Here is a 56043-nt window from a genome sequence, read left to right on the forward strand (position 1 = left end):
AATGCCGACGCGGCCCGTGATCGGCGAGACGACATCCGTATAGCCGAGGTTGATCTGCGCGGTGTCGACCGCTGCCTTGCCGGCCGCGACGTCCGCCGCCGCCTGGCCTTGCGTGGCCACTGCGTTGTCGTAGTCCTGCTTGCTGACCGCGTTCGCGGCGACCAGCACCTTGTAGCGCGCGACCAGCGCGTTCTGCGTGACGAGGTTCGCCTGCGCCTTCGCGAGCGTCGCCTTCGCGCTGTTCAGCGCGGCGACGTACGGTGCCGGGTCGATCTTGTACAGACGCTGGCCGGCCTTGACGTCGGTGCCTTCGGTGAATTCACGGCGCAGCACGATGCCGTCGACCCGTGCGCGCACCTGCGCGACGAGGAATGCACTGGTGCGGCCCGGCAGGTCGGTGAAGACCGGTACGGCTTGCGGCTGGACGGTGACGACGCCGACTTCCGGCGTTTGCGGCGGCGGTGCCGATTCTTTTTTCCCGCACGCGGCCAGGAAAACGGCGGCCGTCGCGACAGTGATTAAGCGGTATGGAACCCGTTCGACGCGCATGGAGCGACCTCTGTGTATAACCAATGGAATAAGTGCCGCACCCGACCGGAGCGCAACACGGATGCGCCTCGCGGCGCAGATCGAACACCTGAATTACTGGACTGCCAGATACAGCACGTCGGCACGAGACCTCCATGCCGACGGGGATGCCGCGAACTGCGGACAGGTACTAGGGCGGGAATCAGCAGAGTGGGATATTAACTGATTGCCACTTGGGTCATTCGATCGTAGGGTGGTATTGTATATACATTCACGAATGTATGTAAAAAGCCCGGTTGTGCTCCGCCGACTGTCCAGTCTTACGAATTGTTACCAGTGGCAAGCATAGCCCGTCCGTACGACGGCTGCGAGGGTTGCAGACCCTATATTCACCTACGACCGATCCATTCAGGCCTGCACATGGTCAGACGTACCAAGGAGGAGGCGCTCGAGACGCGCAACAGCATTCTCGACGCCGCCGAGCACGTGTTCTTCGAGAAGGGCGTGTCGCACACGTCGCTCGCGGACATCGCGCAGCACGCCGGCGTGACGCGCGGCGCGATCTACTGGCACTTCGCGAACAAGAGCGAACTGTTCGACGCGATGTTCGACCGCGTGTTTCTACCGATCGACGAACTGAAGCGGATGCCGCTCGACGCACCGGGCGGCAATCCGCTCGAGAAGATCCGTCAGATCCTGATCTGGTGCCTGCTCGGCGTGCAGCGCGACTCGCAGCTGCGGCGCGTGTTCAGCATCCTGTTCATGAAGTGCGAGTACGTCGCGGACATGGAGCCGCTGCTGCAACGCAACCGCGCGGGGATGAGCGAGGCGCTGCACATGATTGACGCCGATCTCGCGGTGGCCGTGGGACTCAAGCTGCTGCCCGAGCGGCTCGATACGTGGCGCGCGACGCTGATGCTGCACACGCTCGTCAGCGGCTTCGTGCGCGACATGCTGATGCTGCCCGACGAGATCGACGCCGAGCAGCATGCGGAAAAGCTCGTCGACGGCTGCTTCGACATGCTGCGTTACAGCCCGGCGATGCTGAAGGACAGCGACTGACGGCGCGGCGGGGTATGCCCCCCCGCCCCCGGCTGCCGCGTCAGGCCGCCTTCGCGCGTTGCGCACGGGCCCGCCGGCTCGACGCGGCCACCGAATCGCGCGCCGGCATCGGTGCGCCGGCCAGGCCCGCGATCCACGCGTCCGTCGACATCACGGCCGCGAAATTCGACTGGAACACCACCGTGTACGCGCGGTGAATCTCCTCGGCGCTCGCCGCGCCCGCTTCGTTCTCGTAAGGCAGCGCGCCCGTCGCATCGGCCAGGTATTCGACCTTCAGCCCCGCATGCGCCGCGTGATAGACCGTCGCCGCATTGCAGTTGTGCGTCATGTAGCCGGCCACCGCGAGCGTGTCGATCCCGTGCGCATCGAGCCACGCGGCGAGATCGGTCCCGGCGAACGAACTCGCCAGCGTCTTCTCGATCAGGTGCGCATACGGCCGGCTCGCGACCACCGCGTGCAGCGCGACGCCGTCGGAGCCCGGCGCGAAGATCGGCGCACCGGCCGGCGCGACGTGCTGCACGACGATCACCGGCACGCCGGCCGCGTGCGCGGCGTCGATCGCGCGGCCGATGTTCGCGAGCGACACGTCGAGCGGCGGATACTCGATCGGCAGGTTGCCCGTCACGTATTCGTTCTGGACGTCGATCACGATCAGCGCACGGCGGGCGGCAGGATGGGAAACGGAAGACGGGACGGCGTTCGAATTCGACATGGCGGGCTCCTGGCTGAGGGCGCCGCCCCGCCCCGGAACGGGACGGCCAGCGGCGCGATGCGATGCATTGTCGGGCCGCATCGTTCACGCGGACAGTGGCCCGATAGCCATTCTTCGATAAAATCGGGCCATCGCCATCCCGGAGCCCGTCATGGCCGCTGCCGCGCTGCCTACCCCGCCCGTTCCGACCGTCGTCGCCGTGATCGCGTACGACGGCATCAGCCCGTTCCACCTGTCGGTGCCGTCCGTCGTGTTCGGCAAGGAACGCGACGCGGCCGCGTCGCCCGTGTTCGAGTTTCGCGTCTGCTCGGCCGAACGCGGCCCGCTGTCCACGACGGGCGGCTTCACGATCACCGCGCCGTACGGGCTCGACGCGCTCGACGATGCGGACATCGTGATCGTGCCGGCGTGGCGCGACCCCGACGAAGCGCCGCCCGACGCACTGCTCGACGCGGTCCGCGCGGTCGCCGCGCGCGGCGCACAGCTCGTCGGGCTGTGCCTCGGCGCGTACGTGCTCGCCGCGGCCGGCCTGCTCGACGGCCGTCCGGCCACCACGCACTGGGCGTGGGCCGACGATTTCGCCCAACGCTTTCCGCGTGTGAAGCTCGATCCCGACGTGCTGTATGTCGACGACGGCAACCTGATGACGTCGGCCGGCACGGCAGCAGGCCTCGACTGCTGCCTGCACGTCGTGCGGCGGCGCTTCGGCTCGGACGCCGCGAACCAGATCGCGCGCCGCCTCGTGATCCCGCCGCACCGCCAGGGCGGCCAGGCCCAGTACGTGCCGCAGCCGGTCGCCGCGCACCCGCGCGATGCGCGGCTCGCGGGCCTGCTCGACTGGGTGCGCGCGCACCTCGACGCCGCGTACAGCGTCGATTCGCTCGCCGAACGCGTGCTGATGAGCCGGCGCACGTTCACGCGCCACTTCCGCCAGGCGACTGGCACGACCGTCACCGCATGGCTGCAGGCCGAGCGGCTCGCACGCGCGCAGCACCTGCTGGAAACCACCGGACAATCGATCGACGCGATCGCACAGGCGGCCGGCTACGGGTCGAGCGTGTCGCTGCGCCAGCATTTCGCGGGCGCGCTCGGCACGTCGCCGTCTGCGTATCGAAGGGAATTTCGCGGCGCCGGAGCCGGCGCCGGCCCGGTGTAACGCCGGCCGCTCAGCCGCCGTTGATCCAGCGCGCGGCGTAAAGCAGCAGCGCGACGATCACGATCATCGCCGCCCAGGCCCAGACCGGCACCGTGCCGGAGCCGCGGTGCGGGAGCGCGCTGGCCGCGCGCCCCGTCAGCGCGCCGCCCAGGTGCGGCGGCAGCGCACGCTTCGTCGCGGCCATCAGCGACGCGGGCCGCAGGAACACATGCTGGCGGCGCTGCGCGGCCGAGCGCGCACGATTCGGCGCGAGACCGTGCTTCGCCTGCACGACCGCGCAGAACTCGCGGAAGAAATCGTCGGTCCATTCGCGCAGCGCGTTGTCGATCTGCCGCCCCGGCAACTCGGCGAGCGGCCCGCTCGCCGTCGCCCAGACCACGTACTCGATGCGCGTGGCGTTCGCGTCGTCATCCGGCATCAGCACGAGCTCGACCTGGCCGCGCAACGCGCCGAGGCCGTCGGCGCGCGCCTTGAAGTTGAGCACGCGGCGCGGCCGCCCTTGCGCGTCGCCCTGCTCGGCGGCAACGTGAACGCGCACGTCGTAGCGCGCGCGCAGCGGGCCGAGCGGTACCGTGATCGTCAGCGCGAACTCGCCGCGCGCAAGCTTCACGAACGATTCGCAATGGTCGAAGCTGGCCCGCAGCAGCGCCAGATCCTCGAACGCCTCCCGCACGACAGGCGGCGCAAGCGCGACGCGTAACGTGTCGTTCAATTCCATGACGCCTCCCCGATGAACGCGCGCCGCATCAGGACGTCTCGACGAGACTGTCGATCCGTGCGACATCGAAAGCGACGTAGTGCGCAAGCACGGCCGCCGCCTCCCGCGGTTCCTCGTAACTCCATGCGGCGTTCTCGATCACGCCGTCTTCCGTCTGCAGGTCGAAATGCACGGCCTGCCCCCTGAACGGGCACGTGCTCGTGAAACCCGACTTCACGAGCCGGCGCATGTTGACGTCGCCGCGCGGCAAGTAATGGATGTCCGGCAGTCCCGTTTCGCGCACGGTCAACGCGCCGTGCGAATCCGCGTAGGTGATGCCGCGATGGATCACGCGAACGCGATGGCGGTTCGGCACGATTTCGAGTCGAGGGTCGGCTGCATCGGACATCGTTTCTCCTTCGGGCGGCCCGGCAGGCAAACCGGGCGCAGGAAACGAAAAAGCCACGGCATGGGTGCCGTGGCGTTCATTATGGGCGAAACTTCGTCCGATTGCGCGACCGGAGGCCCGGGCCGCGCGCGGCGGCTACTGCGCGCTCCACTGGAACGCGGCTTTCGCGCCGCCCTTCGCGCCGACCGTGACGGTGCGCGACTCATCGCTGCCCTGGTACGTCGCATGCACCGTATAGCGACCCGGCGGCACCTGCACGAGCATGTACGGCCCGCGCGCATCGGTCTTCAGCACTTCGGCGCCCTTGCCGTCGACGATCCGCACCTGGACGTCGGCCAGGAACTCGCCGCCCTTGCCGGTGAAGCGCAGCGCCAGCGGCCACTTCGCCTCGTTGCGCTGGAACGCCGTCGATTCGTCCTGCCCGACGCCGCCGGACACGAAGGTGACGTCGCCCTGCTGGCGCGCGGCGGGCAAGCCGTCCGACTGCGCGTACGCGCCGGTCGCACCGGCTGCGAGGCCCGCGACCAGCGCCGCGGCGACGGCAAATCGGGACACGTTGCGTAGATATTGCATGGCTCTCTCCTTGGGGTCGGAACACATACGCGGCGCTGCGTCACGCGGTCGAGCGGCGGCGGCGCCCGCCGCGGCCGGCCGGGCCGGCCGTCGGCCGTACCGGTCAGCTCAGGTCGACCGGCACGAAGATCTGCGCATTATCGCGCTGGATCAGAAGAGCAAGACTGTTGCCCGCGCCCTTGACCGCGTCGCGCAACTGCTCGGGGCTCGTGACCGGGCGGCCGTTGACCGCGAGGATCACGTCGCCGGGCTGGATGCCCGCATTGGCGGCCGGGCCGCCGGCCTGCTGCACGATCAGCCCGTGCGACAGGTTGGCGGCACTGCGCTCCTGCGGCGACAGCGGACGCACCGCGACACCCAGGCGGCCTTGCTCGACCGGCCCGCCGTCGTTCGACGCGAGCTTCGCATCGGCCATCGCGCCGAGCGTCACGCTGAGCGACTTCTTCGACTTGTCGCGCCAGATCTGCAGGTCGGCCTTCGAGCCGGGCTTCAGGTTCGCGATCTGCGCGGGCAGCGACGTCGAATCGGAGACCGGCGAACCGTTGACCGACAGGATCACGTCGCCCGGCTGCAGGCCGGCCTTCGCGGCCGGACCGTTCGGATCGACCGAGCTGACGAGCGCACCGTCCGGCTTCTGCAGCCCGAACGAACTCGCGAGCGTCTGGTTCAGCCCCTGCACGGCGACGCCGAGGCGGCCGCGGCTCACGTGGCCCGTCTTCACGAGCTCGTCCTTGACCTTGATCGCCTCGTTGATCGGGATCGCGAACGACAGGCCCTGGAAGCCGCCCGTCTGCGAGTAGATCATCGAGTTGATGCCGATCACCTCGCCCTGCAGGTTGAACAGCGGGCCGCCCGAGTTGCCGGGGTTCACCGGCACGTCGGTCTGGATGAACGGCGTGTAGTTCTCGTCCGGCAGCGCACGCGACTTCGCGCTGATGATGCCCGACGTGACCGTGTTGTCGAAGCCGTACGGCGAGCCGATCGCGACGACCCACTGGCCGACCTTGCTCTGCGCCGGATCGCCGATCTTCACGGTCGGCAGGCCGCTCGCGTCGATCTTCAGCACCGCGACGTCGGACTGCTTGTCCGCGCCGACGACCTTCGCCTTGTATTCGCGCTTGTCGGTCAGCTTGACCGTGACGACGTTTGCGCCGTCGATCACGTGCGCGTTGGTGAGGATGTACCCGTCGGAGCTGATGACGAACCCGGAACCGAGGCTTGCGCTCGGCTGGTCGTCGGGCTGCGCGTCGCCGCCCATGCCCGGCACCTGGCCGTAGAAGTGCTTGAAGAACTGGTAGAACGGGTCGCTCGGGTCGATCGGCAACTGCGGCTGCTGGACGCGCCGCGACACCTGCTTCACCACGTGCTTCGCGCTGATGTTCACGACGGCCGGGCCGTAAGTCTCGACGAGCCCGGAGAAATCGGGGATGCCGGTCTTCGCGGCGGCTTCGGCCGGCATCATTGCGGCCTGCGCGGGCGTGATGATCTGCGGATCGGCGCGGCGGGTGCCGGCGAAATAACCGGCTGACAGGGCGGCCGCCACGGCGACCGCGACGGTGCCGCGCGCAAGGAATCGGGTGTTCATCGTAGGACCTCCTCTTTGTTAGGACGCAGCGTAACGACCCTGACTTAAAGGAGGCTTAATCAGCCTTAAGCGGGGCTTAAGCGGCTGCCGGCGCGCTTCTCACGCGGATTCGGAGGGCTGCGGCGCCTCGGCCGGCATCTCGGCGTCGCGGAACACGACGCTGACGAGCAGGCCGCCCGCAGCCGCGTCGCCGAGCGACACCGTCGCGCCCTGCTGGGCCGCGACACGCTTGACGATCGCGAGCCCGAGCCCGCTGCCCGCGACGTCGGTGCGCGCCCGCGCGGAGCTGTCGCGGTAGAAGCGGTCGAACACGCGGTCGCGCTCGTCGGCCGGGATGCCGGGCCCGCTGTCGCCGATCTGGACGCAGGCGCGGCCGGCCGCGTCGCGGGTCAGCGACACGTCGATGCGCCCGCCGTCCGGCGTGTACTTCACCGCGTTGTCGAGCAGGTTGCCGAACATCACGCGCAGCGCGCCGACGTCCGCGACGACGCTCGCCGCACGCGTCTCCTCGAAGCCGAGATCGATGTCGCGCCGCTGCGCGAGCGGCGCATGCGCGGCCACGCATTCGGCGAGCAGCGCCTGCAGGTCGACCGGTTCGCGCATCGTCGCGCCGTCCGGTTCGGCGCGCGCGAGCGCGAGCAGCTGCTCGGTGAGGCGCGTCGCGCGCGACACGCCGGCCTGGAGATCCGCGACCGCCTCGCGGCGCGACGCGTCGTCCTTCGCGCGGGCGACGAGCTGCGCCTGGATCTGCACGGCCGCGAGCGGCGTGCGCAGCTCGTGCGCGGCGTCGGCGACGAAGGCCTTCTGCGTATCGAGCGCGGCCGACAGCCGCGCGAGCAGCCCGTTCAACGCGCGTACGAGCGGCTGCACCTCGAGCGGCAGGCGCGCGTCGGGCAGCGCATCGAGCGCCTCCGGCCGGCGCGCCTCGACCGCGCGCGTCACGCGGCCGAGCGGCGCGAGCCCGCGCCCGACGATCACCCAGACAGCCGCGCCGAGAAACGGCAGCAGCACGATCAACGGCCACAGCGTGCGCAGCGCGACGTTCGCCGCGAGCCGGTTGCGCACCGACAGCGGCTGCGCGAGCTGCACGACGTTGTCGCCGACGATCGCGCCGTACACGCGCCATTCGCCGCGATCGGTGCGTTCGGTCGAGAAGCCGAGTTCCGCGCGCGGCGCGATCGGCGCACGCGGATGCGAGAAGTACATCAGCACGCCGTTGCGGTTCCAGATCTGGATCACGATGCCTTCGTCGCCGTTGGTGCGCGAGCCGAACACCTGCGAGAACGGCTCCGACGGCAGCGCCGCGGCGATTTCCTGCAGCTGGTAGTCGAACAGTTCGTTCGCTTCCGCGAGCGCCTGCCGGTAGATGAGCCAGCCCGCGATGCCCACGCCCGCGACGACGATCGCGAGCAGCCAGATCAGCAATTGATGACGAATCGACCTCACGCGTCAGCTTTCCTTGACGACCATGTAGCCGAGCCCGCGCACGTTGCGGATCAGGTCCGAGCCGAGCTTCTTGCGCAGCGCGTGGATGTAGACCTCGACCGTGTTGCTGCCGATCTCCTCGCCCCAGCCGTACATCTTCTCCTCGAGCTGGCTCTTCGACAGCACCGCGCCCGGCCGCGCGAGCAGCGCCTCGAGCAGCGCGAACTCGCGCGCGGACAGCGCGACGGGCACGCCGTCGAGCGTCACCTGGTGTGAAGCGGGGTCGAGCGTCAGCGCACCGTGGCGGATCAGCGACTCGCTGCGCCCGGCCTGGCGGCGGATCAGCGCGCGCATCCGCGCGCCGAGTTCATCGAGGTCGAACGGCTTGACGAGGTAGTCGTCGGCGCCCGCGTCGAGCCCCTTCACGCGGTCGGCAATGGCGTCGCGCGCGGTGACGATCAGCACGGGCAGCGACAGCCCGCGCGCGCGCAGCGTGCGCAGCACGTCGACGCCGTCGCGCTTCGGCAGGCCGAGATCGAGCAGCAGCAGGTCGTACGTCTCGCCGCCGAGCGCCGTGAGCGCCGCGTCGCCGTCCTGCACCCAGTCGACCGCAAAGCCGTCCGAGCGCAGCGCCTTGCGCACGCCTTCGGCAATCATTCGATCATCTTCGACAAGCAGTATCCGCATCGGGACTGGCATCCATGGGGCGAGTCAAACACGCCGACCATTGTAGCGCCGCGAATCGCGTGCGCGGCACCCTGCAATGCAACAGTAAGGCGGGTTGCAAGGGGCCTGCGCGGACTTGTCTCTACAATGTGCGCTTCGGCGCCGCCGCGCGCCCTGCCCGAGCCCCTGCTTCTCCCGTATTCGCCCATGCCGATTTCCGATCTTTCCGTCCGGTTCGCCCCCCGCGCCCGCCTGTGCCTGCGCGCAGCCGCCGTCGTCGCCACCTGCACGGCCCTCGCGTTCGCACCGTCCGCGCAGGCCCGCAAGCATTCCGCCAAGGGAGCGCGCAAGACCGCCGTCGTATCGCCCGCCGCGCGTGCGGCCGGCCTGCCGGCGTCCGTGCTCGTCGCGCTGCAGCGCGCGAAGGTGCCGGCCTCGGCGATGAGCGTCGTCGTCGAGCGCGTCGGCGATCCCGAACCGCTGATCGCGTGGAATGCGAGCCGGCCGATGCTGCCGGCCTCGACGATGAAGCTCGTGACGACCTTCTCGGGCCTGTCGATCCTCGGCCCCGACTACCGCTGGCGCACGACCGCGTACACGGACGGCACCATTGACCCCGACGGCACGCTGCAGGGCAACCTGTACATCAAGGGCACCGGCGATCCGAAGCTCGTGCCCGAAGAACTGATCGACCTCGTCGACAAGCTCCGCAAGGCCGGCGTCAAGCGCGTGGCCGGCGGCCTCGTGCTCGACAAGACCTATTTCGCAACGTCGACCCGCGACCTGCCGTCGTTCGACGACGACGCCAGCGCGCCGTACAACGTCGGCCCCGATCCGCTGCTGTATGCGTTCAAGGCCGTGTCGTTCACGGTCACGCCGGGCGACGACGGCAAGGTGGCCGTCGACGTGCTGCCGCCGCTCGCGAACCTGTCGATCGACAACCAGCTCGTCGAAGGCTCGGGCTCGTGCAGCGCGGCCGCCGCGGCCGCGCGCCCGACGCTGTCGGCCGGCGGCGGGATCATGACGGCCTCGTTCGCCGGCGACTATCCGCTGCGCTGCGGCGCGCACACGACCAACCTCGCGATCCTCGATCACACGACGTTCTTCGCGCGCGGCTTCCTCGCGCTGTGGCAGCAGGACGGCGGCACGATCGCGGGGCCCGTGAGCGAAGGCAAGGTGCCGACCACCGCACGGCCCCTCGCCGTGCATCACAGCCCGGTGCTCGGCAGCATCGTCTACGACATCAACAAGTTCAGCAACAACGTGATGGCGCGCAACCTGTTCCTGACGATCGGCGCGGTGAGCGGCAAGCCGCCCGCGACGCCCGAACAGTCGAGTCGCGTGATCCAGGCGTTCCTGCAGAAGAACGGCATCGCGATGCCCGACCTCGTGCTCGAGAACGGCTCGGGCCTGTCGCGCGAAGAACATGTGAGCGCGCTGTCGCTCGCCGCGCTGCTGCAGGCCGCGAACGCAAGCCCCGTCGCGCAGACCTTCGTCGATTCGCTGCCGATCGCCGGCATCGACGGCACGATGAAGAACCGCCTCACCAACGCCGGCGTGCTCGGCAACGCGCACATCAAGACCGGCACGCTGCGCGACGTGCGCGCGATCGCGGGCTATGTCGGCGGCGCCGACGGCCAGAGCTACATCGTCGTCAGCTTCATCAACAACGATCACGCGGAAGGCGCGCGCGCCGCGCACGACACGCTGCTCGAGTGGATCTACGCGGGCGCGCACTGACGCGCCGCACCCCGCGCATCGGGCCGCCCTCACGGGCGGCCCGAGCCGTTTTCCGCCGCCCCGAACACGGAATTTCGCCCTCCCCGGTTTGAAACACCCCCGCCGCCGGCGCGCGCCGCGCCGTGCGCCAACCGCGCCCGTAAAACAGGGCCGCACCGCCGGGCCCCGCGCCGCGCGGCTTCCGTAGAAACCCTGTCCTCAGAGGGAACCCTCTACGCTGCCCCCTCGCCTAGCGCGTGGCGATTGCGTAGGCTGTTGGCCTGACCGATATCTACAACGGGCCATACGCCCGGCCTCATGGCTTGCAGGGGAAAGAAGGAGACACGCCCATGCGATTCGACGTCGAATTGCTTCTGCTCGCGCTGGCGCCCGTCTTCCTGCTCTGCATCGCGTGGGAGGCCTGGCACCTCGCCCGCACCCGTGCGCAGGACCATCTCTATGCGTGGCGCGACACGCTGTGCAACGCGGCGCTCGCGCTGATGCACCAGGGCGCCGACAAGATCGCATGGCTGTTCGTGATCCCCGTCTACGCGTACTGCTACCAGCACTATCGCCTGTTCACGTGGCACGACAGCTGGCTGTCGTTCGCAGTGCTGTTCGTCGCACAGGACTTCCTCTACTACGTATTCCATCGCGCGAGCCATCGCGTGCGTTGGCTGTGGGCCGCGCACGTCGTGCACCACTCGTCCGAGCGGATGAATTTCTCGACCGCGTTCCGCCAGAGCCTGATGTACCCCGTCGCGGGCATGTGGGTGTTCTGGCTGCCGCTCGCGTTCGCCGGCTTTCCGCCGCAACAGGTCGTCGGCATCGTGCTGATCAACCTCGCGTTCCAGTTCTTCGTGCACACGCAGGCGATCGGCAAGCTCGGCTGGCTCGAATACGTGCTGAACACGCCGTCGATCCACCGCGCGCACCATGCACGCAACGCGCGCTACATCGACCGCAATTACGCAGGCGTCCTGGTGATCTGGGACCGCCTGTTCGGCAGCTACGTCGACGAAACGCCCGACGACCCGCCGCAGTACGGGATCGTCGAGCGACTCGGCTCGAACAACCCGCTCGTCGCGACGTTCCACGAGTGGGTGTCGATGGCGTCCGACGCGTTGCGCGTCGACGGATGGCGCAACAAGCTGCGCGCGATTTTCGGCCCGCCCGAATGGGCGAGCGCTTATCATGCGCAGATTGCCGAGGCCGCGAACCAGGATCCGCGCACCGTGCCGCTGGCGGCTGCGCGTAACCAATAAACCGTTTCAGCCAACGGCCGCCGCGCAGCCCGGAACCGAGCAGGCACGCGGCAGATGAGAAACACATCAGGCCATATCTACGAGGAGATCGAACGATGCAGACACAACAACACGCACCTTCCCGCACCCGTCAGCGCATGCTGCGCACCGCGCAGGCCGCGATCGCCGGCGCCGCGCTCGCGCTGCTCGCCGCGTGCGGCGGCGGTGACGACAACAACAGCAGCAGCAGCGCATCGAACACGCCGCCGTCGGGCGTGAAGATGCAGATCGTGTCGTTCGGCGACAGCCTGTCGGACGCGGGCACCTACTCGCAGATCAAGCTCGGCTTCGGCGGCGGCCGCTTCACGACGAACCCGGGCCAGGTGTGGACGCAGAACGTCGCGCAGTACTACGGCGACACGCTGCAGCCCGCGAACCAGGGCGGCTTCGGCATCCCGCTGCAGGCCACCGGCGGCCTCGGCTACGCACAAGGCGGCTCGCGCGTGACGCTGCAGCCGGGCATCGGCCACGCGGACGCCAGCGTGCCGAACGCCGACTACGCGCAGGCCACGACGACGCCGATCGCCGACCAGGTCAAGCAGTACATATCGCAGCACGGCAGCTTCAACGCCGGCCAGATCGTGCTGGTCAACGGCGGCGCGAACGACATCTTCTACCAGGCGCAGGTCGCGCAGGCACAAGGCAACACGCCGGCCGCGCAGCTCGCGGCCGCACAGGCGATCGGCCTGGCCGCACAGCAGCTCGGCGGCATCGTCCAGCAGATCGTCGCGGCCGGCGCGACGCACGTGTTCGTCGCGAACGTGCCGGACATCGGCGGCACGCCGCTCGCGCTGCAGGGCGGCACGCAGGCTGCGTTCACGCAACTGTCGGGCCTGTTCAACAAGACGCTCGTCGGCACGCTCGCCGCGCTGAAGGTCGACCCGACGAAGTATGCGGTGGTCGATGTGTTTACGTGGCAGGACGGCATCGCGGCCAACTACCAGGCGAACGGTTTCAGCGTGTCGAACACCGACACCGCCTGCAACCTGAAGGCAATGGTCCAGGCCGCCACGCAGTACGGCGTCGCGAACGCGACCGCATTCGGCTCGTCGCTGTTCTGCTCGCCGCAGACCTACACGGTCGCGAACGCGGACCAGACCTACATGTTCGCCGACACGGTCCACCCGACGACGCACCTGCACGCGCTGTTCGCCCAGTTCGTCGAACAGCAGATCGCGAAGTCCGGCGTCGGCAAGTAAGCGGCCGGCCACGCGCCCAAACGAAAACGCCCGACCGGTTCGCCGGTCGGGCGTTTTTTCATGCGTGAAGCGAAACGAGCGTCAGTCGCGCGCTTCGAACGCGGCCGCCGCGCGGCCGAGGCGATCGTTGACCGCGATCCATTCGACGGTCTCGGGCAGTTTCTCGACGAGGATACGCGCGACTTGCGCACGATCGAGCGCGCGCAGCATCCCGTACAGGTCGCGTGCATAGGCTTGCGGATCTTCCGGCGCCGCGACGAAATGCACGCCGTCGGCCTGCGCCCAGCGTCCCGCGCGCGATGCACGGGCGACGAGCGCAACGCGTTCGCCATCGGTTTGCGCAGCCGCGAGCAGCGGTTCGAGCGCATCGAACGGCAGCAACGCGAGCGGCGTGCGCGGCGCGTAATGCGCTTTCAGCGTGCCCGATGCGCGCGGTGCCGTTGCATCGCTGCCGTCCGGCAGCTGCGGCGCGCGGCCGAGCACGTCGGCGATCTGTTGCGGCGTCACGTGGCCCGGGCGCAGCAGCGCCGGGAAGCCGCGCGACAGGTCGAGAATCGTCGATTCGATGCCGACTTCCGATGCACCGCCGTCGAGCACGTGCACGGTGTCGCCGAATTCGTCGCGCACGTGCTGCGCGGTCGTCGGGCTCACGTGGCCGAACCGGTTCGCGGACGGCGCCGCCACCCCGCCGTGGCCGCCGCGCCGCGCGCTGAATGCGGCCAGCAGCGCCTGCGCGACCGGATGCGACGGGCAGCGCAGCCCGACCGAATCCTGCCCGCCGCTCACGGCGTCCGGAATGCGCGCATGGCGCTTCAGGATCAGCGTCAGCGGGCCCGGCCAGAATGCGTCGATCAACGCGTGCGCGTCGGGCGGCAGGTCGTCGGCCCAGTAGCCGGGATCGCCGCCCGGCGGCAGATGCACGATCACCGGATGGTTCGCGGGCCGCCCTTTCGCCGCGTAGATGCGCGCGACGGCTTCGGGGTTCGCCGCGTCGCCGCCGAGCCCGTAGACGGTCTCGGTCGGGAACGCGACGAGCTGCCCCGCGTCGAGCAGCGCGGCGGCCGCGTCGATCTGGGCAAGCGTCACGGACTTCGGGAGATCGATGGGCATCGGCCGGCGCCTCAGTCGAGCGGCACGCGCAGCAGCTGCGCGCATGCGGTGGCGGCAGCAACGGCTTCGTCGCGCGTCTCGGCCGTGAAGTTCACGTGGCCCATCTTGCGGCCGGCCCGTGCGTCTTCCTTGCCGTACAGGTGCAGGTGCGCAGCCGGCATCGCAGCGACCGTGTCCCACGGCGGCGTGACGGCATCGGCCGCTGCCCCGTCGGGGAACCACACGTCGCCGAGGATGTTCAGCATCGCGGCCGGCGAATGCTGGCGCGGGTTGCCGAGCGGCATGCGCGTCATCGCGCGCACCTGCTGCTCGAACTGGCTCGTTGCGCACGCATCGACCGTGTAGTGGCCGGAGTTGTGCGGGCGCGGCGCCATTTCGTTCGCGACGAACGAGCCGTCTTCCAGCACGAAGAATTCGACGCACAGCACGCCGACGTAGCCGAGCGTATCGGCGATCCGCACGGCAGCCTGCTGCGCCTCTGCGACGCGCGCGGCATCGGCGGCCGGCGCCGGCACGACCGTCAGCGCGAGGATGCCGTTGTGGTGCACGTTCTGCGCGAGCGGGAAGGCGGCCGAGCGGCCGTCCGCGCCGCGCGCGATCAGTGCCGACACTTCGTATTTCAGCGGCAGGCGCTTCTCGAGCACGCACGGCACGCCGCCGAGCGCCGCATGGGCGTCGCGCGCTTCCTGCGCGGTGCTCACCCGCACCTGGCCCTTGCCGTCGTAGCCGAGGCGCGCCGTCTTCAGGATGCCCGGCAGCACCGCGCCTAGCGCGGCATCGTCGAGCGCGGCGAGCGCCGCCGACGATTCGATCACGACGTGCGGCGCGACGGGCACGCCCGACGCCTCGATGAAGCGCTTCTCCGCGATCCGGTCCTGCGCGACCGCGACGCAGCGGCCGGCAGGCGCGACGAACGTCGTGCGCGCGAGGAAATCGAGGCTCGCGGCCGGCACGTTCTCGAACTCCGTCGACACTGCGTCGCACAGATCGGCCAGTTCGGCGAGCGCGGCTTCGTCGTCGTACGCCGCGCGCAGATGGCGGTCGGCGACCGCGCCGGCGGGGCTCGTCGGATCGGGGTCGAGCACGGCGACGCGATAACCCATCGACTGGGCGGCAAAGCAGAACATGCGGCCGAGCTGGCCACCGCCGACCATGCCCAGCCACGCGCCGGGCAGGATCGGGGAAACGGAATCAGGAGTTGCGGTCATGTCAGTGGTCGGTCGCGGCGGAACGCGGAAATGCCCGCCGCAGTGGGAAAATCCGGCGCCGGCCGCGTCGCGCGGCCGCGCGCCATGCCGTCATTCCAGCGGCGGCAGCACCATCGCGTGCGCAGCTTCGTTCTGCCGCACGCGGAACGCGGCGAGCCGGTTCGCATAGTCGACCGAATGGCCGGACAGGATCGACACGGCGAACAGCGCGGCATTCGCGGCGCCGGCCTCGCCGATCGCGAACGTCGCGACGGGCACGCCCTTCGGCATCTGCACGATCGAATGGAGCGAATCGACGCCCTTCAGGTACTTGCTCGCGACCGGCACGCCGAGCACGGGCACCGTGGTCTTCGCGGCCAGCATGCCGGGCAGGTGCGCGGCGCCGCCGGCGCCCGCGATGATCGCCCGCAGCCCGCGCTCGCGCGCCTTCTCCGCATAGTCGAACATCTCGTCGGGCATCCGGTGCGCGGACACGACCTTCGCTTCGTACGGTACGCCGAATTCCTGCAGGATCGCGACCGCGTGCTTCATCACGTCCCAGTCGGAACTCGAACCCATCAGCACGCCGACGAGCGGCGCACTGTGCGTGTGGGCAGTCTGGACTTCGCTCATTGTTCCTTTCCTCGATCAGGCAAGCGACTGGCCGGTGATGCGCTCGAGCGCTTCCTGGTACTTCGCGGCCGTCTTCTCGACGACGTCGGCCGGCAGCGCCGGCGCCGGCGCCGTCTTGCCCCACGGCTGCGCCTCGAGCCAGTCGCGCACGAACTGCTTGTCGAACGACGGCGGGTTCGTGCCGACTTCGTACTGGTCGGCCGGCCAGAAGCGCGACGAATCGGCCGTCAGCACTTCGTCCATCAGGTACAGCTTGCCGTGGTTGTCGAGGCCGAATTCGAACTTCGTGTCGGCGATGATGATGCCGCGCGTCGCCGCGTAGTCGGCCGCTTCCTTGTACAGCTTGATCGAGATGTCGCGGATCGTCGCGGCCAGCTCGGTGCCGATGCGGCGCTCGGTTTCCTCGAACGTGATGTTCTCGTCGTGCTCGCCCATCTCGGCCTTCGCGGCCGGCGTGAAGATCGGCTCGGGCAGCTTCTGCGCGTTCTGCAGGCCTTCCGGCAGTTGCACGCCGCACACGGCGCCCGACGCCTGGTATTCCTTCCAGCCGCTGCCGGCCAGGTAGCCGCGCACGACCGCTTCGATCATGATCGGCTCGAGGCGCTTGACGACCACGCCGCGGCCCTTCACCTGCTCGACCTCGTCGGCCGCGACGACCGCTTCCGGCGCATCGCCCGTCAGGTGGTTCGGCACGATGTGCGCGAGCTTGTCGAACCAGAAGTTCGCCATCTGGTTCAGCACGCGGCCCTTGTTCGGAATCGGCTCGCCCATCACCACGTCGAATGCCGACAGACGGTCGGTCGTGACGATCAGGAGCTTGTCGTTGCCGACCGCGTAGTTATCGCGGACCTTGCCGCGACCGAGGAGCGGCAGCGAGCGGAGCGTGGATTCGTAAAGGGTAGACATCGTCTTTTCGCAGATAAGGAGCCAAACAAAAAGGGAAACGCCGTTCCCCGCGGCAGGCGGGAACGGCGGTCTTGCAATACGTCGGCGAACCGGCGGGCGACAACGCCCGGCGGTTGCCGGCCGGCCCTCGTTCGGCCGGACGAAACGGCTGCCGGGGCCGGATCAGATCCGGCAACCGGGCGGCCAGCCCCGGCCTTGCGGCGGGGGCAATCGTACTACAGTCTCAGCGCACGACCTGCGCGAGCGCGCCGGACTTGTACTGCTCGGCGATCTTGTCGAGCGACACCGGCTTGATCTTGCCGGCCTGGCCTTCGCAGCCGAACGCGAGGTAACGGTCGACGCAAACCTGTTTCGCCGCTTCGCGCGCGGGCTTCAGGTAGTCGCGCGGATCGAACTTGCCCGGGTTCTCGAACAGGTAGCGGCGGATCGCGCCGGTGATCGCGAGACGCAGGTCGGTGTCGATGTTGATCTTGCGCACGCCGTGCTTGATGCCTTCCTGGATTTCCTCGACCGGCACGCCGTAGGTTTCCTTCATGTCGCCGCCGAATTCGCGGATCTCGGCCAGCAGCTCCTGCGGCACCGACGACGAACCGTGCATCACGAGGTGCGTGTTCGGGATGCGCGCGTGGATTTCCTTGATGCGCTGGATCGACAGGATGTCGCCCGTCGGCTTCTTCGAGAACTTGTACGCACCGTGCGACGTGCCGATCGCGATCGCGAGCGCGTCGCACTGCGTGAGCTTCACGAAGTCGGCGGCCTGCTCCGGATCGGTCAGCAGCTGCTCGCGGGTCATCGTGCCTTCCGCGCCGTGGCCGTCTTCCTTGTCGCCCTTCATCGTCTCGAGCGAGCCGAGCACGCCGAGTTCGGCTTCGACCGTCACGCCGATCGAGTGCGCCATCTCGACGACCTTGCGCGACACGTCGACGTTGTACTCGTACGACGCGACCGTCTTGCCGTCGGCTTCGAGCGAACCGTCCATCATCACGCTCGTGAAGCCGCTGCGGATCGCGGCCGTACAGACTGCCGGCGACTGGCCGTGATCCTGGTGCATCACGACCGGGATGTGCGGGTACGACTCGACGGCTGCTTCGATCAGGTGGCGCAGGAACGGCTCGCCCGCATACTTACGCGCGCCGGCCGATGCCTGCATGATCACGGGCGCGCCGACCTGGTCCGCCGCCGCCATGATCGCCTGGACTTGCTCCAGATTGTTCACGTTGAAGGCCGGCAGGCCGTAACCGTGCTCTGCCGCGTGGTCCAGCAATTGACGCATTGATACGAGAGGCATTGTGGAACTCCTTGGAATGAAAACCGGTGCGCCCTGACGCCGGCGCGGCAGCCGGCCCCGATTGGACCGGGGCGGCGCGGCGCGGCTGAGCGTCGAATAGCCGCATTTTATCGCGAAGCGCCTCCGATTCCGACCGCCCCGTGGCGCCCGCTCGCAATTTGTTACGTTCGCACGGCACAATGCGGGCAAAAAAGAGAAAAAAAGCCGCGCGGGGCTTCGGACCCCACGCGGCTTTCGGGTAAAAAAACGGTGCCAGATCGATTTTCAGCCGATCCGGACGGACGGCCACGAGGCCGGCCCGATGCCCGGCCGGCGCTCGACTCAGTAGTGCTCGCCCACCCGCACGATCTTCAGCGTGTTGGTGCCGCCCGCCTGCCCCATCGGCTCGCCGACCGTCAGCACGACCATGTCGCCGTGCTGCACGTAGCCTTGCTTGACGACGATCTCGAGCGCTGCCTGCAGCGCCGAATCGCGGTCGCTATTGAAGTCGACGTGCAGCGGCGTCACGTTGCGGTACAGCGCCATCGTGCGTTCGCTGCCGACGCGCGGCGTCAGCGCGAAGATCGGCACGTGCGTGTAGTGACGCGACATCCACAGCGCGGTCGCGCCCGATTCGGTCAGCGCGATGATGGCCTTCGCGCCGAGGTGGTACGCGGTGAACAGCGCGCCCATCGCGATCGACTGGTCGATTCGCGTGAACGTGCGGTCGAGGAAATCCTTGTCGAGTTCGACCTCTTCGGACTTTTCCGCTTCGACGCAGACGGCCGCCATCGACTCGATCGTGACGACCGGGTACTTGCCGGCGGCCGTCTCGGCCGACAGCATCACAGCGTCGGTGCCGTCGAGCACCGCGTTGGCGACGTCCGACACTTCCGCGCGGGTCGGCACGGGGGCGTGGATCATCGATTCCATCATCTGCGTCGCGGTGATCACGAGCTTGTTCGACTCGCGCGCCATCCGGATCATCCGCTTCTGCAGCGCCGGCACGGCCGCGTTGCCCACTTCCACCGCGAGGTCGCCGCGCGCGACCATGATGCCGTCGGATGCGTCGAGGATGCTCTGCAGCGCCGGGATCGCTTCCGCGCGCTCGATCTTCGCGATCATCTTCGGCTTGATGCCGTACGGCGCGCCCGCGATGTTCGCGAGCTGGCGCGCCATTTCCATGTCGGTCGCGTTCTTCGGGAACGACACCGCCACCAGGTCCGCGCCGAGCGACATCGCGGTGCGGATGTCTTCCATGTCCTTCGCGGTCAGAGCCGGCGCCGACAGGCCGCCGCCCTGGCGGTTGATCCCCTTGTTGTTCGACAGCTCGCCGCCCACCTTGACGATCGTGTGGATCTCGTCGCCGAGCACGCGCTCGACGGTCAGCACGATCAGGCCGTCGTTCAGCAGCAGCAGGTCGCCCGGCCGCAGGTCGCGCGGCAGTTCCTTGTAGTCGAGGCCGACGCGCTCGTCGTTGCCGAGTTCGCAGGCGGCGTCGAGGATGAACGGCTGCCCCGGCACGAGCGTGGTCTTGCCGTTCTCGAACTTGCCGACGCGGATCTTCGGGCCCTGGAGGTCGGCCATGATCGCGATCTCGCGGCCAACCTTGCGGGCGGCCTCGCGCACCATCTCGGCGCGCTGGCGGTGATCGTCGGCCGTACCGTGCGAAAAATTGAGCCGCACGACGTCGAGGCCCGCCTGCATCATCTGCAGCAGAATCTCCGGCGAACTGGAAGCCGGGCCGATCGTGGCGACTATCTTGGTGGCGCGCTGCATGAAACTCCTCATCTGGATCAAGGTGGATGCGCTGGGTGAAACGCTGCGAGAGCCGGAAGCGGCGGGCCCAGCGGCGGCCGTTCCGGGGGGCGTGCCGGTGCTTGCGCCCGGCATCGCTTTGTTCTGAATCTCGTGGTGCAGTGCGGCCGCGTCGCCGGCAGCCGCCGGTGCGCGCGGGGCGGTGTTCGCCCGCGCGGGCGCGCGTTTGCGCTTGCCCGCGCCGGCCGGCTGCTCCGCTTTCGCGGAGCGCGCGGCCTTCGTCACCCCTGCGCGCGCCGCCACGCTCAGGCCGCCCGCGTTTCGAGCACTTCCACCGCCGGCAGCTTCTTCCCTTCGAGGAACTCGAGGAAGGCGCCGCCGCCCGTCGAGATGTAGCTGACCTGGTCGTGGATGCCGTACTTCGCGATGGCCGCGAGCGTGTCGCCGCCGCCCGCGATCGAGAACGCGGACGATTTGGCGATCGCGTCGGCGAGCGTCCTGGTGCCGTTGCCGAACTGGTCGAACTCGAACACGCCGACCGGGCCGTTCCACACGATCGTGCCGGCCTTCTCGAGCTGGCTCGCGAGCGCCTTGGCGGTATCCGGGCCGATGTCGAGGATCATGTCGTCCGCTTCGATGTCGGCGACCTGCTTCACCGTGGCCACGGCCGTCGGCGAGAATTCCTTCGCGGTGACGACGTCGGTCGGGATCGGCACCGACGCGCCGCGCTCGCGCGCTTCGTCGATGATCGCCTTCGCCTCGTTGACGAGGTCGGCTTCCGCGAGCGACTTGCCGATCGACAGGCCGGCCGCGAGCATGAACGTGTTGGCGATGCCGCCGCCGACGATCAGCTGGTCGACCTTGCCGGCCAGCGACTTCAGGATGGTCAGCTTGGTCGACACCTTCGAGCCCGCGACGATCGCCACCAGCGGGCGCGCCGGGTTGCCGAGCGCCTTGCCGAGCGCGTCGAGTTCGGCGGCCAGCAGCGGGCCCGCGCATGCGACCGGCGCGTACTTCGCGATCCCGTGGGTGGTCGCTTCCGCGCGGTGCGCGGTGCCGAACGCGTCGTTCACGTACACGTCGCAGAGCTTCGCCATCTTCTGGGCGAGCTCGTCCGAATTCTTCTTCTCGCCCTTGTTGACGCGGCAGTTCTCGAGCAGCACGACCTGGCCCGGCGCGACGTTCACGCCGTTCTCGACCCAGTTCGACACCAGCGGCACGTCACGGCCGAGCAATTCGGCGAGGCGTTTCGCGACCGGTGCGAGCGAGTCTTCCGGCTTGAATTCGCCTTCGGTCGGACGGCCGAGGTGCGACGTGACCATCACGGCCGCGCCGGCGTCGAGCGCGGCCTGGATGGCCGGCACGGACGCACGCACGCGCGTGTCTTCGGTGATGTTGCCCTGGTCGTCCTGCGGGACGTTCAGGTCGGCGCGGATGAACACCCGCTTGCCGGCGAGCTGGCCGGCGGCGATCAGGTCGGTAAGACGCTTGACTTGGCTCATGTTGGACAAATTGAAGTAGTGGATGGGGAAAGGGGGTTCACGCTGGACGTGCGCGGGCTGCCGCGAAAGGGCGCCGGATGCGGCCGTGGCTGGCGGTTCGCATGACGCGCACGGGTAAAAAATCTCGAACGGGCATTCTAGCCGATCCACCCGGCAGACTGACCCGCGGGCGGCGAATTCCGCCTATTTGGGATCGCACGCGGCAGCGGACACGTTGCCGCAGCGCAGCAATGCATGGGCGCGGGCGGCAGGCCGGAGCGGCGGCTCATCAGAAGACCAGGCGCAGGGCGGTGAACACGAGCATCCCGACGACGATCGTGCCGAGCATGCTGCGCCGCCACAAGAACCAGCCGAGGCCGGCGAGCGCCGCGTAGAACGGATGGTTGGACAACGCGAACGACAGCCCGGCCGGCGTTTCGAGCACGTCGGGCAGCACGACGGCGACCAGCGCGGCCGCCGGCGCGTAGCGCAGCGCGCGCTGCGCGCGTTCGGGCAGCACGGTGCGCTCGCCGCCGATCAGGAACAGCGCGCGCGTGACGGCCGTGACGACCGTCATCCCGATGATGACGATCCAGATCTCCGTCGCGCTCATTCAATTTCCTTTTCGTGCACGGTTTCGGTACGGATGCGCCGCCAGTCGGCCCGTTCGACGAAGAAGTCGGCCGTGCAGCCGGCCGCGAGCGCGGCGAGCACCGCGAGCGGCAGCGCAAGCCGGTACGGCAGGTCGAACGCGATCAGCGACACGATGCCCGCGACGGCAACGGCCGCGAGCGTCGAGCGGTTCGCGACCGCCGACACCATGATCGGGATCAGCGCGAGCGTGCCGGCCAGTTCCAGCCCCCAGCTCGCGGGGAAGAAGCTCGCGAGCAGGATGCCGGCGAGCGACGACACCTGCCACGATGCCCAGCTCGCGAGCGCCATCCCCCAGAAATACGCTTCCTTGCCCGGCACGTGGCCGTAGGCAAAGCCCTGTTTCTGGAACAGCAGGTAGATCACGTCGCCGTTGAAATAGCCGATCGCGAGGCGCCGCCACAGCGGCAGGTAGGAAAAATGGGGCGCCAGCCCGGCGCTGAAGATCACGAAGCGCATGTTGACCATCGCGGCCGTAAGCAGCACGGTCCAGATCGGCAGCTTCGCCGCGAGGAGCGGCAGCACCGCGAGCTGCGACGAGCCCGCGTAGACGAAGATCGACATCGCGCTCGCCTGCCCGAGCGTCATGACCGACTTGCTCATCGCGATGCCGGTGACGAGGCCCCAGGACAGGATCGCCATCAATGTCGGGGAATAGTCGCGCGCGCCCTGGATCAGCGCGAAGCGGTCGGTGGCGGACAATCGAGCGAGCATGGGAAAGCGGGCCGCAGCGGGCGGTTCGTCGGGGCGCCGGCGCCTCCTGCCGGTACGTCCCGTCGTTATTGGAATCGGTACCGGGCGATTATAGCGCCGCCCCTGTGCCGACCGACCGGATCGCCGCCAAATGACGCTAAAATAAGCGTCTTTCCGGCTCAACGCTGCATACAACCGCATCCCAGGAGAAATCTATGTCAATGGCCGACCGCGACGGCAAGATCTGGATGGACGGCAAGCTGATCGACTGGCGCGACGCCAAGATCCACGTCCTGACCCACACGCTGCACTACGGCATGGGCGTCTTCGAGGGCGTGCGCGCGTACAAGTCGGCCGACGGCAGCACCGCGATCTTCCGCCTGCGCGAGCACACCAAACGTCTGCTGAATTCGGCGAAGATCTTCCAGATGGACGTGCCGTTCGACCGCGAGACGCTCGAAGCCGCGCAGCTCGCGGTCGTGCGCGAGAACAAGCTCGACTCGGGCTACCTGCGCCCGATCATCTGGGTCGGCTCGGAAAAGCTCGGCGTGGCCGCGAAAGGCAACACGATCCACGTCGCGATCGCCGCGTGGCCGTGGGGTGCATACCTCGGCGAAGACGGCCTCGCGAAGGGCATCCGCGTGAAGACGTCGTCGTTCACGCGCCACCACGTGAACGTGTCGATGGTGCGCGCGAAGGCATCGGGCTGGTACGTGAACTCGATCCTGGCGAACCAGGAAGCGACCGCCGACGGCTACGACGAAGCGCTGCTGCTCGACGTCGACGGCTACGTGTCGGAAGGCTCGGGCGAGAACTTCTTCCTCGTGAACAACGGCAAGCTGTACACGCCCGACCTGTCGTCGTGCCTCGACGGCATCACGCGCGATACGGTCATCACGATCGCGAAGGATGCCGGCATCGAGGTCATCGAGAAGCGCATCACGCGCGACGAGGTCTACACGGCCGACGAGGCGTTCTTCACCGGCACGGCCGCTGAAGTCACGCCGATCCGCGAGCTCGACAACCGCACGATCGGCAGCGGCGCGCGCGGCCCCGTCACGGAAAAGCTCCAGTCGGCGTTTTTCGATATCGTGTCGGGCAAGAACGCGAAGTACGCGCACTGGCTGACGAAGGTCTGAGCGCGCCGCGCCACCGACCGCCCCACAAAAGAGTGATAAGAGAAAGTCTCATGAGTGAAATCAAGGAAATGCCGCTGGTCGAGCTGACGGCCAAGGATCTTCCCGCCTACTGCCCGAACCCGGCCATGGCGCGCTGGAGTGCCCATCCGCGCGTCTTCATCGACGTGTCGCACGGCGAAGCGCGCTGCCCGTACTGCGGCACGCGCTACAAGCTGCGCGACGGCGAGGTCGTCAAGGGCCACTGAGCCCGGGCGGCCGGGCCCGCGGGCCCGCCGACTCGCAAGGCGGCGCAGCCGGACCTCCGGCGCGCCGCCCTTCTCCATTCTGGCAACCCGAACGCGGCGCCCGTGCGCCGTGATTCATTACGACATCGGAAGTCGACCTGATGCGTCGAGCGCTGGTTATCGCACCGAACTGGATCGGTGACGCATTGATGGCGCAGCCGCTTTTTGCGCTGCTGAAAAAACTCCATCCCCGCATCGCGATCGATGCCGTCGCACCCTCTTGGGTGGCGCCGGTGCTCGAGCGGATGCCCGAGATCCACGATGTCTACGCGACCGATCTCGCGCACGGCAAGCTGCAGCTGCTGCGCCGCTGGCAGCTCGCGAGCGACCTGCGCGACGTCGGCTACGACGCGGCGTACGTGCTGCCGAACTCGCTGAAGTCCGCCGTGATCCCGTGGCTCGCGAACATCCCGCTGCGGATCGGCTATACCGGCGAGCACCGCTACGGGCTGCTGAACGTGCGGCACGCGAACCCCGACAAGTCGGGCGAGCGGCCGCCGATGACGACCCACTACGCGGCGCTCGCGTACGCGCCGGGCGCGAAGCTGCCCGAGTCGATGAAGGCGCTGCCCGCGCCGCGCCTCGACGCGGACCTGAACGAGACGGCGCGCGTGTCCGCGCGTTTCAATCTCGATACCAGGAAGCCGCTCGTCGTGTTCTGCCCGGGCGCCGAATACGGCCCGGCCAAGCGCTGGCCGCCCGAGCACTTCGCGACGCTCGCGACGATCGTCCACCAGTCGTTCCCGTACACGCAGATCGTCGCGCTCGGCTCGCAGAAGGATGCGGCGGCCGCGCAGGCGATCGCCGACCACGCGCCGAACGTGCGCAACCTGTGCGGGCAGACGTCGCTGTCGGAGGCGTGCGCGCTGATCGCGCGCGCGAACGCGGTCGTCACCAACGATTCGGGGCTGATGCACGTCGCGGCCGCGCTGCGCCGGCCGCTCGTCGCGCTGTACGGATCGACCGATCCGCGCCACACCCCTCCGCTGTCGGACCTGGCGAAGGTACAATGGCTGCATCTCGAATGCAGTCCCTGCTTCGAACGCGAGTGCCCGCTCGGCCACCTGAAGTGCCTGCGCGAACTCGGTCCCGAGCAGGTATTCGGCGATTTGCGCGGCATGCTCGTCGGGCAGCGCTGACCCTGGCCGGCAGCGTCGCACGGCGCGCCGGGCAATCCGATTCACCGGTGTACGGCGGCTCCATGAGGGCCGCCGTGCTGAATACGGCGCGCGACGCGCGCGAGAGATAACCCCGATGCCACGTTTTGCCCGCCTTTTCGAAGCCGCTGCCGATACGCTGAACGCCTACTACCAGGCCGTCGCCGATGCCAATCTCGACGCGCTGCTGGCGTTGTGGATCGACGAGGATTTCGCCAGCTGCGTATGGGCGGACGGCGAGCATCTGCACGGCCTCGACCAGATCCGCAGCGGGCTCGCGAACCGGCTCGCCACGCGCCCCGTGACGATCGAGCCGCTCGACATCCGCGTGTACGACAGCCTCGGCACGGTCGTGTATACGATCGCCGAAGCGCATCAGCAGGCCGACCTGACGGCCGAACCCGACATGGTTTTCGCGACGTACGTGATGATTCACGAACGCGGCGAATGGCGCATCGCGCACATCCACGCGAGCCCGATTCCCGAACAGGCGGCCGGGCAGTTCGCCGCCAAAATCCGTCACGGTCAGGGCCCGCTGCACTGACGAAGAGACGAAGCAACGCATACGCGGGGCGATCATGAGTACGGCTTCTCCGCCCACCTCGCCGCTGACCGGGGCCCCGGCCCCAGACGACGACACACTGCGCTATCGCGCACCGCGCTGGCTACCGAACAGTCACGCGCAAACCATCGTGCCCGCGCTGTTCGTGCGGCGTCCGGTTGTCGCTTACCGGCGAGAGCGATGGGAAACCCCCGACCACGACTTCATCGATCTCGACTGGGTCGCCCATCTCGACAGTGCGGCGCCGGCGCCCGACGCGCCGCTGTTCGTGCTGTTCCACGGCCTCGAAGGCAGCTCCGGCTCGCACTACGCGCTCCAGATGATGGCTGCCGCGCGCACAAAGGGCTGGCACGCCGTCGTCCCGCACTTTCGCAGCTGCAGCGGCGAGATCAACCGCCAGCCGCGCTTCTATCACCTCGCCGACAGCGCCGAAGTCGACTGGATCCTGCGCCGGCTCGCCGCGCAGCATCGCGGGCCGCTCGTCGCGGCCGGCGTGTCGCTTGGCGGCAACGTGCTGCTGCGCTGGCTCGGCGAGCATCGCAGCGACACGTCGATCGTGCGCGCCGCCGCCGCGATCTCGACACCGATCGACGTCCATGCGGGTGGCCGCGCGCTGTCGCAGGGGTTCGCGATGGTCTATACGCGCAGCTTCCTGAAGACGCTCAAGCGCAAGGCGCTCGCGAAGCTCGACCAGTACCCGGGGCTGTTCGACCGCGAAGCGATGCTGCAGGCGGTGACGATGCGCGACTTCGACGAAGTCGTGACCGCGCCGCTGCACGGCTTCGCGGACGCCGACGACTACTGGACGAAGGCGACGACACGGCCGTTGCTGCCCGCGATCGACGTGCCGACGCTGATCCTCAACGCCCGCAACGATCCGTTCCTGCCCGAATCGGCGCTGCCTGGCCCGGCCGACGTGTCGCCGGCCGTCGAGCTCGACCAGCCCGCGACCGGCGGGCATGCGGGATTCATGACCGGGCCGTTCCCCGGCCGCCTCGACTGGCTGTCGGCGCGGGTGTTCGGCTATTGCTCGAAATTCGTCGACCATGGATGACATCGTCAGGCAAGCACTCGCCAAATGGCCCGACGTGCCGCACTGCACCGGCTGGCTGCTGCTCGACCGGCGCGGCGAATGGCGGCTGCGCGACGATGCCGCGCAGGCGGCCGGCGAGCTCGGCTCGCCGATCCGGCATGCGGCGCTGAACGCGTTCATCGGCCGCAACTACGAATGCGATGCGCAGGGCCAGTGGTTCTTCCAGAACGGGCCGCAGCGCGTGTACGTCGAGCTCGCCTATACGCCGTGGGTCGTCCGGCTCGCCGAGCGCGACGGGCAACTCGTGCTCACCGACCAGACGGGCGCACCGTTCGAACCCGACGAAGCCTGGCTCGACGATGGAGGCGGCGTGCTGTTTCGCGATGGCGGTACGCAGCGCATCGCGGCGCTGCACGATCACGACCTCGGGCTGTTCGCCGATCACGCGGATTTCGATGCCGAGCCGCCCGTGCTGCGCTGGCGCGCCGGCCGTACGCTGCCGCTCGGCAGCATCGTCTGCGCGGACGTGCCCGCCCGGTTCGGCTATGTCGCGAGCCCGGCACGCCACGCCGGCCACGCGGCCGGCAGCGGCAACTGACGCGCAGCCGCGCGACCGCCGCTATCCGCGGCCGTTCTTCTCGTCCTCGCGCTCTTCCTTGTAGCGCGCCTCGAATTCCAGCAGCCGCGCGCCGATGATCGACTGTTCGTAGAACGACACGTCCTTCGCATCGCGCGCTTCCTTCAACTGCCGGATCGCCGACGGCCACGCACCGTCGATCGCGAGTTTCTCCGCGAGCGCGCGGCGCCGCGCGAGCACGTCGCCCTTTCCGTCGCTCGCCTTCGCGAGATAGTCCCACCAGTCCGGCTGCTCGGGATCGGCCGTCGCCTGCGCACGCGCGAGCGTCTGCGCTTCGGCAAAACGGCGTGCGGCAATCAGCGCCTGCAGATGCGCGACGATCGCCGCGTGCGACGCCGCCCAGCGCCGCTGCGCGAGCGCCGCGAGCCGCACCGCGTCGTCGGTCCGGCCCGCGCGGCGCGCGATCTCGGCGGCCAGCACGTCGAGGCTCGGCGAACTCGTGTCCGGATCGCTCTCGCGCCGCTCGCGCGCATCGAACCCCGCGCGCGCCGACGCGAGCGCCTTGCCGGCCGCGTCGCAATCGCCGAGCAACAGGTTCGCGAGCGCGATGCCGTACCAGTTTGCCGCGACGTTCGGCGCCGTGCGATCGTCGATCTCGAGCTGCATCCGGCGCGCTTCGGCCGCGATGTCGGTCGGCGCGCGGTTCTGCAGGATGCGCAGCCGCGCACGCACGAACCCGTATTCGGCCGACTGGCGCGGTTGCCGGTACGGTGCACGGCGCGCGCGATCCTCCATGTCGGCGATCCGCTCGCCGGTCAGCGGGTGCGTGCGCGCATACGCCGGCACGCCCGCGTCGCCCATCGACGCACGGTCGAGCCGTTCGAAGAAGCCCGGCATCCCGTACGGGTCATAGCCCGCGCCCGCAAGCAGCTGGAAGCCGACGCGATCGGCCTCGCGCTCGGCCGAACGCGAGAAGCGCAGCTGGTTGTCGACCGCGTACGCCTGCCCGCCCATCGCGATCGCGCTGCCGAGATCGCCGCTGCGCGCCAGCACGCCGGCCAGCACGCCGAGCAGCATCGTCGCGAGCGCCGTGTAGCCGGTCTTCTTGCTCGCGCCGATCATCCGCGCGATGTGCCGCTGCAGCACGTGGCCCATCTCGTGGCCCACCACCGACGCGAGCTCCGACTCCGTCTGCGTCGTGACGACCAGCCCGCTGTTGATCCCGATGAAGCCGCCCGGCATCGAGAACGCGTTGATCTGCGGATCGCGCACCGGAAACAGGTCGAAATCCGGCGTGTAGCCGCCGATGAAACGCGCGGCGGCCGCGGCCGCGAGCCGCGCCGCCATCGCGTTCAGGTAGTCGCGCACGAGCCAGTCGTCGAGATAGTCGGGATCGCGCCGCACTTCGCGCATCACGCGCTCGCCGAGCCGGCGCTCGGCCTGCGGCGTCAGCGAACCGCCGGAACCGTCGCCGAGATCGGGCAACTCGAGCGCGCGAAGCGGCGCGCGCAGGCTCGCGACCGGCGCCGACGCGCTGCCGGCGTCCGAGAACCGGCTCTCCGCGCCGCCGTACGTGCCGAACACGCCGGTCGCGATGCCCGACGGCATGGTGGAAATCGCCGGCGAGCCGCCGGTCGCCGGCTCGAGCGGTGGCGCGGATGCGCTCTGCGCATGGCCGCCCGGCGGCAGCGCGAGCGCCGCCGACAGCAACACGGCAAGCAACTGTTTGACACGCATGGCAGGATGAAAGCGACGCCGACCCGCGCGAGCGGCGCGCATCGCGGCGTTTGGTCTGAATATTCGGGCCATTGTACCGGCGCCGCGGCGACTGTCCCGTGCCGCGCGTGCGTCATCTGCGCTCCCGGCGACGCAGACGCCGCTGCTATGATAGGCGCCCGTTGAGCGGTTGGATCGGGCCGTTGCGCCGGTATCGGATGCGGTGCCCGGCCGATCGAGACGCAGGATCGAGGGACGTGCGGGCGCACTCCGTTCCACTAGAGGAAGACATGTCAGGACTCACCCATTTCGATGCCGCCGGCCATGCGCACATGGTCGACGTCGGCGGCAAGCAGGAAACGCAACGCATCGCGATCGCGCGCGGCACGATCCGGATGCTGCCGGCCACGTTCGCGCTGATCCGCGACGGCAAGGCCAAGAAAGGCGACGTGCTCGGCGTCGCGCGCATCGCGGCGATCCAGGGCGCCAAGCGCACGGCCGACCTCATCCCGCTGTGCCACCCGCTCGCGCTGACGCGCGTCGCCGTCGACTTCGAACTCGACGACGTGCTGCCGGGCGTCCACTGCGTCGCGCAGGTCGAGACGTTCGGCCGGACCGGCGTCGAGATGGAAGCGCTGACGGCCGTGCAGGTCGGGCTGCTGACCGTCTACGACATGTGCAAGGCCGTCGATCGCGGGATGGTGATCACCGACGTGAGCGTGCGCGAGAAGCGCGGCGGGAAGTCGGGGGACTGGAAGGCGGGAGATACGGCGGAGTGAACGCCCGGGCGCCGCCGGCCCGTTATTTCGAGATAAAACCGTTTATCTCATACAATTACCGGATTCCGCACGAGAGAGCGTGCGAACCAGCACAACAAAAGCGAGCACTGGTGATGAATTCGCAAGCGTTAAGAAGCGCCTTGCTGGCCGGACCGGTCCAGCACGAGCGCCTGGTCAAACTGGATACCCCGCTCGGCCCCGACGTCCTGCTGCCGCATCGCGTCACGGGGCGATCGCGGCTCGGACGCCATTTCGAGTTCACCGTCGATACCGTGTCGGTATCCGACAACCTCGAACTCAAGAAACTGATCGCGCAGCCGGTGACGCTGTGGATCCAGCAGACCGACCAGTCGTACGCGCCCCACCACGGCTACGTGCATGCGGCCCGCCGGCTCGGCTCGGACAGCGGCGTCACGCACTATCAGATCGCCTTTGCGTCGTTCCTGCACTTCCTGAAGTTCCGCCGCGATCAGCGCATCTGGCAGGACCGTTCGGCGGACGACATCATCGCCGACGTGCTGAACCAGCATCCGCAGGCCAAGGGCCGCTTCACGTTCAAGCTCTACCAGCCGCTGCCGTCGCGCTCGTTCTGCATGCAATACGAGGACGACTGGAATTTCGTGCATCGCCTGATGGAATCGGAAGGCCTGTACGGTTTCTGGGAACAGGACAAGGACGGCAAGTCGCACCGGCTCGTCATCGTCGATCGCATCGACGCGTTGCCCGCGCTGTCGCCGCGAACCGTTCGCTTTCATCACGCGGGCACGGGCGACGAAGCCGACACGCTCGTCCAGTTCACCGGTACGCGCACGCTGCGAAGCGTCGCGCGCACCACGCGCACGTTCGACTACAAGCAGCCGCCCACCGCGTCGAATCCGAAAGCCACCCATACGCCGACGATCGCCAACCAGGGTGATCTGCCGCCGCAGCTCGAAATCTACGAATACACGGGTGCCTACACGTATCCCGAGCAGTCGCGCGGCGACCATCTGTCGAAGATCTGGATGGAAGAGCAGGAATCGCACGCCAAGCGCTTCCACGGTGTCGGCGGTGTGCGGCGCATGGACGCGGGACGTACGTTCGAGTTCACCGAACACCCCGAACACGACAAGGACGACGCCGGCCAGCGCGAATTCGCCGTGATCGAGACGGCGTGGGTCATCGTCAACAACCTGCCTGTCGCGGACGGAGACGCCCATGCCGCGTTCCCGCACAGCTTGCGGGCCGAAGTCGACGACATCGTGCAGGCACGCGGCGGCGATGCATCGCGCGTTCCCCACGCCGACGGCAGCGAGGGCTTTTTCCAGGTCAGCGTCGAAGTACAGCGCACGACCGTCCCGTTCCGCAGCCCACTCGAGCATGCGAAACCGCCGATGCACCTGCAATCGGCGATCGTCGTCGCGCCGCAAGGCGAGGAAGTCCACACCGACGAGCTCAACCGGGTCAAGGTCCGCTTCCACTGGGACCGCCTCAACGACGGCGACGAGCGAGCATCGTGCTGGCTGCGCGCCGCGACGTCGGACTCGGGCAGCGGTTATGGCGCCGTCCACCCGCACCGCGCCGGCGAGGAGGTGCTGGTCGATTTCCTCGGCGGCGACTGCGATCGCCCGATCGTCGTCGGCAAGCTGTACAACGGCGCGACGAGCCCGCAGTGGCACAGCAACGGCATCCTGTCCGGATACCGGTCGAAGGAATACGCGGGTGCCGGCTACAACCAGCTGGTGCTCGACGACGCGACCTCGCAGAACCGCGTGCACCTGTACAGCAGCCAGACCAACGCGCATCTGCATCTCGGCTACCTGATCGACCACACGGGCAACAACCGCGGCAGTTATCTCGGCAGCGGCTTCGACCTGCGCTCGGACGCATTTGGCGCGGTTCGCGCGAACCGCGGCCTGTACGTCACGACGTATCCAAAACCGCCGGCGAGCCAGCCGCTCGACGTCCAGGAGACGCAGCAGCAGCTCGTTAGGGCGGAAGGCCTGATGGAGGCCATGTCGGAGGTCAGCGCGCAGCATCAGGGCGAGTCGCTCGACCCCGGCCACTCGGCGCTCAAGCAGTTCACCGATGCGACGCAGGACAGCGTGAGCGGCGCCGCGTCGGGCGGCCGGACCGCCGGCGGCGGGACCGGCAGCGCCAATGCGTTCAAGGAGCCCGTGATGCTGTTCGGCAGCCCGGCCGGCATCGGGATGTCCACGCAGCAGTCCGCGCAACTTGCCGCGGACCAGCACATCAACCTCGTCAGCGGGCAAAGCACGCACGTCGCCGCCGGGAAATCGCTGATCGCGAGTGTCCTCGACCGGATCAGCCTGTTCGCGCAGAACGCGGGGATCAAGCTATTCGCCGGCAAGGGCAAGGTCGAAGTGCAGGCGCAGGCGGACAACATCGAGCTGACCGCGCAGAAGGCGCTGAAGCTGATCGCCGTCACGCAATCGATCGAAGGCGCCGCGGCAAAGGAGATCCTGCTGACGTCCGGCGGCGCCTACATCCGCATCGCGGACGGCAACATCGAGGTGCACGCGCCCGGCAAGATCGACATCAAGGGCGCGCAGCATGCGTTCAGCGGCCCCACGCACCTGTCGCAAACGATGCCAACGCTGCCGAACTCGTCCGGCAACTACGACCAGGCGTTCATCGCGCACTGGGCCGGCACCGACATTCCGGTCGCGAACACGCGGTACCAGATGTTCTCGAATGGCAAGCTGCTCTCGGAAGGCGTCACCAACGCGGCAGGCGAAACCGGGCTCACGCAGAGCCACGTGCCGCATGACGTCGTCGTCAAGTTTCTAGGGAAATCGAATGGCTGACGGACAACAGGACAAGGTGCTCGGCACCGGCGCGGGGATGCTGACCCCGACGGGATACCAGGATCGGCCGAAGGTGCAGATCAACATCTGCGACAAGCACGTGACGCCGGCGGCCGATTCCATTATCGGAACCTGTCCGTACTACTACCGGCCGCTGCATGGCGAGTACTGGGAAACGGTCGAAAAAGTCAGCAAGTCGAGTATCTGGGCGACCGTCAAGAAATTCGCCACGTCATGGGATCCGTGGAAAGACACGAAAGTTGCCCGTGAGTTGCTGCATCGGCGGGAGAAGCTGATAGAAGTCGCAAGCACCGATTCCGACTGGTCACGCCACGGCAATTTCATGATGCGTCATATCGGGTGCGGACATAAGCCGCCGGGCTACTACGTCAGCTACGGTTACTACTACTGCTCGAATTACGGTAAATACCTGCTTCCGGAGTTGAGCGACAAAGGCAAGGCATGGCTGGCCAGCGCACGCTGGTTCCTGCAGCACTATCTGGAACAGGGTTTGCAGCAGAACATGCGCGGCGACACCATTTCCATCAGGGGCAAGAAGCCGAACAGCGGCGCCTGCGTGATGAACGTGCCGCAGTACACGCTCGAACTGGACGACGAAACGTTCAAGACATACGCGTTCAAGACCCATCCTCTCGCCTATCTCGACGGTGGTCTGGCCGGGCTCGGGCCTATCGACATGACGAATATCCTGATGCAACCCAACACTCAGGAATGGGGCGATGGTAGAACGTACCTCCAGGCATACGACAGCGCCAAAGGTGTCAGCAAGCAATATTTCGACAATACCGTGGAATTCGCAAAAGACGCAGGTGACGCTGTCAACAAAAATGTCGTCGATCCTGTTGCACGGGCACTCGACAAACTGATGTCGAAATGAAATGACGAGAAAATTCCTGAAGCTGTCGCTCGGTGCGGCAGTCGTGCTCATTGTCTTGATTGTCGGGTACTCATATATGTCGAATGACTGGCAGGTCGTTTCCAACAATTTCATGAAGAACAGCACGCCGTACGGCGGAGGCGACTTCGTGATATCTGGAAACGAAGCGATCACGCTGAAGATCAGCGATCCGGAGATTACCTTCAAGCCGTACGCGGAATGGAAGGACAAGGAAAAGGCGGAACCGGCCGAAGCCTGGATGAACGACAGCCGCGAAACGCTGAATCGGACGTCGGTCGAATTCTGGCGCGGCCCGGTGAACAGCGACATGACGCGCCATTTCAAGCAGGTCGGCCAGAACGCCGCCTGGTGGCACGCGAAGGATTGGACGGTCGAATTCATCAGCACCGGCTGGATGGACTACAAGTCGCCTCAGCCTGCCGACGGCCTGACGCCGCAAGTGACCAAGCTCTGGAAGTCATCCAATGGCGGACGCGACTGGGTGCAGCTCGCGTGGCCAGAAGACCGGAACATCGGTCGCCTGCTGTTTCTCGATCCGCAGCGCGGCTATGCGATCGGCTGGGGCCCGCATGTGTGGCGCACGTCCGACGGCGGGCAATCGTGGCGGGAAATCGAATTGCCGCCGGGCGCCGCGCAGGCAAGCAAACCTCGCCGCACATTTGACGGCATCGACCTCAGCCCGGACGGCACCTTGCGCGTGGCGTACCACGTCGAGAAATCCGAGCAAGCTGCCGCCGGAAGCGTCGTCTATCGGCTCGGCTGGGAGCAATCCGCGTTCGCGCTGGATGCCGTTTTGCCTGAACAGGTGATCGTCAACCTGTCCTCGTCACCGACCGCGTCGAATCACTATGCGCTTTACGCGCTGTCGCGCCTCGGTGAACCGCGCAATTCCGGCAATCCCGCCGACAAAGGGCAACGCGTCGGTGCCATTTCCACCTGGACGAACAGTGCACCCGAGCAGGTTCAGCAGTTGCATACGTTTGACGACAAGCTGACGCTCGATAGCCTGAGCGTCGGCCGGGACGGATTGCTGCTCGTCTACGCAACCGACTCCAGCCGCAACGGCACACCGCTCGATCTCACGTTCGTCAGCAGCGACGCGGGAAAGACCTGGAGCTCGAGCACGGAGAAACCGACTCAGGGCGGATATTTCAATGCCCAAACGAACACGCTGTATTCGCTGGTCGCCTATACGCTCAAGAAGCGGCAGTTCTGACCGTTCCGATGCGATTACCGCGGGGCCCCCGTCGCGATTCGGGCGTCACAACCGGTGCAGCCGCCGACGCACGACGCGCACTGCCCGCGCCTCACTGGCCGCGTGACGGCTCGAACACGAACGGTTGGGTCAGCAGGAACGGATTCGCGGTCGCGCCCGTCTGCACGCAGCTTGCGTGCGTCATCGCGTCGACGGCCGCGCGATCGGCCGCCGCGTTGCGGCTGCTCGTCGTCACGGTCACGTTCTGCGCTTCGCCGGACGTCGTCATCATCGCGCGCACGAGCACGGTCGCCTGGCGCGTGAGCGGCTTCGCGGTATCCGGATATACGGCGCGCGGAATGTGACAGGTCAGCTTGCTTTCCTGCGACGACGACAGCATCGCGCAGCCGGAAAACAGCATCGCGACGGCGGGAAGGATCAGGTAGGTCGAGCGAATAGCCATGGTCGAATATCGTTCTTGGTACTGTTCCGGACGAACGCGTCGCGCCCAGGAAAAGTGCCCAGGGCCACGTCACGTGCGTCACACTGCGCCGCGGCCATCGGACCGGCGCCCCGTTACGGCCGCACGGCCGATGATGCTCGGCCGCGATCCTGCCTGGCAGACTACCCGGATGGCCGGGACGCTGCCTGTATTCATGCCGGCCGGCCCCCGCGCCGGCGGGCACGCGAGCGCTTTCGCGCATTGTGCACGCGGCGCCTCGTCAGCGGCGGCGATTTGACAATGGTTGACGCGAATCGCCGTTCATTCGACTGGAATCCACGCGATCCGCGATGTAATCGATACGCCGCTCGCGTCCCATGGCTCGCGCCGGGCTGCCCTGCCCGACGCCAGCCTCCGCCGCAGCGCGACACAATCAACGCCGGAATTCCCCGTTCCGGCGAGTGCTTCGCCCATCAATCCGAATCGTCGTCGTCCGAATCGTCGGCCGCATCGGCCGGTACTTCCCCGTACTTTGCCACGACGGCCGCCCTGAACGTCTTCAGCGCCGGCTGCTGGTCGCACAGCTTGTGCAGCAGCGCCAGTTGCTGCGGCCAGTCCTTCAGCTCCTTCGCAAACACATGCAGGCGCGCGACCGTATCGAGCGCGTCGGCTTCGCGGCCCGCCAGCGCCTGCAGCACCGCATAGCGGCGCAGCACCGTCTCGCCGGGCAGCAGCGCGATCGCGCGCTCGTGCGCCGCGAGCTTGGCCGGCAAATCATCCGTCGAAATCGGCAGCAGCGTGGCCGCACCGTATTCGCCCCATGCGCCGAACAGCAGCGACGGCGCATCGCGGTACTGCGCAGCCGGATCGCTGCCGTAGTAAAGCACCTCCGCGCGCTGGTAGTCGCGCAGCACGGGCACTGCCGCCAGCACGCCGCCGAACGACAGCACCGCGAACAGCCCGAATGCCGCGCGACCCGGCAGGATACGCAACGGCTTCACGTCGAGCAGCCCGATCACGAACATCGCCGGCAGCAGGAAGAACATGTACTGCTGCGGATACTCGACCAGCGCATGCATCAGCACGATGCCGATCAGCGCGAAGCCGAACACGCGCATGCTCGACTGCGGCGCGCGCACCGCGCGCACGAACCACGCCACGAGCGTGACAACGAGTATGCCGAGGCCGACGAGGCCGGACTTCGCGAGCAGGTCGATGAAGATGTCGTGCGAGTTGTTCGCAATTTCAACGCCGCCGAGCGTGCGCACGAGCGCAAACTGGTGCGACGGGAATTCGCCCCAGCCGACGCCGAGCAGCGGATGTTCCCGGAACATCGCGAGCCCGTACTTCCACAGCGCGAGGCGCGGCGCGATCTGCCCCGCGTCGCGCATCCGGTCGGCCGCCGATTCCGCGAGATTCAGGTGATAGTGCACGTTGGCCCAGCGCACCGCGACGTTCACCGCGACGAACGCAGCCGCGAGCACGACCGGTATCAGCCACGCGCGCGCATTGCCCGGCGCGCGGCGCGATTCGAGCCACGCCATCCAGAAGCCCGCGACGACCATCACCGCGACCTGCAGCCACGGCCCGCGCGACACCGTCAGCGCGAGACCGACCGACAGCACGAGCGACAGCGCGAGCCACGCCCACACCGCGAGCCGGCGCGTCTGCACGAGATACAGCGCACCCGCGAGCGCGAACGCGATGTAGCTCGCCAGGTGGTTCGCCTGTGCCATGTTGCCGTACGGGCGGCGGTCGACCGCGATGTTGTACATCACGACGAACGGCGAAACGGCCGACTCGAGGTGGAACAACTGCACGATCTGGGTGCCGACCGCGAACACGCCGCCGACGATCAACGCGCCGGCCATCATCCGCGACACGGCTTCGGCCAGCCCGTCGCGCGCAAGCGCGTAGCCAGCCTGCATCGCGACCAGCGCGGCCGCGAGGTAGCCGACCGCCAGCCAGTTCATCGACGGCACCTTGAGCGGCATCAGCACGGTCTGCGCGATCAGCACGGCGGCAAACCCGAGCGGCACGACCAATGCGGCCGGCGCGGCAAACGGCTCGGCCGGGCGTTCGGTGCGCGTGAGCAGCACGACGGACAGCCCCACCAGCAGATACAGCACCAGCGCGGAAAACTCGGAATAGAAGGTCGGGATCGGATACGTGTGATTCGTGATCGCGTACGGCACGATCAGGGCGACAGCCAGCGCAACGAGCGACAACGAACGGGAAAAAGTAGAAGGCATGAGCGAACCGGATGTCAGCAACCGGCGCACTATACAAAACTTTCCCTCCTCTGTGCGGGGCCGTCGCGCCGCGACCGGGCGCGAAACAACGGCCCCGGCCGGCCGAAGCGGCGGCCCGCACGGCGTACGCGCCGCCGCCCGCCTCTTCCGGCACTATGCACGGCACTCCGCGGGCGCAAATTTCGCGGGCAGCGTCGCGGCGTCGCCCGGCAACGGCCCGGCCCCCGGCGCCGGCAGCGACGACGCGTCCTTGCCGGCCGCGAAGCACTCCCACGCAATCGCGCCGGCCTGCATCGCGCCCTTTTTAAGTGCCACGCGCGCAGTGGGCGCCTCGGCCTTGTCGGGTGCGGACGGCACGAGCACCAGCCTGTTCGCGCCGGCCGCGGCGACGCGGGTGGTGAACGCGACCGTGATCTGGCCGGTATCGCCGTCGATCGCAACGGATTCGACGTTGCGGGTCGCGGCAGGCGGGCTGTAGCCGCCGTCGAGGCTCGCGCCGCTCGCCGCGTTGTCGGCGACCGCAAGCCGCGCGGACGACGCGAGCGCGAGCCCCTCGCCGACGCGCGAACGCGCAAGGTAATCCTGGTACGCGGGAATCGCATAGGCCGCGACGACGCCGACGATCGCCAGCACGATCATCAATTCGATCAGCGTGAAGCCGGCTGGCCGCCAGCGCGGCGCGGGCCGGTTCGCGCGCCGCAGATCGGCGGCAACGCGACGGAACAGGGAAACGGAAAAGGCTTCGAACATGGCAGGCTCCGGAAACGAAAAACGCCTGCCGATCAAGGCAGGCGTTTCGATCGTAGCCAGCGGGCCGCGAAGCCGACAGTCGGCCGGACGGCCAGTCAGGGCGCGTGCGGTGCGCCGTGGCGCTTCCTGAGCGCGTAGCCGATCGCCACGACGAACAGCGCGCCGGCAATGCTCGCACCGTAGAGCGCCTGCGGCGTATCGAGCACCGCCCAGCGGTCGCCGACCGGGTCGTTGACGATCAAACCGCCCGCGATCCAGCCGAGCAGCCCGGCGCCGAGCGCCACGACGATCGGGAAACGGTCGAGCAGCTTCAGCACCAGCGTGCTGCCCCACACGATGATCGGCACGCTGACGACGAGCCCGAAGATCACGAGCGCGATCCGGTGCGCCGGATCGGCCTGCTCGGCCGCGCCGGCGATCGCGATCACGTTGTCGAGGCTCATCACCGCATCGGCGATCACGATCGTCTTCACGGCATCCCACAGCCGGCTGGCCGGCTTGATGTCGTCGTGCGCGCCCTCGACCGGCGCCATCAGCTTGATGCCGATCCACAGCAGCAGCAGCCCGCCGCCGAGCTTCAGGAACGGCACGTCGAGCAGCGCGACCGCGAACACGATCAGCACGACGCGCAGCAGGATCGCGCCCGCGGTGCCCCAGATGACGCCTCGCAGCCGCTGGTTCGCGGGCAGGTTGCGGCAGGCGAGCGCGATCACGACCGCGTTGTCGCCGCCGAGCAGGATGTCGATGACGACGATCTGGAGAACGGCGCCCCAGTGCAGGGATGTCAGGAATTCGAGCATGGCGGTGAGGACAGGACAGCGGCCGCCTCGCGGGCGGCCCGGTTCATCGCCGGCACATGCGCGAGGCATGCCCGGTGCTTACGAATCCATTGCGCGAGCATAACAAAAAACGCCGGCAAAGCCGGCGTTTTCTGCAGGACGAACCCAGGGGAAATATTACAGCGCCTTCTTCAGCAGACGGCCCATTTCCGACGGGTTGCGCGTGACGGTGATGCCGCACGCTTCCATGATTTCCAGCTTCGCTTCGGCCGTATCCGCACCGCCCGAGATCAGCGCGCCGGCGTGGCCCATGCGCTTGCCCGGAGGCGCCGTGACGCCCGCGATGAAGCCGACGACCGGCTTCTTCATGTTGTCCTTGATCCACTCTGCCGCGTTGGCTTCGTCCGGACCACCGATTTCGCCGATCATCACGACCGCATCCGTATCCGGATCGTCGTTGAACATCTTCATCACGTCGATGTGCTTCAGACCGTTGATCGGGTCGCCGCCGATACCGACTGCCGACGACTGGCCGAGGCCGAGTGCCGTCAGCTGCGCAACGGCTTCATACGTCAGCGTGCCCGAACGCGACACGACGCCGATACGGCCCTTGCGGTGAATGTGGCCCGGCATGATGCCGATCTTCAGTTCGTCCGGCGTGATCGTACCCGGGCAGTTCGGCCCGAGCAGCAGCGTCTTGCGGCCTTCGCGACGCATGCGGTCCTTCACCTCGATCATGTCGCGCACGGGGATGCCTTCCGTGATGCAGATCGCGAGATCCAGATCGGCTTCGACCGCTTCCCAGATCGCAGCGGCTGCGCCTGCCGGCGGAACGTAGATGACCGACACGGTCGCGCCGGTTTCTGCCTTCGCTTCCTTGACGCTTGCGTAGATCGGAATGCCTTCGAAGTCTTCGCCGGCCTTCTTCGGGTTCACGCCCGCGACGAATGCTTCGCGGCCGTTTGCGTACTCACGGCAGGCGCGCGTATGGAACTGACCGGTTTTGCCGGTAATGCCCTGCGTGATGACCTTCGTGTCCTTGTTGATCAGAATCGACATGTATTTTGACCTCTGTTCGATTGGCGTCGCGTATGAACCGCGCCGCCATGCGTGTTCATTAGCGCGCGCTTTACTTGCCTGCGGCTGCCGCGACGACCTTCTGCGCAGCTTCTTCCATGCTGTCCGCCGAGATGATCGGCAGGCCCGAATCGGCCAGCATCTTCTTGCCGAGGTCCTCGTTCGTGCCCTTCATGCGCACGACGAGCGGCACGTTCAGGTTCACGGCCTTCGAACCGGCGATCACGCCTTCCGCGATCACGTCGCAGCGCATGATGCCGCCGAAGATGTTCACGAGGATCGCCTTCAGATCCGGGTTCTTCAGCATCAGCTTGAACGCTTCCGTGACCTTCTCGGTCGTCGCGCCACCGCCGACGTCCAGGAAGTTCGCCGGCTCGCCGCCGAACAGCTTGATCGTGTCCATCGTCGCCATCGCGAGGCCTGCGCCGTTCACGAGACAGCCGATGTTGCCGTCGAGCGAGATGTACGCGAGATCGAACTTCGACGCTTCGATTTCAGCCGGATCTTCTTCGTCCAGATCGCGGTACGCGACGATTTCCGGATGGCGGAACAGCGCGTTCGAGTCGAAGTTGAACTTCGCGTCGAGTGCGATGACCTTGCCGTCGCCGGAGACGTTCAGCGGGTTGATTTCAGCCAGCGATGCGTCGGTTTCCCAGAATGCCTTGTACAGGCCTTGCAGGATCGCGCGTGCTTGCGGAATCGAAGCAGCCGGCACGCCGATCTTCGCGGCGAGGTCGTCGGCCTGCGCGTCCAGCAGGCCCGTCGACGGCTCGACGATGACCTTGTGGATCAGCTCCGGGTGCTTTTCGGCGACTTCTTCGATGTCCATGCCGCCTTCGCTCGAACCCATCAGCACGATCTTCTGCGAGATGCGGTCGACGACGAGGCTGACATACAGTTCCTGCTTGATGTCGGCGCCTTCTTCGATCATCAGGCGGTTGACCTTCTGGCCTTCCGGACCGGTCTGGTGCGTGACGAGCTGCATGCCGAGGATCTGGTTCGCGTATTCGCGGACCTGCTCGATCGACTTCGCCACCTTCACGCCGCCGCCCTTGCCACGGCCACCCGCGTGGATCTGAGCCTTCACGACCCATACCGGGCCGCCGAGCTCTTCCGCCACCTTGACGGCTTCGTCAACCGAGAACGCCGGCTTGCCGCGCGGTACCGCGACTCCGAATTTCCGCAGGATTTCCTTACCCTGGTACTCGTGAATCTTCATGCGTGATTCCCTTCAGTCTGAGAGTTGGATGAAAAGTCGCTTAAGACGCTTCTTCGAATGATTTCCGTTCATTCCTTCGTGCTGCCATCACCGGGCATATCCGGCCGAATCGGGCCATACCAGCGCGGGTAGTACTGCCGCACGACCTCGCCGTCGAACCGCAGCGCGCGGCAACGGCCGAGCTGGAAAGGCGGTTCGGCGTGCGCGCCGTCGTGATCCGGCCCTTCGCCGCCCTCCTCGCGCACGTTCCACACGTCACCGGCGAACGCCTGGATCGCTGCCGTCGGCAGCACGGCGCACAGTTCGGTGAGATGGGAGCAGCCTGCGACGCCGGCGAGCAGCCGGTTCGCGTTGCGGCGGAAATTGCGGAAGAGATTGAGCCCGATGAGGGCCCGGTAGGCAGGAGGGGCGGATTGACAGTGACCGGGATAGGGCACCCATTCCGAAGACGCTTCGGCGTCGACGACATTGAGTTCACGATCGATAGTCACGCGCAGCCAGAGTTCGTGGATCGGCAGGCCTTGGGGCCGGATGCCCGACGCAAGCGCGACATCGCGCGGCTTGTGGTCGGTCAGGCAGGCTTCGATGTCCCACAAGCCGTCGCCGCGCTCGTAAGCTTCCGCTCGGATTGCGCGTCGATGTCGCAACTGACGGGGCACGGGCTCGGATAGCGGCATGCTGGAGGTTGAGGCCGAAGAGGAAAACCCACGGATTTTAGCATATTGGGTATTTGAGACAGTTTGACGCGACGGCGGGTATTCCCGCCTGTCCGGAGGCAGTTGCATTGCAGCAAAATCGCGCGCCACGCGCGCGACCGGCCGGTCAGTCGTCGATCGGAAAATCGTCGCCGACCTTCAGCAACTTCACGATGGTCGCGCTCGAGAAGCCGCGCGCGGCGAGAAAGCGCGCCTGCTTCGCACGCTCGGCCGGCGTTTGCGGCAGTGCACCGAATTTCTTGCGCCAGACGGCCTGCGCGCGGGCCCATTCGGTCTCGCGCAGCTGGGCGTTCACCTCCTCGACGAGCGTGTCGCCGACTGCATGACGCTTCAGCTCGCTGACGATGCGCGCGGCGCCGACACGCGACGCGCGGCGATGCACGAGGCTCTCGGCGAAGCGTGCGTCGGACAGCCAGCCTTCCTGCTCCAGCGCATCGAGCACCGGTTCGACGGATGCGTCTTCGCCGACGTAAGGCGCGAGCTTGCGCGCGAGCTCCGCGCGACTGTATTCACGCCTCGACAGATAGCCGAGCGCGCGGCCCTTCAATGACCGTGGCGGTTTCGACGACTTGCGTTCGGTAGCGCCCGGCGTGTCGCCGGATGAAGGACTGGAAGCAGCGCCGGATGCACGGCGCGTGCGGCGCGGATGCTGGCTGCTGCGTGTATAGACGTCTTCCGTTGCCGGCGCCGACGCATCGGCTGCGCGATCGCCGGGGAAGCTGACACCGGACACGCGACGGCGGGAGCGGTCGTGCGCGTCGAACGATTCGTCGTCGTCGAACGGATCGTCCGGCGCGACAATCTCAAACGAAACGAGGGCATCGTCGGATGCCCTCGTCGCGGTGCGGTTCGCGGCATGACTGCCTGCGCTCCGCCGGTCGGCGCCCGAGGATCCGGCTCGCCGGCCGGAGCGACCGGCCGCTTCGGGCGCATCGCTCTCCACCGGCTCGCCAGCCTGACCTCGGCGCGCCACCATCACTCTTCTTCGTCCAGCGCCTCGGCTTCGTTGGCTACGCCATCGGGCATGCTGACGACGCCGAGCGATTCGCGGATGCGGTTTTCGATCTCGCGCGCGATTTCCGGATTCTCGCGCAGGAATTCACGCGCGTTGTCCTTGCCCTGGCCGATCTTCTCGCCGTTGTAGCTGTACCAGGCGCCCGCCTTGTCGACGATCTTCGCCTGCACGCCGAGATCGATGATCTCGCCCTGGCGCGAAATGCCTTCGCCATACAGGATGTCGAAGATCGCTTCGCGGAACGGCGGCGACACCTTGTTCTTGACGACCTTCACGCGGGTTTCGTTGCCGATCACCTCGTCGTTCTTCTTGATCGAGCCGATCCGGCGGATGTCGAGACGCACCGACGAATAGAACTTCAGCGCGTTGCCGCCCGTCGTGGTTTCCGGGTTGCCGAACATCACGCCGATCTTCATCCGGATCTGGTTGATGAAGATCACGAGGCAGTTCGTGCGCTTGATCGTGCCGGTCAGCTTGCGCAGCGCCTGCGACATCAGGCGGGCCTGCAGACCCGGCAGCGAATCGCCCATCTCGCCTTCGATTTCGGCCTTCGGCACGAGCGCCGCGACCGAGTCGATGACGATCATGTCGATCGAGCCCGAGCGCACCAGCGCGTCGGTGATTTCGAGCGCCTGCTCGCCGGTGTCCGGCTGCGAGATCAGCAGCTCCGGCACGTTCACGCCGAGCTTCGCTGCATATTGAACGTCGAGCGCGTGCTCGGCGTCGATGAACGCTGCGGTGCCGCCCAGCTTCTGCAGTTCGGCGATGACCTGCAGCGTGAGCGTGGTTTTACCCGACGATTCCGGACCGTAGATCTCGACCACCCGGCCGCGCGGCAGGCCGCCGACGCCCAGTGCGATATCAAGACCCAGCGAGCCCGTGGAGACGACCTGGATATTCTCGGTCGCCTCGCCGTCGCCCATCCGCATGATCGACCCTTTGCCGAACTGCTTCTCGATCTGCGCGAGTGCGGCCGCCAGCGCCTTGCTCTTCTCGGCGGTCATCCCGGAGCCCTTCTTGCTATCTTCCATGAATCGTCCTTTGCTATGATGAGCAGCGTCTGTGAAAGGCGCGCCCGCTTTCAAGCGCCGCCGAATGCAGACACTGTATAAAAAAACAGTGTTTTATGCAAGCCCGCAATGCGGGCGTTGTACACGAATCACTCCGGAGACAGCCGCACCGGCGCAAACGCCCCGCCGGCCATCGGTCAGCAACATGCGAATCCTCATCGCCGAAGATGACAGCATACTCGCGGACGGCCTCACCCGGTCACTCCGCCAATCGGGCTATGCCGTCGACCACGTGAAGAGCGGCGTCGATGCCGACACGGCGCTGTCGATGCAGACTTTCGACCTGCTGATCCTCGATCTCGGCCTGCCGAAAATGTCCGGGCTCGAGGTGCTCAAGCGCCTGCGCGCGCGCAACTCCAACCTCCCCGTGCTGATCCTGACCGCCGCCGACAGCGTCGACGAACGCGTGAAGGGGCTCGACCTCGGCGCCGACGACTACATGGCCAAGCCGTTCGCGCTCAACGAGCTCGAGGCGCGCGTGCGCGCGCTGACCCGGCGCGGCGCGGGCGGCGGCCCGACCGTCGTGCGCCACGGCTCGCTCGCGTTCGACCAGGTCGGCCGCATCGCGTATGCGAACGACCACGTGCTCGATCTCTCCGCGCGCGAACTCGGGCTGCTCGAAGTGCTGCTGCAGCGGATCGGCCGGCTCGTGTCGAAAGAACAGCTCGTCGATCACCTGTGCGAATGGGGCGAGGAAGTCAGCAACAACGCGATCGAGGTCTACGTGCACCGGCTGCGCAAGAAGATCGAACCGAGCGGCGTGCGGATCTCGACCGTGCGCGGCCTCGGCTATTGCCTCGAGAAGGTCGCGCCCGCCGCGCCGGCCGACACGGCAGCGCCCCAGCCCGCGGTGGCCGGCACGCCGCTGCGCTGACACCGGCGTCGCCGCGATGGCCACGCCGGCCCACTCCCGCCACCCGACCGGCGCGCCGTCGTCGGCCGCCGACGATGCGCGCGACGCGCGCTACGAAAACCCGTTCGCGCCGCCCGACGAAACCGAATCGCCCGAGGCGCCGCGCCCGCGCTCGCTGTTCGGCGAGATCCTCGACTGGATGCTCGCGCCGCTGCTGCTGCTGTGGCCGATGAGCATCGCCGTCACCTACCTCGTCGCGAAGACGATCGCGAACAGTCCGTTCGACCGTGCGCTCGAAACCAATGCGTACGTGCTCGCCCGGCAGATTCATCCGGTGAACGGCGTGGCCGAGCTGACGCTGCCGGAACAGACGCGCGACTTCCTGCGCGCCGACAACGTCGACAGTGTTTACTTCCAGGTGCTCGGCACCCGCGGCGAACTGGTCGCGGGCGAAGCCGACATGCCGCTGCCGCGCGACGAGGACCGCCCGCCGCCGGGCGTCGTCGTGTTCCGCGACGACCTGCTGCGCGGCAACGACGTGCGCGTCGCATATACGACGGTCGCACTGCCGCAATCGGGCGACACGCAGCCCGTGCTCGTGCAGGTCGGCGAGACGCTCGACAAGCGCAACGCGCTCGCGAACGACATCATCAAGGGCGTGATCCTGCCGCAATTCGTGATCCTGCCGCTCGCGATCCTGCTCGTGTGGTTCGGGCTGTCGCGCGGGCTCGCGCCGCTCAATGCGCTGCAGGCGCACATCCGCGCGCGGCGGCCCGACGACCTGTCGCCCGTCGAGGCGCAGCGCGCGCCGCCCGAGATCGAGCCGCTCGTCACGTCGTTCAACGACCTGCTCGCGCGCCTCGAACAGAACATGGCGCTGCAGAAGCGCTTCATCGCCGACGCCGCGCACCAGATGAAGACGCCGCTCGCGGGCCTGCGCACGCAGGCCGAGTTCGCGCTGCGCCACCCGGTCCCGCCCGACGTGCAGCGCTCGCTCGAACAGATCGCGACGAGCTCCGAGCAGGCCGCGCGGCTCGTCACGCAGCTGCTGGCGCTCGCGCGCGCCGAGAACCGCGCGAGCGGGCTCACGTTCGAGCCGGTCGAGATCGCCGCGCTCGCGCGGCGCGCGGTGCGCGACTGGGTGCAGGCCGCGCTCGCGAAGCGGATGGACCTCGGCTACGAAGGGCCGCCGGACGATGCGCCGCTCGACGTCGACGGCAATCCGGTGATGCTGCGCGAGATGCTCGGCAACCTGATCGACAACGCGATCCGCTACACGCCCGAAGGCGGCCGCATCACCGTGCGCGTGCAGGCCGACCCGGCCGCACGGTTCGCGCATCTCGAAGTCGAGGATACGGGCCCCGGCATCCCGGCCGCCGAACGCGAGCGCGTCGTCGAGCGCTTCTACCGGATCCTCGGCCGCGAGGGCGACGGCAGCGGCCTCGGGCTCGCGATCGTGCGCGAGATCGCGACGCAGCACGGCGGCACGCTGACGCTCGACGATCACGTCTACCAGCAGGCGCCGCGCCTCGCCGGCACGCTCGTGCGCGTCAGCCTGCCGCTGGCCGGTACGGCCCCGGATTAACCCTGACACGCGCCGCCGCCGTGTGGCGAAAATGCGTCGAAACCGGCGATTTACCGGACGTTCGAAGCACAATCAACACGAGAAGCGGACGATTCGGCGCGGGTTAACGTGCAGTCGTTTTGTGCGCGCGAGTCAGTCCGCCGTAAGTTTCCGTGCCAATAATCGTCGACAGGCCCGCCCACCCAAGGCGGCCGCACATCTATATCAAGGGACTTGGAGACGATTCATGGCAACGTTAGGCGGGCAAATTTCGCACTCGCCGATGACGGGCGAAGAGAAGAAGGTGATCTTCGCGTCGTCGCTCGGCACCGTGTTCGAGTGGTACGACTTTTACCTGGCCGGCTCGCTCGCGGCCTACATCAGCAAGAGCTTCTTCTCCGGCGTCAATCCGACCGCCGCTTTCATCTTCACGCTGCTCGGCTTCGCCGCCGGCTTCGCGGTGCGGCCGTTCGGCGCGATCGTGTTCGGCCGGCTCGGCGACCTCGTCGGCCGCAAGCACACGTTCCTCGTGACGATCGTGATCATGGGCGTCTCGACGTTCGTGGTCGGCTTCCTGCCCGGCTACGCGTCGATCGGCATCGCCGCGCCCGTGATCTTCATCGCGATGCGGCTGCTGCAGGGCCTCGCGCTCGGCGGCGAGTACGGCGGTGCGGCGACCTACGTCGCCGAACATGCGCCGGCGAACCGTCGCGGCTTCTACACCGCGTGGATCCAGACGACCGCCACGCTCGGCCTGTTCCTGTCGCTGCTCGTGATCCTCGGCGTGCGCACGTTCATCGGCGAGGAAGCGTTCGGCAGCTGGGGCTGGCGCGTGCCGTTCGTCGCGTCGATCCTGCTGCTCGCCGTGTCGGTATGGATCCGGATGCAGCTGAACGAATCGCCGGTGTTCCTGCGCATCAAGGCGGAAGGCAAGACGTCGAAGGCGCCGCTGACCGAGGCGTTCGGCCAGTGGAAGAACCTGAAGATCGTGATCCTCGCGCTCGTCGGCCTGACGGCCGGCCAGGCCGTCGTGTGGTACACGGGCCAGTTCTACGCGCTGTTCTTCCTCACGCAGACGCTGAAGGTCGACGGTGCCAGCGCGAACATCCTGATCGCGATCGCGCTGCTGATCGGCACGCCGTTCTTCCTGTTCTTCGGTTCGCTGTCGGACAAGATCGGCCGCAAGCCGATCATCCTCGCGGGCTGCCTGATCGCGGCGCTGACGTACTTCCCGCTGTTCAAGGCGCTCACGCACTACGCGAACCCGCAGCTCGAGCTCGCGACGCAGAAGGCGCCGATCACGGTCCTGGCCGACCCGGCCACCTGCTCGTTCCAGTTCAACCCGGTGGGCACGTCGAAGTTCACGAGCTCGTGCGACATCGCGAAAAGCGCGCTCTCGAAGGCAGGCCTGAACTACGAGAACGTCGCGGCGCCGGCCGGCTCGCTGGCCGAGATCAAGGTCGGCGACGCGGTGATCCAGACCTACGACGGCAAGGCGGCCGACGCGAAGGCGCAGGGCGCGGCGTTCGACAAGACGCTCGCGTCGACGCTGAAGGGCGCCGGCTACCCGGCGAAGGCCGACCCGGCGCAGCTCAACTGGCCGATGACGATCGTGATCCTGACGATCCTCGTGATCTACGTGACGATGGTCTACGGCCCGATTGCCGCGATGCTGGTCGAGATGTTCCCGACGCGGATCCGCTACACGTCGATGTCGCTGCCCTATCACATCGGCAACGGCTGGTTCGGCGGCTTCCTGCCGGCGACCGCGTTCGCGATCGTCGCGGCGAAGGGCAACATCTATTCGGGGCTCTGGTATCCGATCGTGATCGCGCTGGCCACGTTCGTGATCGGCCTGCTGTTCGTCAAGGAGACGAAGGACTCGAACATCTACGCGCAGGATTGAGGTTGCAACGCGCGGGCGGGGACGGGTTGCCGGACGGGTGTCCGGTAGCCCGCCACCCGCCCTGTCGCGAGGCCGCCATGGGCCGCCCGGCAACTTTTTTCGCGAAAGATGGAAAAAGCTGTTGACAGCCAAGCGGCCGACCGACATAATTCAATTCTTCACGGCGAATTAGCTCAGTCGGTTAGAGCGACGGAATCATAATCCGCAGGTCCGGGGTTCGAATCCCTGATTCGCCACCAAATGCGAAAAGCCGCTGTTTCGAAAGAAACAGCGGCTTTTTTCATTGCCGCGCTGCTCCGGCAGCAGCACATCACCCGCCGATAAACACTCAACGGCACGATCGCGTACGCCCGGTCTAGCGGGTTGATCTAGCGGATTCCGCAATCGGGATCCGTCACGCGCATATCGGCATCGGCCATGCATGACCCGTTCCGGCGTGCCGTGACCGTTCACCCATCCCGTTTCTTCCCGACGTTCGCGGATCCCGCTGCGAAATCACATCGTGTCGACCGTACCGGTCTCCGCCATCGTCCGCTGACGGTAAGCAAGATCGCGAACCGGACACGACGAAATCCAGTCGCGATCGATATACGACTGACTCGCCGATGCGAGCAATCCAAATCGTCGATAGCGGCATGCGGAGATACCGAACGGCCGCAATTTTGATACCGCGCGCAACGGCGCCCAGCCTGCCACGCCATGAGCACGACGCTGCGCTTAGAATCGGAACCCCAATAACCGCTGCAGCCGGGCACGACAACTGTGAAAAAACGCCTCGCATGCTTTCTACTGGGCCTGATCGGTGTAGCGATTCCGCTCGCCTGCTCGGCCGACCCTTTGCCGGGCACCACCGTCGACGGCCTGCAGTGGCGATTCGTGCAATTGCATGACACCGGGCACGACGATGACTACGAGGTCGCCGCCCGTCGAGGCGAACAGGTCCTGGTCTGGGACGACGGCAAGAACCGGCAAGCCTATGCGGATGCCGTGTACCTGCTGATATCCGCCCCGTTCGACCAGGTGCAGCCGCGGGTGCAGGGCGTGCTGCAACGGACGAGCCCCGTGAAGGCCAGTATCGACCGCTGGCAGTTGTACAACTTGCCGGCCCCGTGGGAACAGGTGCTGTTGTCGCGCCGGCCGGACCTCCGCACGGCCATTGCCGAACAAGCGACCCAGCCGAAGCTGCAGCAGGCGCTGCAACAAGGTGCGATCACCCGTTCAGAACTGGACCGGCGCATGGATCAGGCTCGTGCACGCGTCAACGGGCTGTTCCAGGGCTCCCACGTGCCCGCGCTTCAGGCCACCTATGCGTACTGGGACGCCCGCCAGGATCACAGCGACGGCATCACCGGCCAGTACCGCAGCACACTGTTCGTGAGGGTGCAGGACGTGAGCGCCATCTTCGGGCATCCGGCGACGGTCGTTCAGTTCGGTCGCAGCGATACCCGACCCAATCCCGACTACAGCCTGTGGAAAGCACTGACGCTGCAGGACCTCGACATATTCAGCGGCAACCGGACCCAGTCCAGCAGGACGGGCATATCCGTTGTCCCGGGCGACGTGTTCGCGGCATTGTCCGACGCTCTGTCCGCGATTCCCGGCAAGCTGGAAATCGCCGCGTCGCCGACCGCATGGCAGTTGCCCTCGACACCGTCGATACCGGCCCCCGCGATCGGCCTGATCGCACCGGACCCAAGCGCCCCGGTGCTGAAGCCCCTGTTCATGCGCTGGGACACGCTCGTGACCGATCCGTCGCAACGCCCCCTGCTGTATCCGCACGACATCCTCGGCCTGCCGGATGGCAGCATGCTGTTCAGCGCCCAGGTGAGCGACAAACGCGGCTGGAACGAATACGTGTGGCGGCTGCACGAGGACAATGGCGCGTGGCGCGCCGAGGCCGTCTGGCAAGGCAAATCCGGCCCGCGACGGATGATGATCAACGGCGACGGCAGCGCCGTCTGGTTCGACGGCCAGCCGGACGACCGCGGCAAGCCGTGCCTGTACCGCTATGACATCGCGAGCCGCAAGGTCGATCGCCATGACATCGTCTGGCCGAGCGAAACCAGCTGGCGTGACTATCAGATGAGCGATCTGCACTGGATCCTCGCGGACGATCTGCCGGCCAATTTCTGGCACGACATCCGGCATGGCGAAAAGGACTCGAACCCGCTCGGCTCCGAATACCTGACCGTGCAGCGTCCGGCGTCGCCGCCACCGGGCACCGACGACCCATGGCCGTTCGCCACCACGCTGTCGTCCGTGCGCCAGTCGCTGATGAACGAAATCACGGGCAGCGGCAATCCGCTGATCTGGCCGGTACGCTGGCGGCCTGCCGGGAGCTATTGGACGGAGGATCCGCAGGGGCTCGCCGAACTGGACGCCCGCACCGGCCGCACGCTACGCACGATCGAGCTGCCCCAGCGCTTCGGCGCCCCGAATCCCGCCAACGCCGCCGGCGTCGCGCAATGGGTACCCGAGCCGCTCGGCTCGCCGCAGGGCCAATGGATAGCAACCGGCTTCGTGCTGCTGCTCGACGACGACGGCAGCATGCCTCCGTCAGTCAAGCTCTCCGGCGCGAAACGCGCCCGTTTCGTCGGCATGCACGTAGCGGATCTCAAGAGCGGTCACGTACTGTCGGCACTGCTCGGCCCTGCCGACGACTTCAAGGCCGCGGCCCGTTCAGCGAACGGACGCTTCCTTGCGATGGGCACGACCGATAACTCACGCGGCTGGACGCACCGTGTGGCGCTCTGGGACGTCGCACGAGGCCGGACACCCGTGCAGCTCGACGCGTCTGCGTTACCCAGGGACAACGAGATCCACGCGTTGGCCTTTTCGTGGGACGGTTCGGCGCTGTGGGCGCTGGGCACGCGTGAACTGCTGCTGTGGCAATTGCCCGCCGCGCTGCGCGATCGCGCGACGCGAGGCGCCGTGCCGGATCAATCCCGCAATTGAGACGCCGGTCTCGACCGGCGCCCGGTTTGCGCCATCTGCGAAAATCGGCATCGAGTTCGGCCGGCCGCGCCGCCGCGGGCTTCTCCATGGCGGAAATCCGCCGTTGCCGAATCGACAATGACAATTCCGAGGGCTAGATGATGGACCGTCACGAATCGACAAGCGACAAGCATCGTGGACGCACGAAACGACGCTGGCTGATAGCCGGTGTCGCATGCGCGGCGGCCGTGCTGGTTGGCATGCGCGTCGTTTCACCGCGAGACGAACTGGACAAAAGCAAGATCAACGCAATCCTGAAGCCCGCGCTCGCGGACAAGAACACCGCTCCGACCGACGCCTGCGTCAGCCTGGCCGGCGCCGAACTTCCTGCGAACGTCAATGCGAAGGAATTGCTGAGAGTCGACGGCGTAGTGAGATCGGACGTGCAGGCATTGATCAACCGCGGCCTGATTACCGTGAAATTCAATGCAGGCAAAGGGCGACCGACCGTGAGAAATCCGGACTACGAGTCGCGCGACACCCATGTCCCGTTGAGCCACATCGAGCTCACCCCCGTCGGAAAGTCGTACTACCGGTACGAGGAATTCGAGACGACCGACGGGTCGGTTCCCGGTGGACGCGTGCTGCACATGGTGAACTTGTTCTGCGCGCACGTGACCTATGGCGGCGTCGAAAAATTCATGGAGCCGTCCAAGAATCCGTTCGACGACAATCCGCATCTGGTCTCGTGGGTCAATTTCCTGTGGAAGCCGGATCGGCAAGCCACGCCGTGGCTGGCCGACCCGGACCTCCTGGGCTCGCTGACGTTTTATCCCGAAGAGGACGGCTGGGCGCACAAGGGCATTCTCCTCGAACGGGACGACAACGGGCACTGGGCGCTCGGCGACAATCCTTACACGATCCGCTGGTAGGCACGGCATCGCGTGACGTCTCACCTGCCCGGCGATCGTCGAGACGAGGCACGCGCGGCACGCCTCATCTCCCTTCGCTGATCGCGGTACCGCCCGGCTGCATGTCGCCGCCTTACGCCGCTACCGCCCCCCTCTGCACCTCCACCGCCTGCGCCCCCACCTTCCCCCGCCAGTTCTCCCCGCCCTCCAGCGCCGGCGTCGACTCGAACAGCTCCGCGACCCAGTCGGCGAACACCCGCACCTTCTGCGACAAATGCCGGTTGTGCGGATAGACGATCGAAATCGGCTTCGGCTTCGGATTGCAGTCCGGCAGCACCTCGACCAGCGAGCCGTCGAGCAGGTTCGGCAGCACCATGAACAGCGTCGGCTGGATCATCCCGAACCCTTCGAGCCCGCACGTCACGTAGGCATCCGAATCGTTGACCGTGACGCTGCCGTTCATCCGCACCTCGAACGGCTTGCCGTCGATCATGAACACCCACGGAATCGCCCGTGCACCGTGGCTCGCACGGAAATTCACCGCATGGTGATCGGCGAGATCGGCGATTTCGTGCGGCTCGCCGTGACGCGCGAGGTAATCGGGCGACGCGCAGGTCACGCGCTTCAGCATCCCGATGCGCCGCGCGACCATCGACGAATCCTCGAGCGGCCCGACGCGGATCATGCAGTCGATGCCCTCCTCGACCGGATCCACGTAGCGGTCGGACAGCCCCAACTCGAGCGTGATGTCCGGATAGCGCTGCCGGAAAATCGACAGCGACGGCAACACGATGCGCCGCCCGAGCGAACTCGGCATGTGGACGCGCAGCACGCCGGTCGGCTTGCGGTTGCCGGTCTGGAAGCTCGCGTCGGCCTCCGCGATCTCCGAGATGATCTTCATGCAATGCTCGTAGTACGCGGCGCCCTCCGGCGTCAGCGACAGTCGGCGCGTCGTCCGGTGCATCAGGCGCACGCCGAGCAGCGCCTCGAGATTCTGGATGATGGTCGTCACCGATGCGCGCGGCATCGCGAGCGTATCGGCCGCGCGTGTGAAGCTGTTCGCGTCGACCACACGGGTAAAAACTTCCATTGCCTGGATTCGGTCCATGCTGCTTCCCCCTTCCAATCGCCAACGGAACAGAATAGAGCGCGCGACGGGCGCGGCACAAGCCCCTGCCTATTGTTATCCGATCCTGAATAGTTGCAGTGTTTCGGACTGGGAATCGACTGTTTTTCGTTCAGTTCGCGACGTCGACCGCACCGGCCCGATCCCGCCCCGCGCGTCACCGCACGAACCGCTCGCGATAACCCTGCGGCGACACGCCCAGCACGCGCACGAAACTGCGCCGCAGCGTCTCCTCCGAACCGAAGCCGCAGCGCGCGGCGATCCGCTTGACGGGCCACGCGGTTTCGCCGAGCAGGCGCTGCGCGGCCTCGATGCGGATCTGCTCGACCGCGCGCGCGGGCGTGCGGCCCGTCCCCGCACGATAGTGGCGCACGAAGCTGCGCTCGCTCATGCTGACGCGCTCGGCCAGCGCAGGCACCGACAGGTCGGCCGTCAGGTGCTCGGCCATCCACGCATGCAGGTCGCCGAACCGGTCGTCGGTGCGCTGCATCGACAGCATCGCGCTGAACTGCGCCTGTCCGCCCGGACGCTTCAGGAACACGACGAGTTCGCGCGCGACGTCGAGCGCGGTCGCGCGCCCGAGATCCTCCTCGACCAGCGCGAGCGCGAGATCGATGCCGGCCGTGACGCCGGCCGACGTCCACAGCGCGCCTTCGCGGATGAAGATCGGGTCGGGCTCGACGCGCACGTTCGGGTAGCGCGCCGCGAATTCGTCGCAGCGCGCCCAGTGCGTGACCGCGCGCCGCCCGTCGAGCAGCCCGGCCTCGGCGAGCAGGAACGCGCCGGTGCAGACCGACGCCACGCGCCGCGCGCGCCCGGCCTGCTGCCGCACCCAGCGCACCAGCCGCGCATCCTTCGACGCGGCGTGCACGCCCTTGCCGCCGGCGACGATCAGCGTATCGGGACGACGCGCGGCCGAGCGCAGCGACTCGGCCATCACGACGAGGCCCGACGACGTCTCGACGGGCCCTGCCTCGACTGCCACGACGCGCGGCGCATACGGCGCCGGCTGCCCGCGCTCCAGCGCAAGCTCGTTGACGGACGCGAACACCTGAAGCGGCCCCGACACGTCGAGCAGTTGCGCACGCGGGAACGCGAGGACCAGGATCGAACGCGGAGCATCGGCAGGCATGGCGATTGGCTGAAAACGTGGGTGATATGGCAATTTCGCCAAACACTACGCGCCTAGAATCGATCTGTCCATCCCGTGCCGGCAACGGCGCGCTCCCCTTCCACTCGGAGTCCTCGCATGACCCTGCACATCGGCCTTCTCGTGTTTCCGGGCGTCCAGCAACTCGATCTCACCGGCCCGCACGACGTCCTCGCGTCGCTGCCCGACGCAACCGTCCATCTGGTCTGGAAGTCGCGCGACGCCGTCGCGTCGAGCAGCGGCCTTGCACTCACGCCGACCTGCACGTTCGACGACTGCCCGCCGCTCGACGTGATCTGCATTCCGGGCGGAATCGGGATCAACGACGTGCTGCTCGACGCCGAAACGATCGCGTTCGTGCGGCAACGCGCAGCCGCCGCACGCTATGTGACGTCGGTCTGCACGGGTGCGCTGCTGCTCGGCGTGGCCGGCCTGCTGCGCGGGCGGCGCGCGACGACGCACTGGGCGTTCCACGCACTGCTCGAACCGTTGGGTGCGGTGCCCGTGCGCGAACGCGTCGTGCGCGACGGCAACCTGATCACCGGCGGCGGCGTGACGGCCGGCATCGACTTCGCGCTGACGATCGCCGCCGAACTGGCAGGCGATGAAGAAGCGCAGGCGATCCAGCTGCAACTCGAATACGCGCCCGCGCCGCCGTTCGCCGCCGGCTCGCCCGACACGGCGCCGGCAGCGGTCGTGAAGCGCGTCACCGAACGGTCGGCGGCCGGTTTCGCGAAGCGCAAGGCGATCGTCGAGCAGGCGCTGCGCGCGACGGCGCGCTGAATGCGGATACGAAGAACGTGACGGAAGGACGGCGCGCGTTCGCGCGGGAGAACAGATCGATGAAGATAATCCGGAGTGTGGACTTCACGGCGAATCGCGCGTGGGGCGCGCTCGATATCGCGAACCTGAACGGCATCACGGTCCGGTTGCACTGGACCGACGCGCCCTATCGATGGCACGTGAACGACGGCGAAGAGGTGTTCGCGGTACTCGACGGCCGCGTCGAGATGCGCTACCGCGAAGCCGGCGTCGAGCACGCGACCGTGCTCGATACGGGCGACGTCTTCCACGCGACGGTCGGCACCGAGCATGTCGCGCATCCGCTCGGCGAAGCGCGCATCCTCGTGATCGAGACGGCAGGCAGCGTCTGACGGCGGGCACCCGCCGTGCGCCGAAGACGCACGGCGGAAGCGGGCTTCAGCCCGTGATCGTCCCCGTACCCTGGGACGGAATCAGTTTCGGCTGCGGCGTGCAGACGCACTGGCACAGGTCATGCTCGAGCGCGACGACCTTGCCCATCACGGTCATCGTCCGCTCGCCGCCGTCCGACACGATCACGCCCGTCGTCTTGCAGGCGGCGCAGAACACCGGTGCGCCGAGATAGGCG

53 protein-coding genes and 1 tRNA gene (1 of these 54 only partly in view) are annotated in these 56043 nt (G+C 67.5%); 24 read left to right on the top strand and 30 right to left on the bottom strand.

Annotated features, from left to right (window positions below; translation table 11 throughout):
* A partial coding sequence (locus tag U5798_RS22050; RefSeq protein ID WP_322083194.1) for an efflux RND transporter periplasmic adaptor subunit occupies positions 1 to 549 on the bottom strand: 549 nt, incomplete at its 3' end.
* Between the two features lie 399 nt (positions 550 to 948).
* On the opposite strand from U5798_RS22050, the gene U5798_RS22055 reads away from it, so the two are divergent.
* A complete protein-coding gene (locus U5798_RS22055) occupies positions 949 to 1590 on the top strand; it encodes a TetR family transcriptional regulator (RefSeq protein ID WP_322083195.1) in 642 nt (213 codons plus the stop codon).
* A gap of 40 nt (positions 1591 to 1630) precedes the next feature.
* Here the strand turns inward: U5798_RS22055 and U5798_RS22060 are convergent, their stop codons facing one another.
* A complete protein-coding gene (locus U5798_RS22060; protein ID WP_322083196.1) occupies positions 1631 to 2302 on the bottom strand; it encodes a cysteine hydrolase family protein in 672 nt (223 codons plus the stop codon).
* A 151-nt stretch (positions 2303 to 2453) separates the two neighbouring features.
* Between U5798_RS22060 and U5798_RS22065 the strand changes: the two genes are divergently transcribed.
* On the top strand, positions 2454 to 3458 hold the full coding sequence (locus U5798_RS22065; protein WP_322083197.1) for a helix-turn-helix domain-containing protein: 1005 nt from the start codon (positions 2454 to 2456) through the stop codon (positions 3456 to 3458).
* A gap of 10 nt (positions 3459 to 3468) precedes the next feature.
* Here the strand turns inward: U5798_RS22065 and U5798_RS22070 are convergent, their stop codons facing one another.
* The 6 genes from U5798_RS22070 to U5798_RS22095 form a co-directional block, all read right to left on the bottom strand.
* Positions 3469 to 4176 (bottom strand): CoxG family protein, encoded by a 708-nt coding sequence (locus tag U5798_RS22070; protein ID WP_124453813.1) that lies wholly within the window; start codon positions 4174 to 4176, stop codon positions 3469 to 3471.
* Positions 4177 to 4204: 28 nt separating this feature from the next.
* Positions 4205 to 4564 (bottom strand): DUF427 domain-containing protein, encoded by a 360-nt coding sequence (locus U5798_RS22075; RefSeq protein ID WP_124453811.1) that lies wholly within the window; start codon positions 4562 to 4564, stop codon positions 4205 to 4207.
* A 135-nt stretch (positions 4565 to 4699) separates the two neighbouring features.
* Positions 4700 to 5137: a carboxypeptidase-like regulatory domain-containing protein gene (locus tag U5798_RS22080; protein WP_124453809.1), complete on the bottom strand. Its 438-nt coding sequence runs from the start codon at positions 5135 to 5137 to the stop codon at positions 4700 to 4702.
* 103 nt (positions 5138 to 5240) lie between these two features.
* Complete coding sequence (locus U5798_RS22085; RefSeq protein WP_124453807.1) at positions 5241 to 6722, bottom strand: DegQ family serine endoprotease; 1482 nt, start codon at positions 6720 to 6722, stop codon at positions 5241 to 5243.
* A gap of 99 nt (positions 6723 to 6821) precedes the next feature.
* Positions 6822 to 8168, bottom strand: coding sequence for an ATP-binding protein (locus tag U5798_RS22090; RefSeq protein ID WP_124453805.1), 1347 nt, complete (start codon positions 8166 to 8168; stop codon positions 6822 to 6824).
* 3 nt (positions 8169 to 8171) lie between these two features.
* Complete coding sequence (locus tag U5798_RS22095; RefSeq protein WP_124453804.1) at positions 8172 to 8834, bottom strand: response regulator; 663 nt, start codon at positions 8832 to 8834, stop codon at positions 8172 to 8174.
* 186 nt (positions 8835 to 9020) lie between these two features.
* Here U5798_RS22095 and dacB point away from each other — a divergent pair, with 186 nt between their 5' ends.
* The 3 genes from dacB (at position 9021) to U5798_RS22110 (ending at position 13035) form a co-directional block, all read left to right on the top strand.
* Positions 9021 to 10553 (top strand): D-alanyl-D-alanine carboxypeptidase/D-alanyl-D-alanine-endopeptidase, encoded by a 1533-nt coding sequence (dacB, locus tag U5798_RS22100; protein ID WP_322083198.1) that lies wholly within the window; start codon positions 9021 to 9023, stop codon positions 10551 to 10553.
* Positions 10554 to 10882: 329 nt separating this feature from the next.
* On the top strand, positions 10883 to 11797 hold the full coding sequence (locus U5798_RS22105) for a sterol desaturase family protein (RefSeq protein ID WP_322083199.1): 915 nt from the start codon (positions 10883 to 10885) through the stop codon (positions 11795 to 11797).
* 95 nt (positions 11798 to 11892) lie between these two features.
* The gene (locus tag U5798_RS22110) at positions 11893 to 13035 is read left to right on the top strand and encodes an SGNH/GDSL hydrolase family protein (RefSeq protein WP_124453799.1); all 1143 of its coding nucleotides are present in this window, start codon (positions 11893 to 11895) and stop codon (positions 13033 to 13035) included.
* Between the two features lie 81 nt (positions 13036 to 13116).
* Here the strand turns inward: U5798_RS22110 and U5798_RS22115 are convergent, their stop codons facing one another.
* From U5798_RS22115 to pyk, 6 genes are all read right to left on the bottom strand, one after another.
* Positions 13117 to 14145, bottom strand: a complete 1029-nt coding sequence (locus U5798_RS22115) for an L-threonylcarbamoyladenylate synthase (RefSeq protein ID WP_124453797.1) — start codon at positions 14143 to 14145, stop codon at positions 13117 to 13119.
* An 11-nt stretch (positions 14146 to 14156) separates the two neighbouring features.
* Positions 14157 to 15353, bottom strand: coding sequence for a 5-(carboxyamino)imidazole ribonucleotide synthase (locus U5798_RS22120; protein ID WP_322083200.1), 1197 nt, complete (start codon positions 15351 to 15353; stop codon positions 14157 to 14159).
* Between the two features lie 90 nt (positions 15354 to 15443).
* Positions 15444 to 15965 (bottom strand): 5-(carboxyamino)imidazole ribonucleotide mutase, encoded by a 522-nt coding sequence (purE, locus tag U5798_RS22125; protein WP_069257477.1) that lies wholly within the window; start codon positions 15963 to 15965, stop codon positions 15444 to 15446.
* A 15-nt stretch (positions 15966 to 15980) separates the two neighbouring features.
* Positions 15981 to 16871, bottom strand: coding sequence for a phosphoribosylaminoimidazolesuccinocarboxamide synthase (locus U5798_RS22130; RefSeq protein ID WP_039360621.1), 891 nt, complete (start codon positions 16869 to 16871; stop codon positions 15981 to 15983).
* A 223-nt stretch (positions 16872 to 17094) separates the two neighbouring features.
* Positions 17095 to 18159 (bottom strand): class II fructose-bisphosphate aldolase, encoded by a 1065-nt coding sequence (gene fba, locus U5798_RS22135; protein ID WP_050014549.1) that lies wholly within the window; start codon positions 18157 to 18159, stop codon positions 17095 to 17097.
* Positions 18160 to 18480: 321 nt separating this feature from the next.
* Positions 18481 to 19917, bottom strand: coding sequence for a pyruvate kinase (pyk, locus tag U5798_RS22140; protein ID WP_322083201.1), 1437 nt, complete (start codon positions 19915 to 19917; stop codon positions 18481 to 18483).
* Between pyk and U5798_RS22145 the strand changes: the two genes are divergently transcribed.
* Positions 19916 to 20044, top strand: a complete 129-nt coding sequence (locus U5798_RS22145) for a hypothetical protein (protein WP_021164118.1) — start codon at positions 19916 to 19918, stop codon at positions 20042 to 20044. The genes pyk and U5798_RS22145 overlap by 2 nt on opposite strands.
* Positions 20045 to 20201: 157 nt before the next feature.
* Here U5798_RS22145 and U5798_RS22150 read toward each other — a convergent pair whose 3' ends face one another.
* The 3 genes from U5798_RS22150 to U5798_RS22160 all read right to left on the bottom strand — a co-directional run bounded on the left by U5798_RS22150 (position 20202) and on the right by U5798_RS22160 (position 22742).
* The gene (locus tag U5798_RS22150) at positions 20202 to 21398 is read right to left on the bottom strand and encodes a phosphoglycerate kinase (protein WP_124453791.1); all 1197 of its coding nucleotides are present in this window, start codon (positions 21396 to 21398) and stop codon (positions 20202 to 20204) included.
* Between the two features lie 268 nt (positions 21399 to 21666).
* Entirely contained in the window at positions 21667 to 21990 is a 324-nt protein-coding gene (locus U5798_RS22155; RefSeq protein ID WP_322083202.1) for an AzlD domain-containing protein, read from the bottom strand.
* Complete coding sequence (locus U5798_RS22160; RefSeq protein ID WP_124453787.1) at positions 21987 to 22742, bottom strand: AzlC family ABC transporter permease; 756 nt, start codon at positions 22740 to 22742, stop codon at positions 21987 to 21989. The genes U5798_RS22155 and U5798_RS22160 overlap by 4 nt, the downstream gene beginning before the upstream one ends.
* A 194-nt stretch (positions 22743 to 22936) precedes the next feature.
* On the opposite strand from U5798_RS22160, the gene U5798_RS22165 reads away from it, so the two are divergent.
* The 6 genes from U5798_RS22165 (at position 22937) to U5798_RS22190 (ending at position 27494) form a co-directional block, all read left to right on the top strand.
* Positions 22937 to 23860 carry a branched-chain amino acid transaminase gene (locus tag U5798_RS22165; protein WP_322083203.1) on the top strand — a complete coding sequence of 308 codons (924 nt, stop codon included), beginning with the start codon at positions 22937 to 22939 and terminating at the stop codon, positions 23858 to 23860.
* A 50-nt stretch (positions 23861 to 23910) separates the two neighbouring features.
* Positions 23911 to 24105, top strand: coding sequence for a zinc-finger domain-containing protein (locus tag U5798_RS22170; protein WP_006749970.1), 195 nt, complete (start codon positions 23911 to 23913; stop codon positions 24103 to 24105).
* A gap of 140 nt (positions 24106 to 24245) precedes the next feature.
* The gene (gene waaF, locus U5798_RS22175; protein ID WP_124453783.1) at positions 24246 to 25283 is read left to right on the top strand and encodes a lipopolysaccharide heptosyltransferase II; all 1038 of its coding nucleotides are present in this window, start codon (positions 24246 to 24248) and stop codon (positions 25281 to 25283) included.
* Between the two features lie 115 nt (positions 25284 to 25398).
* Complete coding sequence (locus U5798_RS22180) at positions 25399 to 25845, top strand: nuclear transport factor 2 family protein (RefSeq protein WP_034178922.1); 447 nt, start codon at positions 25399 to 25401, stop codon at positions 25843 to 25845.
* 34 nt (positions 25846 to 25879) lie between these two features.
* Positions 25880 to 26917 carry a hydrolase gene (locus U5798_RS22185; protein WP_322083204.1) on the top strand — a complete coding sequence of 346 codons (1038 nt, stop codon included), beginning with the start codon at positions 25880 to 25882 and terminating at the stop codon, positions 26915 to 26917.
* Positions 26910 to 27494, top strand: coding sequence for a DUF2946 family protein (locus U5798_RS22190; RefSeq protein WP_322083205.1), 585 nt, complete (start codon positions 26910 to 26912; stop codon positions 27492 to 27494). Before U5798_RS22185 ends, U5798_RS22190 begins: the two co-directional genes overlap by 8 nt.
* 21 nt (positions 27495 to 27515) lie before the next feature.
* On the opposite strand, the gene U5798_RS22195 is transcribed toward U5798_RS22190, so the two are convergent.
* A complete protein-coding gene (locus U5798_RS22195; protein ID WP_322083206.1) occupies positions 27516 to 29210 on the bottom strand; it encodes a M48 family metalloprotease in 1695 nt (564 codons plus the stop codon).
* A gap of 269 nt (positions 29211 to 29479) precedes the next feature.
* Here U5798_RS22195 and moaC point away from each other — a divergent pair, with 269 nt between their 5' ends.
* From moaC to U5798_RS22215, 4 genes are all read left to right on the top strand, one after another.
* Entirely contained in the window at positions 29480 to 29968 is a 489-nt protein-coding gene (gene moaC, locus U5798_RS22200; protein ID WP_322083207.1) for a cyclic pyranopterin monophosphate synthase MoaC, read from the top strand.
* 113 nt (positions 29969 to 30081) lie between these two features.
* Positions 30082 to 32775: a type VI secretion system tip protein VgrG gene (locus tag U5798_RS22205; RefSeq protein WP_322083208.1), complete on the top strand. Its 2694-nt coding sequence runs from the start codon at positions 30082 to 30084 to the stop codon at positions 32773 to 32775.
* Positions 32768 to 33673: a hypothetical protein gene (locus U5798_RS22210; protein ID WP_124453771.1), complete on the top strand. Its 906-nt coding sequence runs from the start codon at positions 32768 to 32770 to the stop codon at positions 33671 to 33673. Before U5798_RS22205 ends, U5798_RS22210 begins: the two co-directional genes overlap by 8 nt.
* 1 nt (position 33674) lies before the next feature.
* Complete coding sequence (locus U5798_RS22215) at positions 33675 to 34910, top strand: glycosyl hydrolase (RefSeq protein WP_322083209.1); 1236 nt, start codon at positions 33675 to 33677, stop codon at positions 34908 to 34910.
* Positions 34911 to 35001: 91 nt separating this feature from the next.
* Here U5798_RS22215 and U5798_RS22220 read toward each other — a convergent pair whose 3' ends face one another.
* From U5798_RS22220 to recA, 9 genes are all read right to left on the bottom strand, one after another.
* A complete protein-coding gene (locus tag U5798_RS22220; protein WP_322083210.1) occupies positions 35002 to 35352 on the bottom strand; it encodes a TonB family protein in 351 nt (116 codons plus the stop codon).
* 452 nt (positions 35353 to 35804) lie between these two features.
* Positions 35805 to 37583, bottom strand: a complete 1779-nt coding sequence (locus U5798_RS22225; RefSeq protein WP_322083211.1) for a PglL family O-oligosaccharyltransferase — start codon at positions 37581 to 37583, stop codon at positions 35805 to 35807.
* 153 nt (positions 37584 to 37736) lie between these two features.
* Complete coding sequence (locus tag U5798_RS22230) at positions 37737 to 38333, bottom strand: pilin (RefSeq protein WP_322083212.1); 597 nt, start codon at positions 38331 to 38333, stop codon at positions 37737 to 37739.
* A gap of 95 nt (positions 38334 to 38428) precedes the next feature.
* On the bottom strand, positions 38429 to 39133 hold the full coding sequence (locus U5798_RS22235) for a TerC family protein (RefSeq protein ID WP_124453763.1): 705 nt from the start codon (positions 39131 to 39133) through the stop codon (positions 38429 to 38431).
* A 156-nt stretch (positions 39134 to 39289) separates the two neighbouring features.
* Positions 39290 to 40171 carry a succinate--CoA ligase subunit alpha gene (gene sucD / locus U5798_RS22240; RefSeq protein WP_006477916.1) on the bottom strand — a complete coding sequence of 294 codons (882 nt, stop codon included), beginning with the start codon at positions 40169 to 40171 and terminating at the stop codon, positions 39290 to 39292.
* Positions 40172 to 40241: 70 nt separating this feature from the next.
* On the bottom strand, positions 40242 to 41408 hold the full coding sequence (sucC, locus tag U5798_RS22245) for an ADP-forming succinate--CoA ligase subunit beta (RefSeq protein WP_006755512.1): 1167 nt from the start codon (positions 41406 to 41408) through the stop codon (positions 40242 to 40244).
* 68 nt (positions 41409 to 41476) lie between these two features.
* Positions 41477 to 42085 (bottom strand): DUF2889 domain-containing protein, encoded by a 609-nt coding sequence (locus U5798_RS22250; RefSeq protein WP_124453761.1) that lies wholly within the window; start codon positions 42083 to 42085, stop codon positions 41477 to 41479.
* A 145-nt stretch (positions 42086 to 42230) separates the two neighbouring features.
* Positions 42231 to 43100: a recombination regulator RecX gene (recX, locus tag U5798_RS22255; protein WP_322083213.1), complete on the bottom strand. Its 870-nt coding sequence runs from the start codon at positions 43098 to 43100 to the stop codon at positions 42231 to 42233.
* A complete protein-coding gene (gene recA / locus U5798_RS22260) occupies positions 43100 to 44170 on the bottom strand; it encodes a recombinase RecA (RefSeq protein WP_124453757.1) in 1071 nt (356 codons plus the stop codon). Before recA ends, recX begins: the two co-directional genes overlap by 1 nt.
* A gap of 184 nt (positions 44171 to 44354) precedes the next feature.
* On the opposite strand from recA, the gene U5798_RS22265 reads away from it, so the two are divergent.
* From U5798_RS22265 to U5798_RS22290, 6 genes are all read left to right on the top strand, one after another.
* Positions 44355 to 45083 (top strand): response regulator transcription factor, encoded by a 729-nt coding sequence (locus tag U5798_RS22265; RefSeq protein ID WP_124453755.1) that lies wholly within the window; start codon positions 44355 to 44357, stop codon positions 45081 to 45083.
* A gap of 16 nt (positions 45084 to 45099) precedes the next feature.
* On the top strand, positions 45100 to 46647 hold the full coding sequence (locus U5798_RS22270; RefSeq protein WP_322083214.1) for a sensor histidine kinase: 1548 nt from the start codon (positions 45100 to 45102) through the stop codon (positions 46645 to 46647).
* A 226-nt stretch (positions 46648 to 46873) separates the two neighbouring features.
* The gene (locus U5798_RS22275; RefSeq protein WP_124453751.1) at positions 46874 to 48532 is read left to right on the top strand and encodes an MFS transporter; all 1659 of its coding nucleotides are present in this window, start codon (positions 46874 to 46876) and stop codon (positions 48530 to 48532) included.
* A 162-nt stretch (positions 48533 to 48694) separates the two neighbouring features.
* A tRNA-Met gene (locus U5798_RS22280) sits at positions 48695 to 48771 on the top strand.
* A gap of 523 nt (positions 48772 to 49294) precedes the next feature.
* Positions 49295 to 51487, top strand: coding sequence for a hypothetical protein (locus U5798_RS22285; RefSeq protein ID WP_322083215.1), 2193 nt, complete (start codon positions 49295 to 49297; stop codon positions 51485 to 51487).
* Positions 51488 to 51624: 137 nt separating this feature from the next.
* A complete protein-coding gene (locus tag U5798_RS22290) occupies positions 51625 to 52398 on the top strand; it encodes a hypothetical protein (protein WP_322083216.1) in 774 nt (257 codons plus the stop codon).
* Positions 52399 to 52510: 112 nt separating this feature from the next.
* On the opposite strand, the gene U5798_RS22295 is transcribed toward U5798_RS22290, so the two are convergent.
* Both U5798_RS22295 and U5798_RS22300 read right to left on the bottom strand, forming a co-directional pair.
* Positions 52511 to 53485: a LysR family transcriptional regulator gene (locus tag U5798_RS22295; protein ID WP_322083217.1), complete on the bottom strand. Its 975-nt coding sequence runs from the start codon at positions 53483 to 53485 to the stop codon at positions 52511 to 52513.
* Positions 53486 to 53660: 175 nt separating this feature from the next.
* Positions 53661 to 54635 carry a GlxA family transcriptional regulator gene (locus U5798_RS22300; RefSeq protein ID WP_124453721.1) on the bottom strand — a complete coding sequence of 325 codons (975 nt, stop codon included), beginning with the start codon at positions 54633 to 54635 and terminating at the stop codon, positions 53661 to 53663.
* Positions 54636 to 54752: 117 nt separating this feature from the next.
* Here U5798_RS22300 and U5798_RS22305 point away from each other — a divergent pair, with 117 nt between their 5' ends.
* On the top strand, positions 54753 to 55436 hold the full coding sequence (locus U5798_RS22305) for a DJ-1/PfpI family protein (protein WP_322083218.1): 684 nt from the start codon (positions 54753 to 54755) through the stop codon (positions 55434 to 55436).
* A 59-nt stretch (positions 55437 to 55495) separates the two neighbouring features.
* Positions 55496 to 55807, top strand: coding sequence for a cupin (locus U5798_RS22310; protein ID WP_322083219.1), 312 nt, complete (start codon positions 55496 to 55498; stop codon positions 55805 to 55807).
* 46 nt (positions 55808 to 55853) lie between these two features.
* On the opposite strand, the gene U5798_RS22315 is transcribed toward U5798_RS22310, so the two are convergent.
* Positions 55854 to 56043, bottom strand: partial view of a PAAR domain-containing protein gene (locus U5798_RS22315; RefSeq protein WP_322083220.1) — the 3' portion only. Its footprint extends 95 nt past the window's final position; only the last 190 of its 285 coding nucleotides appear in the window; its start codon lies off the right edge, out of view — the gene reads right to left on this strand; it ends in the stop codon at positions 55854 to 55856.

The organism is Burkholderia sp. BCC1972, assembly GCF_905339605.1.
Lineage (GTDB): Bacteria > Pseudomonadota > Gammaproteobacteria > Burkholderiales > Burkholderiaceae > Burkholderia.

Excerpts from the sequence above, each read along its gene's own strand:
- U5798_RS22055 (WP_322083195.1), top strand. The coding sequence starts at position 949 with ATGGTCAGACGTACCAAGGAGGAGGCGCTCGAGACGCGCAACAGCATT.
- U5798_RS22060 (WP_322083196.1), bottom strand. The coding sequence starts at position 2,302 with ATGTCGAATTCGAACGCCGTCCCGTCTTCCGTTTCCCATCCTGCCGCC.
- U5798_RS22065 (WP_322083197.1), top strand. The coding sequence starts at position 2,454 with ATGGCCGCTGCCGCGCTGCCTACCCCGCCCGTTCCGACCGTCGTCGCC.
- U5798_RS22070 (WP_124453813.1), bottom strand. The coding sequence starts at position 4,176 with ATGGAATTGAACGACACGTTACGCGTCGCGCTTGCGCCGCCTGTCGTG.
- U5798_RS22075 (WP_124453811.1), bottom strand. The coding sequence starts at position 4,564 with ATGTCCGATGCAGCCGACCCTCGACTCGAAATCGTGCCGAACCGCCAT.
- U5798_RS22080 (WP_124453809.1), bottom strand. The coding sequence starts at position 5,137 with ATGCAATATCTACGCAACGTGTCCCGATTTGCCGTCGCCGCGGCGCTG.
- U5798_RS22085 (WP_124453807.1), bottom strand. The coding sequence starts at position 6,722 with ATGAACACCCGATTCCTTGCGCGCGGCACCGTCGCGGTCGCCGTGGCG.
- U5798_RS22095 (WP_124453804.1), bottom strand. The coding sequence starts at position 8,834 with ATGCGGATACTGCTTGTCGAAGATGATCGAATGATTGCCGAAGGCGTG.
- dacB (WP_322083198.1), top strand. The coding sequence starts at position 9,021 with ATGCCGATTTCCGATCTTTCCGTCCGGTTCGCCCCCCGCGCCCGCCTG.
- U5798_RS22105 (WP_322083199.1), top strand. The coding sequence starts at position 10,883 with ATGCGATTCGACGTCGAATTGCTTCTGCTCGCGCTGGCGCCCGTCTTC.
- U5798_RS22110 (WP_124453799.1), top strand. The coding sequence starts at position 11,893 with ATGCAGACACAACAACACGCACCTTCCCGCACCCGTCAGCGCATGCTG.
- U5798_RS22115 (WP_124453797.1), bottom strand. The coding sequence starts at position 14,145 with ATGCCCATCGATCTCCCGAAGTCCGTGACGCTTGCCCAGATCGACGCG.
- U5798_RS22120 (WP_322083200.1), bottom strand. The coding sequence starts at position 15,353 with ATGACCGCAACTCCTGATTCCGTTTCCCCGATCCTGCCCGGCGCGTGG.
- purE (WP_069257477.1), bottom strand. The coding sequence starts at position 15,965 with ATGAGCGAAGTCCAGACTGCCCACACGCACAGTGCGCCGCTCGTCGGC.
- U5798_RS22130 (WP_039360621.1), bottom strand. The coding sequence starts at position 16,871 with ATGTCTACCCTTTACGAATCCACGCTCCGCTCGCTGCCGCTCCTCGGT.
- fba (WP_050014549.1), bottom strand. The coding sequence starts at position 18,159 with ATGCCTCTCGTATCAATGCGTCAATTGCTGGACCACGCGGCAGAGCAC.
- U5798_RS22145 (WP_021164118.1), top strand. The coding sequence starts at position 19,916 with ATGAAACTCCTCATCTGGATCAAGGTGGATGCGCTGGGTGAAACGCTG.
- pyk (WP_322083201.1), bottom strand. The coding sequence starts at position 19,917 with ATGCAGCGCGCCACCAAGATAGTCGCCACGATCGGCCCGGCTTCCAGT.
- U5798_RS22150 (WP_124453791.1), bottom strand. The coding sequence starts at position 21,398 with ATGAGCCAAGTCAAGCGTCTTACCGACCTGATCGCCGCCGGCCAGCTC.
- U5798_RS22155 (WP_322083202.1), bottom strand. The coding sequence starts at position 21,990 with ATGAGCGCGACGGAGATCTGGATCGTCATCATCGGGATGACGGTCGTC.
- U5798_RS22160 (WP_124453787.1), bottom strand. The coding sequence starts at position 22,742 with ATGCTCGCTCGATTGTCCGCCACCGACCGCTTCGCGCTGATCCAGGGC.
- U5798_RS22165 (WP_322083203.1), top strand. The coding sequence starts at position 22,937 with ATGTCAATGGCCGACCGCGACGGCAAGATCTGGATGGACGGCAAGCTG.
- U5798_RS22170 (WP_006749970.1), top strand. The coding sequence starts at position 23,911 with ATGAGTGAAATCAAGGAAATGCCGCTGGTCGAGCTGACGGCCAAGGAT.
- waaF (WP_124453783.1), top strand. The coding sequence starts at position 24,246 with ATGCGTCGAGCGCTGGTTATCGCACCGAACTGGATCGGTGACGCATTG.
- U5798_RS22180 (WP_034178922.1), top strand. The coding sequence starts at position 25,399 with ATGCCACGTTTTGCCCGCCTTTTCGAAGCCGCTGCCGATACGCTGAAC.
- U5798_RS22185 (WP_322083204.1), top strand. The coding sequence starts at position 25,880 with ATGAGTACGGCTTCTCCGCCCACCTCGCCGCTGACCGGGGCCCCGGCC.
- U5798_RS22190 (WP_322083205.1), top strand. The coding sequence starts at position 26,910 with ATGGATGACATCGTCAGGCAAGCACTCGCCAAATGGCCCGACGTGCCG.
- U5798_RS22195 (WP_322083206.1), bottom strand. The coding sequence starts at position 29,210 with ATGCGTGTCAAACAGTTGCTTGCCGTGTTGCTGTCGGCGGCGCTCGCG.
- moaC (WP_322083207.1), top strand. The coding sequence starts at position 29,480 with ATGTCAGGACTCACCCATTTCGATGCCGCCGGCCATGCGCACATGGTC.
- U5798_RS22205 (WP_322083208.1), top strand. The coding sequence starts at position 30,082 with ATGAATTCGCAAGCGTTAAGAAGCGCCTTGCTGGCCGGACCGGTCCAG.
- U5798_RS22210 (WP_124453771.1), top strand. The coding sequence starts at position 32,768 with ATGGCTGACGGACAACAGGACAAGGTGCTCGGCACCGGCGCGGGGATG.
- U5798_RS22215 (WP_322083209.1), top strand. The coding sequence starts at position 33,675 with ATGACGAGAAAATTCCTGAAGCTGTCGCTCGGTGCGGCAGTCGTGCTC.
- U5798_RS22220 (WP_322083210.1), bottom strand. The coding sequence starts at position 35,352 with ATGGCTATTCGCTCGACCTACCTGATCCTTCCCGCCGTCGCGATGCTG.
- U5798_RS22225 (WP_322083211.1), bottom strand. The coding sequence starts at position 37,583 with ATGCCTTCTACTTTTTCCCGTTCGTTGTCGCTCGTTGCGCTGGCTGTC.
- U5798_RS22230 (WP_322083212.1), bottom strand. The coding sequence starts at position 38,333 with ATGTTCGAAGCCTTTTCCGTTTCCCTGTTCCGTCGCGTTGCCGCCGAT.
- U5798_RS22235 (WP_124453763.1), bottom strand. The coding sequence starts at position 39,133 with ATGCTCGAATTCCTGACATCCCTGCACTGGGGCGCCGTTCTCCAGATC.
- sucD (WP_006477916.1), bottom strand. The coding sequence starts at position 40,171 with ATGTCGATTCTGATCAACAAGGACACGAAGGTCATCACGCAGGGCATT.
- sucC (WP_006755512.1), bottom strand. The coding sequence starts at position 41,408 with ATGAAGATTCACGAGTACCAGGGTAAGGAAATCCTGCGGAAATTCGGA.
- U5798_RS22250 (WP_124453761.1), bottom strand. The coding sequence starts at position 42,085 with ATGCCGCTATCCGAGCCCGTGCCCCGTCAGTTGCGACATCGACGCGCA.
- recX (WP_322083213.1), bottom strand. The coding sequence starts at position 43,100 with ATGGTGGCGCGCCGAGGTCAGGCTGGCGAGCCGGTGGAGAGCGATGCG.
- recA (WP_124453757.1), bottom strand. The coding sequence starts at position 44,170 with ATGGAAGATAGCAAGAAGGGCTCCGGGATGACCGCCGAGAAGAGCAAG.
- U5798_RS22265 (WP_124453755.1), top strand. The coding sequence starts at position 44,355 with ATGCGAATCCTCATCGCCGAAGATGACAGCATACTCGCGGACGGCCTC.
- U5798_RS22270 (WP_322083214.1), top strand. The coding sequence starts at position 45,100 with ATGGCCACGCCGGCCCACTCCCGCCACCCGACCGGCGCGCCGTCGTCG.
- U5798_RS22275 (WP_124453751.1), top strand. The coding sequence starts at position 46,874 with ATGGCAACGTTAGGCGGGCAAATTTCGCACTCGCCGATGACGGGCGAA.
- U5798_RS22290 (WP_322083216.1), top strand. The coding sequence starts at position 51,625 with ATGATGGACCGTCACGAATCGACAAGCGACAAGCATCGTGGACGCACG.
- U5798_RS22295 (WP_322083217.1), bottom strand. The coding sequence starts at position 53,485 with ATGGACCGAATCCAGGCAATGGAAGTTTTTACCCGTGTGGTCGACGCG.
- U5798_RS22300 (WP_124453721.1), bottom strand. The coding sequence starts at position 54,635 with ATGCCTGCCGATGCTCCGCGTTCGATCCTGGTCCTCGCGTTCCCGCGT.
- U5798_RS22305 (WP_322083218.1), top strand. The coding sequence starts at position 54,753 with ATGACCCTGCACATCGGCCTTCTCGTGTTTCCGGGCGTCCAGCAACTC.
- U5798_RS22310 (WP_322083219.1), top strand. The coding sequence starts at position 55,496 with ATGAAGATAATCCGGAGTGTGGACTTCACGGCGAATCGCGCGTGGGGC.